This is a genomic window from Streptomyces sp. NPDC050617 (assembly GCF_040654795.1).
Taxonomy (GTDB): domain Bacteria; phylum Actinomycetota; class Actinomycetes; order Streptomycetales; family Streptomycetaceae; genus Streptomyces.
This window is the reverse complement of record NZ_JBFAIS010000022.1, coordinates 54,824-110,357: the sequence shown is the minus strand read 5'-3', so window position 1 is coordinate 110,357 and position 55,534 is coordinate 54,824. Positions and strand designations below refer to the sequence as shown.

51 protein-coding genes (1 of these 51 only partly in view) are annotated in these 55,534 nt (G+C 73.1%); 22 read left to right on the top strand and 29 right to left on the bottom strand.

The window, feature by feature from the left end:
- Positions 1 to 670: 670 nt before the first annotated feature.
- Entirely contained in the window at positions 671 to 1,903 is a 1,233-nt protein-coding gene (locus AB0I49_RS26675) for a glycosyltransferase (protein ID WP_363229623.1), read from the bottom strand.
- A 288-nt stretch (positions 1,904 to 2,191) separates the two neighbouring features.
- On the opposite strand from AB0I49_RS26675, the gene AB0I49_RS26670 reads away from it, so the two are divergent.
- From AB0I49_RS26670 to AB0I49_RS26655, 4 genes are all read left to right on the top strand, one after another.
- Entirely contained in the window at positions 2,192 to 2,983 is a 792-nt protein-coding gene (locus tag AB0I49_RS26670) for an HAD-IA family hydrolase (RefSeq protein WP_363229622.1), read from the top strand.
- Between the two features lie 167 nt (positions 2,984 to 3,150).
- A complete protein-coding gene (locus AB0I49_RS26665) occupies positions 3,151 to 3,402 on the top strand; it encodes a hypothetical protein (protein ID WP_363229621.1) in 252 nt (83 codons plus the stop codon).
- A 256-nt stretch (positions 3,403 to 3,658) separates the two neighbouring features.
- Positions 3,659 to 4,078: a thioredoxin gene (gene trxA / locus AB0I49_RS26660; protein ID WP_363229620.1), complete on the top strand. Its 420-nt coding sequence runs from the start codon at positions 3,659 to 3,661 to the stop codon at positions 4,076 to 4,078.
- Positions 4,071 to 4,697 carry a histidine phosphatase family protein gene (locus AB0I49_RS26655; RefSeq protein ID WP_363229619.1) on the top strand — a complete coding sequence of 209 codons (627 nt, stop codon included), beginning with the start codon at positions 4,071 to 4,073 and terminating at the stop codon, positions 4,695 to 4,697. Before trxA ends, AB0I49_RS26655 begins: the two co-directional genes overlap by 8 nt.
- Positions 4,698 to 4,833: 136 nt before the next feature.
- Here the strand turns inward: AB0I49_RS26655 and AB0I49_RS26650 are convergent, their stop codons facing one another.
- From AB0I49_RS26650 to AB0I49_RS26605, 10 genes are all read right to left on the bottom strand, one after another.
- Positions 4,834 to 5,466, bottom strand: a complete 633-nt coding sequence (locus AB0I49_RS26650) for a hypothetical protein (protein WP_363229618.1) — start codon at positions 5,464 to 5,466, stop codon at positions 4,834 to 4,836.
- Entirely contained in the window at positions 5,441 to 6,244 is an 804-nt protein-coding gene (locus tag AB0I49_RS26645; protein WP_363229617.1) for an FkbM family methyltransferase, read from the bottom strand. The genes AB0I49_RS26650 and AB0I49_RS26645 overlap by 26 nt, the downstream gene beginning before the upstream one ends.
- Positions 6,241 to 6,453 carry a Trm112 family protein gene (locus AB0I49_RS26640; protein WP_363229616.1) on the bottom strand — a complete coding sequence of 71 codons (213 nt, stop codon included), beginning with the start codon at positions 6,451 to 6,453 and terminating at the stop codon, positions 6,241 to 6,243. The genes AB0I49_RS26645 and AB0I49_RS26640 overlap by 4 nt, the downstream gene beginning before the upstream one ends.
- The gene (locus tag AB0I49_RS26635) at positions 6,443 to 7,345 is read right to left on the bottom strand and encodes a hypothetical protein (RefSeq protein WP_363229669.1); all 903 of its coding nucleotides are present in this window, start codon (positions 7,343 to 7,345) and stop codon (positions 6,443 to 6,445) included. The genes AB0I49_RS26640 and AB0I49_RS26635 overlap by 11 nt, the downstream gene beginning before the upstream one ends.
- 14 nt (positions 7,346 to 7,359) lie before the next feature.
- A complete protein-coding gene (locus AB0I49_RS26630) occupies positions 7,360 to 8,100 on the bottom strand; it encodes a class I SAM-dependent methyltransferase (RefSeq protein ID WP_363229615.1) in 741 nt (246 codons plus the stop codon).
- Between the two features lie 13 nt (positions 8,101 to 8,113).
- The gene (locus AB0I49_RS26625) at positions 8,114 to 9,535 is read right to left on the bottom strand and encodes a condensation protein (protein WP_363229614.1); all 1,422 of its coding nucleotides are present in this window, start codon (positions 9,533 to 9,535) and stop codon (positions 8,114 to 8,116) included.
- Positions 9,532 to 13,839, bottom strand: a complete 4,308-nt coding sequence (locus AB0I49_RS26620) for an alpha-(1->3)-arabinofuranosyltransferase family protein (RefSeq protein WP_363229668.1) — start codon at positions 13,837 to 13,839, stop codon at positions 9,532 to 9,534. Before AB0I49_RS26620 ends, AB0I49_RS26625 begins: the two co-directional genes overlap by 4 nt.
- A 107-nt stretch (positions 13,840 to 13,946) precedes the next feature.
- A complete protein-coding gene (locus AB0I49_RS26615) occupies positions 13,947 to 14,720 on the bottom strand; it encodes a class I SAM-dependent methyltransferase (RefSeq protein ID WP_363229667.1) in 774 nt (257 codons plus the stop codon).
- Between the two features lie 9 nt (positions 14,721 to 14,729).
- On the bottom strand, positions 14,730 to 15,917 hold the full coding sequence (locus AB0I49_RS26610) for a glycosyltransferase family 4 protein (RefSeq protein WP_363229613.1): 1,188 nt from the start codon (positions 15,915 to 15,917) through the stop codon (positions 14,730 to 14,732).
- A 193-nt stretch (positions 15,918 to 16,110) separates the two neighbouring features.
- A complete protein-coding gene (locus AB0I49_RS26605; protein WP_363229612.1) occupies positions 16,111 to 17,058 on the bottom strand; it encodes a DUF3068 domain-containing protein in 948 nt (315 codons plus the stop codon).
- 513 nt (positions 17,059 to 17,571) lie between these two features.
- Between AB0I49_RS26605 and AB0I49_RS26600 the strand changes: the two genes are divergently transcribed.
- The 3 genes from AB0I49_RS26600 (at position 17,572) to AB0I49_RS26590 (ending at position 21,295) form a co-directional block, all read left to right on the top strand.
- Positions 17,572 to 18,798, top strand: a complete 1,227-nt coding sequence (locus tag AB0I49_RS26600; RefSeq protein WP_363229611.1) for a helix-turn-helix domain-containing protein — start codon at positions 17,572 to 17,574, stop codon at positions 18,796 to 18,798.
- An 86-nt stretch (positions 18,799 to 18,884) separates the two neighbouring features.
- A complete protein-coding gene (locus AB0I49_RS26595; RefSeq protein ID WP_363229610.1) occupies positions 18,885 to 19,586 on the top strand; it encodes an ABC transporter ATP-binding protein in 702 nt (233 codons plus the stop codon).
- Positions 19,583 to 21,295, top strand: a complete 1,713-nt coding sequence (locus AB0I49_RS26590; protein WP_363229609.1) for a hypothetical protein — start codon at positions 19,583 to 19,585, stop codon at positions 21,293 to 21,295. The genes AB0I49_RS26595 and AB0I49_RS26590 overlap by 4 nt, the downstream gene beginning before the upstream one ends.
- Positions 21,296 to 21,308: 13 nt before the next feature.
- Here the strand turns inward: AB0I49_RS26590 and AB0I49_RS26585 are convergent, their stop codons facing one another.
- The 3 genes from AB0I49_RS26585 to AB0I49_RS26575 all read right to left on the bottom strand — a co-directional run bounded on the left by AB0I49_RS26585 (position 21,309) and on the right by AB0I49_RS26575 (position 23,666).
- The gene (locus AB0I49_RS26585) at positions 21,309 to 21,665 is read right to left on the bottom strand and encodes a GntR family transcriptional regulator (RefSeq protein ID WP_363229666.1); all 357 of its coding nucleotides are present in this window, start codon (positions 21,663 to 21,665) and stop codon (positions 21,309 to 21,311) included.
- A 106-nt stretch (positions 21,666 to 21,771) separates the two neighbouring features.
- The gene (locus AB0I49_RS26580; protein ID WP_363229608.1) at positions 21,772 to 22,761 is read right to left on the bottom strand and encodes an ABC transporter permease; all 990 of its coding nucleotides are present in this window, start codon (positions 22,759 to 22,761) and stop codon (positions 21,772 to 21,774) included.
- Entirely contained in the window at positions 22,758 to 23,666 is a 909-nt protein-coding gene (locus AB0I49_RS26575; protein WP_363229607.1) for an ABC transporter ATP-binding protein, read from the bottom strand. The genes AB0I49_RS26580 and AB0I49_RS26575 overlap by 4 nt, the downstream gene beginning before the upstream one ends.
- A 632-nt stretch (positions 23,667 to 24,298) precedes the next feature.
- Between AB0I49_RS26575 and AB0I49_RS26570 the strand changes: the two genes are divergently transcribed.
- Positions 24,299 to 25,423 carry a hypothetical protein gene (locus AB0I49_RS26570; RefSeq protein WP_363229606.1) on the top strand — a complete coding sequence of 375 codons (1,125 nt, stop codon included), beginning with the start codon at positions 24,299 to 24,301 and terminating at the stop codon, positions 25,421 to 25,423.
- A 127-nt stretch (positions 25,424 to 25,550) separates the two neighbouring features.
- Here the strand turns inward: AB0I49_RS26570 and AB0I49_RS26565 are convergent, their stop codons facing one another.
- Entirely contained in the window at positions 25,551 to 25,982 is a 432-nt protein-coding gene (locus tag AB0I49_RS26565) for a MarR family transcriptional regulator (RefSeq protein WP_363229605.1), read from the bottom strand.
- Positions 25,983 to 26,071: 89 nt separating this feature from the next.
- Here AB0I49_RS26565 and AB0I49_RS26560 point away from each other — a divergent pair, with 89 nt between their 5' ends.
- The 4 genes from AB0I49_RS26560 (at position 26,072) to AB0I49_RS26545 (ending at position 29,341) form a co-directional block, all read left to right on the top strand.
- On the top strand, positions 26,072 to 27,091 hold the full coding sequence (locus AB0I49_RS26560) for an NADP-dependent oxidoreductase (RefSeq protein ID WP_363229604.1): 1,020 nt from the start codon (positions 26,072 to 26,074) through the stop codon (positions 27,089 to 27,091).
- A 68-nt stretch (positions 27,092 to 27,159) separates the two neighbouring features.
- A complete protein-coding gene (locus tag AB0I49_RS26555; protein WP_363229603.1) occupies positions 27,160 to 27,588 on the top strand; it encodes an organic hydroperoxide resistance protein in 429 nt (142 codons plus the stop codon).
- Between the two features lie 100 nt (positions 27,589 to 27,688).
- Positions 27,689 to 28,525, top strand: a complete 837-nt coding sequence (locus AB0I49_RS26550; protein ID WP_363229602.1) for an EI24 domain-containing protein — start codon at positions 27,689 to 27,691, stop codon at positions 28,523 to 28,525.
- 57 nt (positions 28,526 to 28,582) lie between these two features.
- A complete protein-coding gene (locus AB0I49_RS26545) occupies positions 28,583 to 29,341 on the top strand; it encodes an MgtC/SapB family protein (RefSeq protein ID WP_363229601.1) in 759 nt (252 codons plus the stop codon).
- 85 nt (positions 29,342 to 29,426) lie between these two features.
- Here the strand turns inward: AB0I49_RS26545 and AB0I49_RS26540 are convergent, their stop codons facing one another.
- The gene (locus tag AB0I49_RS26540; protein WP_363229600.1) at positions 29,427 to 30,005 is read right to left on the bottom strand and encodes a TetR/AcrR family transcriptional regulator; all 579 of its coding nucleotides are present in this window, start codon (positions 30,003 to 30,005) and stop codon (positions 29,427 to 29,429) included.
- A gap of 157 nt (positions 30,006 to 30,162) precedes the next feature.
- Here AB0I49_RS26540 and AB0I49_RS26535 point away from each other — a divergent pair, with 157 nt between their 5' ends.
- Complete coding sequence (locus AB0I49_RS26535; protein ID WP_363229665.1) at positions 30,163 to 32,595, top strand: glycoside hydrolase family 3 C-terminal domain-containing protein; 2,433 nt, start codon at positions 30,163 to 30,165, stop codon at positions 32,593 to 32,595.
- A gap of 24 nt (positions 32,596 to 32,619) precedes the next feature.
- On the opposite strand, the gene AB0I49_RS26530 is transcribed toward AB0I49_RS26535, so the two are convergent.
- On the bottom strand, positions 32,620 to 33,501 hold the full coding sequence (locus AB0I49_RS26530; protein WP_363229599.1) for an SGNH/GDSL hydrolase family protein: 882 nt from the start codon (positions 33,499 to 33,501) through the stop codon (positions 32,620 to 32,622).
- Between the two features lie 324 nt (positions 33,502 to 33,825).
- On the opposite strand from AB0I49_RS26530, the gene AB0I49_RS26525 reads away from it, so the two are divergent.
- Positions 33,826 to 34,320: a DUF3145 domain-containing protein gene (locus AB0I49_RS26525; RefSeq protein ID WP_363229598.1), complete on the top strand. Its 495-nt coding sequence runs from the start codon at positions 33,826 to 33,828 to the stop codon at positions 34,318 to 34,320.
- Positions 34,321 to 34,404: 84 nt separating this feature from the next.
- Here the strand turns inward: AB0I49_RS26525 and AB0I49_RS26520 are convergent, their stop codons facing one another.
- The 5 genes from AB0I49_RS26520 to AB0I49_RS26500 form a co-directional block, all read right to left on the bottom strand.
- Positions 34,405 to 35,667 carry a beta-ketoacyl-[acyl-carrier-protein] synthase family protein gene (locus tag AB0I49_RS26520; protein ID WP_363229597.1) on the bottom strand — a complete coding sequence of 421 codons (1,263 nt, stop codon included), beginning with the start codon at positions 35,665 to 35,667 and terminating at the stop codon, positions 34,405 to 34,407.
- Positions 35,668 to 35,746: 79 nt separating this feature from the next.
- On the bottom strand, positions 35,747 to 35,995 hold the full coding sequence (locus tag AB0I49_RS26515; RefSeq protein ID WP_363229596.1) for an acyl carrier protein: 249 nt from the start codon (positions 35,993 to 35,995) through the stop codon (positions 35,747 to 35,749).
- An 89-nt stretch (positions 35,996 to 36,084) separates the two neighbouring features.
- A complete protein-coding gene (locus AB0I49_RS26510; RefSeq protein WP_363229595.1) occupies positions 36,085 to 37,098 on the bottom strand; it encodes a ketoacyl-ACP synthase III in 1,014 nt (337 codons plus the stop codon).
- A 14-nt stretch (positions 37,099 to 37,112) separates the two neighbouring features.
- On the bottom strand, positions 37,113 to 38,069 hold the full coding sequence (locus AB0I49_RS26505; RefSeq protein ID WP_363229594.1) for an ACP S-malonyltransferase: 957 nt from the start codon (positions 38,067 to 38,069) through the stop codon (positions 37,113 to 37,115).
- An 89-nt stretch (positions 38,070 to 38,158) separates the two neighbouring features.
- Positions 38,159 to 39,343, bottom strand: a complete 1,185-nt coding sequence (locus AB0I49_RS26500; protein WP_363229593.1) for a helix-turn-helix domain-containing protein — start codon at positions 39,341 to 39,343, stop codon at positions 38,159 to 38,161.
- Positions 39,344 to 39,399: 56 nt separating this feature from the next.
- On the opposite strand from AB0I49_RS26500, the gene AB0I49_RS26495 reads away from it, so the two are divergent.
- Positions 39,400 to 40,080 (top strand): pirin family protein, encoded by a 681-nt coding sequence (locus AB0I49_RS26495; protein WP_363229592.1) that lies wholly within the window; start codon positions 39,400 to 39,402, stop codon positions 40,078 to 40,080.
- A gap of 280 nt (positions 40,081 to 40,360) precedes the next feature.
- Here the strand turns inward: AB0I49_RS26495 and AB0I49_RS26490 are convergent, their stop codons facing one another.
- On the bottom strand, positions 40,361 to 41,188 hold the full coding sequence (locus tag AB0I49_RS26490; RefSeq protein WP_363229664.1) for a serine hydrolase domain-containing protein: 828 nt from the start codon (positions 41,186 to 41,188) through the stop codon (positions 40,361 to 40,363).
- A 116-nt stretch (positions 41,189 to 41,304) separates the two neighbouring features.
- Here AB0I49_RS26490 and AB0I49_RS26485 point away from each other — a divergent pair, with 116 nt between their 5' ends.
- The gene (locus tag AB0I49_RS26485; RefSeq protein ID WP_363229591.1) at positions 41,305 to 41,787 is read left to right on the top strand and encodes a MerR family transcriptional regulator; all 483 of its coding nucleotides are present in this window, start codon (positions 41,305 to 41,307) and stop codon (positions 41,785 to 41,787) included.
- A 7-nt stretch (positions 41,788 to 41,794) separates the two neighbouring features.
- The gene (locus AB0I49_RS26480) at positions 41,795 to 42,811 is read left to right on the top strand and encodes an aldo/keto reductase (protein ID WP_363229590.1); all 1,017 of its coding nucleotides are present in this window, start codon (positions 41,795 to 41,797) and stop codon (positions 42,809 to 42,811) included.
- A 40-nt stretch (positions 42,812 to 42,851) separates the two neighbouring features.
- Here the strand turns inward: AB0I49_RS26480 and AB0I49_RS26475 are convergent, their stop codons facing one another.
- From AB0I49_RS26475 to AB0I49_RS26455, 5 genes are all read right to left on the bottom strand, one after another.
- On the bottom strand, positions 42,852 to 43,538 hold the full coding sequence (locus AB0I49_RS26475) for a response regulator transcription factor (RefSeq protein WP_363229589.1): 687 nt from the start codon (positions 43,536 to 43,538) through the stop codon (positions 42,852 to 42,854).
- Complete coding sequence (locus tag AB0I49_RS26470; protein WP_363229588.1) at positions 43,535 to 44,842, bottom strand: sensor histidine kinase; 1,308 nt, start codon at positions 44,840 to 44,842, stop codon at positions 43,535 to 43,537. Before AB0I49_RS26470 ends, AB0I49_RS26475 begins: the two co-directional genes overlap by 4 nt.
- Before the next feature lie 62 nt (positions 44,843 to 44,904).
- Complete coding sequence (locus tag AB0I49_RS26465) at positions 44,905 to 45,768, bottom strand: DUF4429 domain-containing protein (protein ID WP_363229587.1); 864 nt, start codon at positions 45,766 to 45,768, stop codon at positions 44,905 to 44,907.
- 154 nt (positions 45,769 to 45,922) lie between these two features.
- Positions 45,923 to 47,146, bottom strand: coding sequence for an alpha/beta hydrolase (locus AB0I49_RS26460; protein ID WP_363229586.1), 1,224 nt, complete (start codon positions 47,144 to 47,146; stop codon positions 45,923 to 45,925).
- Positions 47,147 to 47,244: 98 nt separating this feature from the next.
- Positions 47,245 to 47,928, bottom strand: coding sequence for a TetR family transcriptional regulator (locus AB0I49_RS26455; RefSeq protein ID WP_363229585.1), 684 nt, complete (start codon positions 47,926 to 47,928; stop codon positions 47,245 to 47,247).
- A gap of 115 nt (positions 47,929 to 48,043) precedes the next feature.
- Here AB0I49_RS26455 and AB0I49_RS26450 point away from each other — a divergent pair, with 115 nt between their 5' ends.
- Together AB0I49_RS26450 and AB0I49_RS26445 are read left to right on the top strand one after the other, a co-directional pair.
- Positions 48,044 to 49,648 (top strand): MFS transporter, encoded by a 1,605-nt coding sequence (locus AB0I49_RS26450; protein ID WP_363229584.1) that lies wholly within the window; start codon positions 48,044 to 48,046, stop codon positions 49,646 to 49,648.
- Between the two features lie 199 nt (positions 49,649 to 49,847).
- The gene (locus tag AB0I49_RS26445; protein WP_363229583.1) at positions 49,848 to 50,225 is read left to right on the top strand and encodes a peptidase inhibitor family I36 protein; all 378 of its coding nucleotides are present in this window, start codon (positions 49,848 to 49,850) and stop codon (positions 50,223 to 50,225) included.
- 425 nt (positions 50,226 to 50,650) lie between these two features.
- On the opposite strand, the gene aceE is transcribed toward AB0I49_RS26445, so the two are convergent.
- Positions 50,651 to 53,398: a pyruvate dehydrogenase (acetyl-transferring), homodimeric type gene (gene aceE, locus AB0I49_RS26440; RefSeq protein WP_363229582.1), complete on the bottom strand. Its 2,748-nt coding sequence runs from the start codon at positions 53,396 to 53,398 to the stop codon at positions 50,651 to 50,653.
- Positions 53,399 to 53,876: 478 nt separating this feature from the next.
- Between aceE and AB0I49_RS26435 the strand changes: the two genes are divergently transcribed.
- The 3 genes from AB0I49_RS26435 to AB0I49_RS26425 form a co-directional block, all read left to right on the top strand.
- Positions 53,877 to 54,317, top strand: coding sequence for a DUF3052 domain-containing protein (locus tag AB0I49_RS26435; RefSeq protein ID WP_363229581.1), 441 nt, complete (start codon positions 53,877 to 53,879; stop codon positions 54,315 to 54,317).
- A 259-nt stretch (positions 54,318 to 54,576) separates the two neighbouring features.
- Complete coding sequence (locus AB0I49_RS26430; protein ID WP_363229580.1) at positions 54,577 to 55,035, top strand: peroxiredoxin; 459 nt, start codon at positions 54,577 to 54,579, stop codon at positions 55,033 to 55,035.
- 140 nt (positions 55,036 to 55,175) lie between these two features.
- A protein-coding gene (locus AB0I49_RS26425) for a TerD family protein (protein WP_363229579.1) crosses the window boundary here: on the top strand, positions 55,176 to 55,534 show its 5' portion. 217 nt of this gene lie beyond the right edge of the window; only the first 359 of its 576 coding nucleotides appear in the window; it begins with the start codon at positions 55,176 to 55,178; the stop codon falls past the right edge of the window.

Genomic DNA, 55,534 nt, shown 5'->3' with positions numbered 1-55,534 from the left:
CCTATGATCCACGGCGATCGGCAGCGGGCGCGACGCGCTGTACTGCGCCGAGGGGGCGTTGCGTGTCCGGGGTGCGTTTCCGCCTCTGGGTCGAGGGTCTGAGGGTGGGGCAGTTCCCCTTCGGGGGTCCGCTGGCCCGTTATGCCCCATACGCCAAGTTGATTGGGCAACAGGGTGCGCGTACCGCCCAGTTCCCTGTCGGGTATGGCGCTTTTGTCGGGCGGCAACCTAACCCTACTTGCGAGTAACGACCGTGCCGACCCCCCGCCCCGCCGCCCTTGAATCCTTGGGCCGCAACCACACAACCACCCGCACTCGAAGTCCCCATCACGACCACTTCGCGGCAGCGGCCAGCGGCAAAGCGCAGCGAGCCCTCTCTCACCCCAGCCACACCCCACGCCGCAGACAACAAACCAACCCCGGCCCGCCCCCCTCCCTGCCGCTGCCGGCGTCCTGGACCCGCAGGGTCCGAGACGAAACCCGCACCCACCCACGCCGAATGCCGCCCCACGCGGCAGCGGCCCGTGACCCGCACCAGCCCACCCCCCCAATACCGCCCCACCCGGCAGCGGCCCGTGACCCGCACCAGCCCACCCCCCCAATACCGCCCCACCCGGCAGCAACCGCCACGGACCGCCCCCGCACCCACCCCCCCCACACACACCGCCCCCTACGCCCTCAACCCCACCCCCACCCCCACCCCCTCAAGCAGCATCCTTGCCGCTGTTGTCGCGCCGTTCGTCTGGATGGTGCCCGCCGTCGACTTCGCTCGTGCGCGCGTCTCGGGGGACAGGGCCGTGGTGAGTGCGGCCGACAGGGAGGCGGAGGTCGGGGTCGGGTCGGGGTGGGAGGCGCCGATGCCGAGTTCGGCTACTCGGGCGGCCCAGTGTGGTTGGTCCGCGATGCGGGGGAGCACTACCTGGGGTGTGCCCGCTCGGGCCGCCGCCGTGGTGGTGCCCGCGCCGCCGTGGTGGAGGGCGGCGGCTACGCGCGGGAACAGCGCCTGCTGGTTGACCTCGCCCACCGCGAGGCAGTCGGCGGCGGCGTCGACCGGGGCCAGGTCCGCCCAGCCGCTGGCCAGGAGTACGCGGTGGCCGTGGGCGCGGATCGCCTCGGTGGCCGTTCGGGCGATGTCCTTCGGGGCGTGTGCCGCCATGCTGCCGAAGCCCACGTAGACCGGGGGTTCGCCCCTGTCCAGGAACCTCTCCAGTTCCGCCGGCAGCGGGCGCGGGTCCCGTAGCGTCCAGGGGCCCGTCCGTACGAGGTCCAGGTCCGTCAGGTCCCGCGACGGGCACAGCGTCTCGTCCGCCGCCAGCCACGGGCGGTCGGTGAAGGCGTGGTCGCGGACGTTGTCCACCGGCGGCAGGCCGATCGCCGCCCGGTGGGTGTTGAGCGCCTCGCCGTACAGCGCGTTCACCCGCTGGGCGTCCTGCTCCCACAGCTTGCGGTGGTCGGTCTCGTCCTCCGGGGACGCCGTGCCCGGCCGCGCGCCGGGGCGGAGGTGGCGGGACGGCAGTCCGTAGGTGTGGAAGCACGCGTAGACGTACGGGATACCCAGCCTCTCGGCGACGTCCCGCGCGCCGGCCGGCATCAGGCCCGTCGCCAGCAGGACGTCGCAGTCCCCGGCCGCCGCCGTGAGCGTGGCGAACCGCGCTGCCACCAGTTCCGGGGCGAGCCGGAACGCGTCCTGCGCCGTCGGCGGCTTCGGGTTGGCGACCACCGAGCGCACCGACGGGCCGAGCGGCACCAGCGGTACGTCCGCCCGTGCCAGCAGCGTCGTGAACTCCTCGTCCGGCGGTGCGCACACCCGCGCCTCCGCGCCGAGTTCGCGCAGCGCCACCGCCAGCCCCACCAGCGGTTCGACATCCCCGCGCGATCCCCATGCCGTCAGCAAAGCTCGCATTTCGCGGCCCCCCAGTTCTGCGTGTTCGGGCTATCGGCCGCTGATTGTGCGGCACCTATGGGGCCTTGTCGCAAGCCCCCCAGTGCGCTATAGCTTGGTAGTGGCGAGGAGAGGAAAGTTCTCCTCGCTTTTGTTTTGTTCATCTGCTTCTTCGCCTTGTCCATCCCCGCCGTCCGGTCGTGTGGGAAATCAGCGGAAACCGCTGTCTGGGGCGGGCCCGGCCACTACCGTGATTGCTTTCCGTAGTGGTGCGAACACGCACGCCCCGGCCATCCCGAGGAGCCGCATATGTCCGATTCCCTGGAATCCCCGACATCCCTGGAACTGGAACCCCGTGGCCTGATTCTCGACTTCGGCGGCGTGCTCACCGCCTCCGTCGCCGAGTGTGCCCGCGCCTTCTGCCTGCGCGAAGGGCTGGCCCCGGACGCCTTTACGCGCGTGATCTCGGTGGACCCGGTGGGCCGGGCGCTCTTCGAGGACCTGGAGTGCGGCGCGATCGAACAGGCCGAGTGGAACGAGTGCACCGGGCCCCTGCTGGGCGTCGACGGGACCGGGCTCCTCGGCCGGGTCCTCGCCGACCTGCGCCCCGAACCCCTCGTCGTCGACGCCGCGCGGGCCGCCCGGCGTGCGGGCGTGCGCGTGGGCGTGCTCTCCAACAGCCTCGGCCGGACGCCGTACGACCCCTACGCCGGGTACGGCCTCGACACGGAGTACGACGCGGTGGTGCTCTCCGGCGACTACCGGCTCCGCAAGCCCGACCCGGAGCTGTACCCGATCGTGCTGGGGCTGCTCGGGCTCCCGGCCGGAGCGTGCGTGTTCGTGGACGACTCCGCCCGCAACCTGCTGCCCGCCCAGGACCTCGGCATGGCCGTCGTCCTCGACACCGAGCCGGCCGACACCGTCGCCGAGATCAGCAGGCTGCTGGGCAGCGTGGCCGTCGATGCCGTCGATGCCGTCGATGCCGTCGAGGCCGGAACGTCGGATCGGGAGGCGGGCAGGGGTGCGGAGGGGCGAGCGGGAGTGCGTGGGGGAGAGGTGCGTAGGGGGGAGTCGGGGGTAACCGGGGCTGGACGGGCCTGAGTTGACGCTTGGGGTTGTCCCTCCGTCAATCGCGGCGAAGGGCGCGTTAGCCGTTCAGGTGGCATTCGGCGCGGCGCCCGCGTCGCCGCGCCGCCGTCGCTTTCCGCGCGCCAAAGTGATCACCTCCGGGGCACGCGCCGCGAGCCCCACAAGTGGAAGGTGATCGCATGCGAGCGTTCACGCGCGCCGTCGTGGTGGCGGTCTGTGCGGCCGGTGCCGCCCTGTCCGTCGTCCCGGTGGCGCAGGCCGCCCCCGACGCTGCCGGCTGCCGCTACTACTACACGAGCGGGGGGCGCGGCCCGAACGGCGAGACCACCGGTTCGGGCGAGTACACCGAAGGGGCCCGGGACCCCGAGGGCCGCGTGTGCCAGAACGGCTGGTGGATCGACCAGAACCCGCAGGACGGGTACCGCTGGTAGGAGTAGCGGCCGGCGACGGCCTTCGAGCGGTGTTCGGGTGACATTCCGGGTGTGGCGAATCTTCGTCCCGCACCCGGAATGTCTGCTTCGAGGGGGCGGTTCCCCGCCCCCGAGGGGCGCGCGGGAGGTACGTGTGCGAGGGCACCGTACCTGGTCGGCTGCGGTGGACGAGGCCCCGGGGCTTCGGAATACGGTGGGGCAACAGCTGGTTTCCCGGCTGGGGATCCGGACCGCATCCGCGAGCTGAGAGGCAAGCATGAGCACGGTTGAGCTCACCAAGGACAACTTCGACGAGATCGTCTCCGGGAACGGTTTCGTACTGATCGACTTCTGGGCCGAGTGGTGCGGCCCCTGCAAGCAGTTCGCCCCGGTGTACGAGAGCGCCGCCGAGCGCCACGACGACCTGGTCTTCGCCAAGGTCGACACCGAGGCGCAGCCCGAGCTGGCCGCGGCCTTCGAGATCCAGTCGATCCCCACGCTGATGATCGTGCGCGACAACATCGCGGTCTTCGCGCAGCCGGGCGCGCTCCCCGAGTCCGCCCTCGAGGACGTCATCGGCCAGGCCCGCGGGCTGGACATGGACGAGGTGCGCGCCTCCGTCGCCGAGCAGCAGGCCAAGGCCCAGCAGGAAGGCGGTCAGCAGGAGGGCGGACAGGAGCAGGGCGACCGTGGCTGACCTGCTGCTGATCCGGCACGGCGAGACCGAGTGGAGCCGGTCGGGTCAGCACACCAGCTGGACGGACCTGCCGCTGACCGGCCGCGGCGAGGAGCAGGCGACCGCCCTGCGGCCGCTGCTCGCCGGGCTGACGGTGGTACGGGCGCTGGTGAGCCCGCTGGCGCGGGCGCGGCGGACCGCCGAGCTCGCCGGGCTCGGCGACGTCGAGATCGAACCCGAGCTGCACGAGTGGGACTACGGCGCGTACGAGGGCGTCTCCACCGCCGAGATCCACCGCACCCGGCCCGACTGGGACCTGTGGCACGACGGCGTCGCGCCCGGCCCCGCCGAGCATCCGGGCGAGACGCCCGAGCAGGTGGGGGCGCGCGCGGACCGCGTGCTGGCGGGCATCGAGCCCCTGCTGAAGGCCGGCGGGGACGGTGCGGACGGCAAGGGCGACGTGGTGCTCGTCGCGCACTCGCACTTCCTGCGGGTGCTGACCGCGCGGCGGCTCGGCCTGCCGGCCGCCGACGGCGCGCTGTTCCGGCTCGACACCGGCACGATCAGCCGCATCGGCACCGAGCACGACCGCCCGGCGATCACCGCCTGGAACGTCTCCTCGGAGCTGCTCCCCGGGTAGACCGCGCGCGTCGCGGAGGCGAGGCGGGCGGGACGGGGCGGGGTGCGCGGCTCTTACGGGCCGGGCCCCGCCCCGCCTCGCCCCGCCTCGTTACGGACCGGGCCCCGCCCCGTCTCGTCGTGCACCGGTCTCCCGCTCAGGCGGGGAAGGGCCCCGGCGCGTCCTCCGTCCCCACCGCCACCCGTTGCAGCAGCCCCCACGTGAACTCCGCGATGCACCTCCGCCGCGCCCCCGCCGCGTCCGGCGCCGTGAACGCCAGCCGCCAGCGGGTCGGGGCCGTGCCCTCCAGGGGGCGGGCCGGGGCGAAGGCCCGCGCCGCCTCGTCGACCGTGCACGTCCACGGGCGCAGGTCCTCGGCCGTGCGGAGGGCGGGGCCCGCGGCGTCCGGGGCGCGGACCAGCCACTCGTTCCACACGCCGCCGCCCGGCGCGGTCAGCACCTCGAACCGCAGGTCCGGCCAGAGCGGCACCGGCCAGGTCAGCGCCTCGCAGGTCAGGTCGCCGACGCGGCGTTCGGCCACGGCCCCGGGCGGGCCCAGCACCGAGCGGTAGCGGGACACCGCGCCGCGCCGCCGCGAGGAGTGCAGCATGGCCTGCCAGCGGCGGTTCGCCTCGCGCATCTCCGGGCGCTCCACGCCCAGTTCGCGCAGGGCGTCCTCGACCAGGCCCGGCTGGTGGTCGGCCATCCGGCGCAACAGGACGAGCTGGAACTGGAGCGGGCCGAACGGCGGCGGGGCGGCGGCGTCACGCGTGGAGCTCATGCGCCCCATCGTCGCGCACACACGCCTCGCCGGGCCGCTCGGCGCCGGGGAGGAACAGCACCGAGTTCACGTAACGGGGCCGGCGGGGTGCCAGTGAGCGGCGCACCAGCCCGTGGTCGGCGACGTGGGCCGTACGGGCCTGGTGGGCGGCCAGGTCGAACTCCGCGAGCGGCACCCACTCGCCGCCGGGCAGCACCCACCCCCGGTAGCCGTACGCCGCCAGCAGCGCCAGCACCGGGCCGGGCGGCTGGATGCGGCACTCCAGCTCGACGAAGAGCGCGGGGCGCTCGCGGCGCAGCAGCCGCCGCGCGCCGCGCAGCACGGCCGCCTCGCCGCCGTCCACGTCCACCTTGAGCAGGGTCACGCCGGTGAGCGCCAGGTCGTCGAGGGCCAGGCACGGCACGGCGAGCGCCGCGCCGTGCACGGGGCGGCGTACGAGCGAGGAGACGCCGCGGTCGCCGCGTCCGCCCGGCGGCAGCCAGAGCGTGGCCACGCCGGACCGGTCGGCCGCCGCGGCCTGCACCACCTCGACGTTGCGGGGCGCGGTGGCGGCCAGCGCGCGGGCCAGGTGCGGCACCGGCTCCACCGCGACGACCCGGTCGGCGCGCCGGGCCAGGGTCCGCGCCCACGGCCCGTACCAGCCGCCGACGTCGACGGCGGTGCCGCCGCGCGGGCAGAAGTCCGGCAGCCGGCGCAGCTCCGGTTCGAAGCGCGGGTAGAGCCGGGCGGCGGCCGCGGCGACCAGGCGGGGCGGCAGCCGCCGGGCGCAGCGGGCGGCGAGGGTCACGAGGCGCCGATCCGCTTCAGCAGCCGCTCGTGCTCGTCCTCGGAGACCGGTTCGCCGCTGGAGGGGAGGAGCTGCGGGATGCCGTCGACGATGGGGTAGCGGCGGCGCAGCCGCGGGTTGTAGAGGAGGTTCTCCGTCTCGACGAGGGAGAGCGGCCCCTTGTCGAGCGGGCAGGCGAGGATTCTCAGCAGGGGGTCGTCAGCTCTCATGGCTCAAGTCCTTTACCGGGGAGGGTTGTTGTGTGCGCGTGTCGTCGCGCGGCAGGGTCAGGAGTACGGCCACGGCCAGCGCGGTCCCGCCCAGGCGCAGCGCCAGGCGCACCGGGTCGGCGGGCAGCGGCTCGCCGAACGCGAACGAGCCGCAGGCGACGGTGAAGACGGAGGTGACCGTCGTGCACACGGGCACGATCAGGGAGGCGCGGCAGCGCTGAAGGGCCGTCTGCGACAGCACCAGCCCGGTGGCCCCGGTGAACAGCAGCAGATACGGATAGGGCGAGGCCAGCAGGTCGAGGGCCGCGCCGCCGACGCCGTGCGTGGTCAGCAGGCCCGACACGCCCTTGATGGCCAGCGAGCTCACCCCGTACAGCAGGCCGACCGCCGTCCCGTACTCCACGCCCGTGGGCCGCCGCCCGCGCCCGGCGCGCCGCTCGGCGGCCCCGTACAGCAGCAGCCCCGCCGCCAGCGAGGGCAGGCAGACGGCGAGCAGCGTGTCCGTCGGCGCGGAGCGGCTGACGGGGTCGGCCGCGCCCTGGAGCGAGGCGACGACCATGAGGAGCGCGCAGAGGATTCCGGCGATGGACCGCCGCTCGCGGGTGCTCGTACGCTCCCCCAGGACGGCGGAGGACAGCAGGAGCAGCAGCACCATCCCGGAGACGAACAGGCCCTGCGCGGCGGCGATGGGCAGCGTGCGGTAGACCGCCAGCTGGGCGGCGAAGCCCAGCGCGAGCGCGCACGAGCCGCCGATCCACAGCGGGCTGCCGAGCAGCAGCCGCACGACCCGCAGCGGCCGGCCCGAGCTGAGCGCCGGAAGCCCGGTCAGGGCGCGTTTCTCCAGGACGAAGCCCGTGCTGTACGCGACGTTGGCCAGCAGCGCCGCCAGCACACCCCACAGCACGGCTACGCCTTCCGCGCGTGCGCCAGCAGGATCGAGGCGAGCGAGGGCGCCCGGCAGGCCGCGCGGTCCAGCGGGCGCAGCGGCCGGGGCACGTCGTGGTACGGGGCCCCCGCCAGCTCCACGGGCACGAAGCCGGACGCGGTGAGCAGCCCGCGCAGCGCCCGCGCCGTGAACAGCCGCAGATGCCCTACGACTTGGGTGCCCGGTCGGCCGTGGACCTGACGCAGGCTCACTTCGGAGAAGACGGGCTGCACCCCGGCCAGCAGCAGCGCGCGGTTGTACCAGGCGGCCAGATTGGGCGTGGACAGCAGCAGATGGCCGCCGGGGCGCAGCACGCGGCGGATCTCCGCCAGGGCCCCGTCCGGGTCCACCAGATGCTCGATGACCTCGCTGAACAGCACGGCGTCGGCGACACCGGACGCGAACGGCAGCCCGTCGCCGGTCACCTCGCCCCGCACCGCGTACGGCACGCCCGCCGCCGCCCGCCGCAGCGCGCCCTGCGACCAGTCGACGCCGACGAACCGGTGGCCGGGCAGCGCGGCGGACACGATGGCCGCCGCCGTGCCGTCGCCGCAGCCGACGTCGAGGACGGTGGCCGGTTCGGACGCCCGTACCGGCCCCAGCGCGCGGGCGAGCATTCGGGCCTGGCGGCGACTGCGGTCCGCGCCCGAGGCGACGGGCACGGCGGGGTCCTCGTAGAAGTCCCGCAGCCGGTGCGCGGTGGCGGTGGTGCTGCTGCTCATGTGCCCTCCCTCATCACCGTTCCGCGGCGTGCGAGGCCGCCGCGGACGTCGCGTCGAGCGCGCGTGTGAAGATCTCCGCGAGCTCCGCGCCCGCCGCGTCGTCCAGCAGCGCGCGGGACCAGCGCAGCGCCGCGTGGAGCCGGCCGCCGGTGCTCGCCGTGGTGACGGTCAGGCCGCGCGGCATACGGGCCGGGGCCGACAGCCACACTGCGCCCGCCCGCCCCGCGTCGCCGAAGTCCAGCGGGTAGGGGATGCGGCCGATGTTGCTCAGCAGTGTCGTGGAGGTCCAGGGCGCGGCGGCCCGGCGCAGCCCGCGGGTCACGGCGGCCCGCACTCCGACCGGCAGTACGGGCATGGTCAACAGCGTTCCGGCCAGGCCGAGTTGGGGGCCCGAAGTCGACTTGAGCATACGGGTCCGCGCGGCCGTGCGGCGCAGCAGGCGGGCGACGGCGGCCGGGTCGGGCCGCCCGGCGGTCAGCGCCTCCTCGTCGAGCCGCTCGTCCGCCCCGAAGCCGACGTCCACGAGCCGGGTGCCGTTGCCGATGGGCATGTCGTCGCCGAGCGGGCGGTCGTCCATCGGCATGGTGATCCGCACCGGCCGGGTGGGGCCGCCGCGCAGCAGGTTCCAGCGGGCGACCATCAGGCGGGTGGCGACGAGGAGCTGGTCGTTGACCGTGTACGGGGCCGTGCCCGTGGCATCGCGGTGCGGGCGCGCCGGTACGGGCAGATCGGCGAGCAGCACTCCGTTGCCGCGTGCCGGGGCCGCGGTCGAGGCGGCTACGCGTACGGGGCGGCCCCCGCCGCGCTTGCCGGGGGCGGGGGCGGGCTCCGCGCGCCGGTGCGGGGTCGGCTCCGCCCGTGCGGGGGAGTTGTCCCGTCCGCCGTACAGCTCGGCGGCGGTCGCCAGCACCCGCAGGCAGGACGGGCCGTCGAGCGCGGTGTGGTTGATGGCGATCAGCAGGACGCAGCCGCCGCCCGGCCCGTCCGTCCAGTCCGTCCCACCCCGCCCCTCCGCGCCGGTCACGACGGACAGCCGGACGGGCGGCGACACCTCCAGCGGCGGGCAGTCGGCGAGCGCCCGCTCCCGGGCCCGTGCGAGCGCGTCCGGGCCCGGCGGCGGGAAGTCCACCGGCTCGGTGTCCGGCTCGTCGGTCAGCTCCCACTCGTACCGCCTGCGCCACCAGGCCGACGGGGCCTGTCGCACGAGGGCGCGGGGATGGCGCAGCAGCGCCTGGCGGAAGGCGGCCCGCAGCCGGGCGGGGTCGGGGCGGCCGGGGAGGCGCACCTCGATGTGGACGGTCTCGGGCTCCTCCTCGTGGAAGCAGTGCCGGGAGACCTCGTCGACGGTGGGGAAGGGAACGCGCCCCGGCGCGTCCGGCCTCTTCCCCGTACCCCCGCCCGGATGCGTGGCGGATTCTCGGTCCACGGCCGTCATGCTCCCTCCGCCGGCGGGCTGGGGGGCGGCGAGGGCTCGGCCCCGGGATCGGACGCGGGCTTGGACATGGGTTTGGGCGGCGGCGCCGGGGGCGGCTCGGCGTCCGGCGCGGACTCAGGCGGCCCAGGCTCGTGCGCGGTGTCAGGTGGCCCGGGCTCGTACGACGGCCCCGGCGACGGCTCGTGCAACTGGCCGGGCGGCGGCTCGTACGCGGGGCTCGGGCCGGGCGGGAGCGGCTCGTACGGAGAGTCGGGGGGCGGCTCGTACGCCCGGCCCGCCACCGGCTGCCGCGAGGCGCGCGGCACCGTCACGACCGCCGCCGCCAGCGCGATGACGGCGAGCACCTGCGCCGCGCCGCCGAACGCGCCCTCGCTCATCGCGAACGGCTCCCCGGCCCCCGTCGTCGCCGCGATCATCGCGCCGACCATGGCCAGCAGCGCCGTCGGCACCAGCAGCCAGGGCCGGACCCGGGCGAGAAGGGCCAGTACGGGCACGGCCGCCGCCAGCGGGCCCGCGACCACCACGAGGACGGCGGTCAGGGCCACGGCCCCCAGGATCCAGCCCGGAGCGGGCGGCGGCGGGGGCGGCTCGGCGGCCGGGCGGCGGCGGACGAAGGCGAGGAGGGCGAGCAGCGCGATGCCCGCCGCGCCGCCGATCAGCGCCGCGTCGTACGTCGTCGACGGCGTGTAGGAGAGCTTGACCGTGCCGCCCTGCCCCGCCGGCACCAGGAACGCCTGCTGCCAGCCGTCGACGCGCAACGGCGTCAGCCGCTTGCCGTTCAGGGTCGCGTGCCAGCCCGAGTTGGCGTTCTCGTACGTCTGGAGGTACGCGGCCGAACCCGCGCCGACGTGCACGGAGCGCCGGTCGCCCGCCCAGTCGAGGGCCTTCGTCGCGCGCGCCGCCGCCGGAGCCGCGGCCTTGCCGCGCGTCAGGCTGACGTCGGTCAGGGCCAGCGGCCCCTGGTCCCCGGCCTCGACCGTATGCGTGCCGGGCGTGAGCGGCAGCGCGCCGCCGCGCGCCTCGCCGCCGCACAACTCGACCTCGATGGGGCGGCGTTCGGTCAGGTCGCGGACGCGGCCCGACGCCTTGGTCGCGTGCAGGGCGCCGTCCACGGCGAGCGCCGGGCCCCGGCCGCAGGGCAGCGAGAAGCGGGCGGAGGGGGCGGGCGCGGGCGCGCGCAGGTCGTCGAGGGCGGGCACGTACACCTCGCTGAGCCCGACGGGGAGCTGCAACTGCCGGTCGGCGACGGGGTTGTGGACGGTGAGCGGCGCGACCTTGCTGATGGTGATGTCGAGCTGGTCGGTGACGATGGGCTCGAAGCGGGCCTGGCCGTTCTCGTCGACGCCCGCGGTGGCCGCGCCGTACGGGGAGTTGACGAGGATCTGCTCGGGCCGGGTGGAGAGGCCGCCCGCGGCGGCGAGGACGATGTTGTCGATGCTCCGCCGACCGGGCCAGCGCAGGTGGATGACGGGCCGGTCCCCGGCGATCCAGGCGGTGGTGAGGTCGCCGTCGACCAGGTTGCGGGCGCTCAGCGCGTTCCCGGTGCGGGCGGTGGAGTCGGCGGTCGCGGTGAGGCGCCGCCGGCTGCCCGGCGCGACGAGGTCGAGGAGCCGGTCGAGCTCGTCGCCGGGCACGGGGAGTGCGGAGGCGGTGACGGAGTAGTCCTGGGAGGAGGCCGTGGTGGTGGTGAACCGGCGGTGCAGGCCGGTCTCGGCGGAGGCCGGCGAGAGCCCGCCCGGATCGCTGCCGCGGTGCAGCGCGTACGTTTCGCTCGCCGCGTCCGTGCCCTGCGCGTCCGGCGGCAGCTTGAGGAGCCGGGTCACCTGCACGCCCGGAATGGCGACCTCGGAGAAGCCCGCGCCGGACAGCCCCGGCTTGGGGTCCTGCGAGTCCAGAATGGTGATCTTCAGCCACTTCGCCTGTCCCGCGGGCGCTTTGACGGGCTGCGGGAGGCCGTTCGGCTGGAGCGGGCTGTCGGCCGCGCCCCGGTCGGTCTGTACGCGTACGAGCGTGGGCGCGGCCCGCGTGCCGTCGCCCGGCAGCGGCGTCAGCTGGATCGAGGCGGGGATCGCGGTGGGCGTGTCGAAGCCGACGCGCAGCCACTGGCCGACCGGGTGGCCGGGCGTGCCCTCGGCCCACGCGGTGTCCGGGTTGCCGTCGAAGGCGTTCACCGGGTCGTACTGCGGGAGCTGGAAGAGCCAGTTGCCGCTGCTGGAGGCGGTGACCGAGGCCGCGCCGCGCAGCACGGCCGTCGTCTGGTGCCGCACGCCCTCGACCGGCAGGATCTGCTTGGGCGGGCGGCCCGCGTCCTGGAGACTGCCGGACGGATTCCGCTCCTCGGGCCCGTACGTGTACGAGGTGTTGGTGTTGACGAGCCCGAAGCGGGTGTCGGCGCGGCGCAGCCCGTCGCCGACGGCCTGGAGCGGCGGCGTGCCGATCCCCGGATGGTTGTCGCCGGTCAGCACGGCGGGCCGGCCGCGCATCGACGGGTCGGCGGAGAGCGGGAGCAGCGACTCCGGGCCGCCGCTGACGACAGCCGTGCCCGAGACCGGTTTCGCGGTGACCGGGCCCGGCCGGGGCGTGTTGACAGGTTCGTAGATCTCGACGGCCTGCTGGCGCGGGTAGAGGCCCTGGATCTGTACGGGCGTCTCGGCGGGGATGCGGCCGCCGGTCAGCAGGGGGCCGAAGGCGGCGACCCGGCGGTAGCCGGAGGCTTCCAGGGTGCGCTTCACGGTCTGCGGCGGGACGTAGCCGATCTGGTCCGGGTCGAGGTCGTTGCGTACGACCACGTCGTACAGTCCGGCGCGCCCCAAGTAGTCCCGCAGGCCCGGCACTTCGGTGCCCGACATCAGCGCCTGCTCCACGGCGTCCATCGCGCGCCGCGAGCCGGGGGCGCCGAACGGCACGTAGTCGCGCTGCGCCCAGCGGGATTCGGCGAGGACGTCGAGGGGCTGGTCGATGGGGGAGCCCCAGGTGTAGATGCCGTGCGCGGTGGCGGGGACGACGAGGGCGCGGCTGTCGGGGGAATTCTTCTTCAGCCAGTCGGCCGCCCGCGACCAGTGCGCGGGCAGCTTGGTGAAGGAGCCCGGCTGGAGCACGGTGCCGTTCAGATACGGCCAGGCGAGCCCCGGCAGGATCAGCAGCGCGGCCAGCGCGGGGGCGAGGCGGCGGCCGGGCACGGGGCGGGCGCCGCGCCGTTCGGCGGCGACGGCCGTCAGATGCGCGAGGCCGAGGGCCAGCGCGAGGGCCAGGCCCGGCTGGAACTTGTAGATGTTCCGGAACGGCCGCAGCCAGCCGTCCAGCCACCCCTGAACGGCGGCGTGGAAGGGCGCGCCGTACGCGCCCCCGTACCCGGCCAGCGCGATGAGCACCACGCTCAGCACGGTCAGCAGCAGCCAGCGCCGCTCGGGCAGATCGCGCCGGGCCAGCCCCGCGAGGCCGAGGGCCGCGGCGAGCCCGGAGCCGATGATCGCGACGAGGGCGGTGGCGGCGGCCCAGCCGCCGGGCAGCCAGGGTTCGCCGAAGTTGAGGTAGGCCACCCAGTTCCCGGCGCCGCGCAGCAGCTCGGTCGCGGACATCGTGGCGGTGGTGGTGTCCGCCTGCTCGATGTACGGCATGAAGTTTTCGCCGTAGTGCCCGAGCAGCAGCAGCGGCACGCTCCACCAGGCGGTGGCGAGGACCACGCCGGGGATCCACCACGCGAGCAGCGCGCGCTGCCGGGGGCCGCGCGGCCGCGAGAGCAGATACAGCGCCACGGGCAGCAGCGAGGCGAGCGTCGAGGCCGCGTTGACGCCGCCCATGAACGGGATCAGCAGCGCCGACCGGGCGGCGGCCACCCGCGCACTCGCCGTCTTCGAGGCCAGCGGCAGCAGCACCCACGGCAGCAGCGCGCCCGGCAGCGCCGCGGCGGCGGTGGACCCGACGACGATGGTGAACGTCGGCCACAGCGCGTACCCGACGGCGCCGAGCAGCCGGGTCGCGGGCGAGCCGACGCGCAGCCGCTCTGCGAGGCGCAGCGCGCCCCAGAACGCGGCGGCGACGACGACCGACATCCACAGCCGCTCGGCCAGCCAGACCGGCAGCCGCACGAGGTGGGCGAGCGCGTAGTACGGCAGGGTCGGGAACGCGTAGCCGATGTACTGGTCCGCGATGCCGCCGAAGCCGGCCCGGTCCTGCCACAGCGTCCCCAGATCGTGCAGGAACCCGAAGGGGTCGGCGGCCACGCCCAGCTTCGTCTCGAAGGTCATCCGCCCCGGCGCCCGCACCAGGAACGCGACGAGCGCGAGGGCCCAGAACCCCAGCAGCCACCGGCGGCCCCGCGGCGGCTCCGGCCCGTCGCCCGCGCGCCGGGCGGTGCGGTCCGGGCCCGGACCGGCGGGGGAGGGGACGAGCGTCGCCTCAGCCACGTCCCTCACCCCGCCGCGGCGTGGGGCGCAGGGGCAGCAGACCGCGAACCGTCATAGGGGGACCGCCTCAGTATCAGCAGCAGATTCCAGGTGGCGACCTCCCGCAGCCCCGGCACGCGGGTGACCGCCCGCGCGAGGAACGGCGCGTAGCGGGAGCGGGCCGTGACCACGGTGACGCCGGGGAGGGCGCGCACATGGCGGAGGGTGGGGCCGATATGGATGGGGAAGAGGTTCTCGCCCACGGTGTGCTTGGCGGGGCGGCCGGTGCGCCGCCGGTAGCGGGCGCGGGCGCGCTCCGCGCCGAGGTAGTGCCAGGGGCTCGTCTCGTGACCGCCCCAGGGGGAGAGCCAGTTGGTGAACGCGACATAGACCAGGCCGCCGGGCCGGGTCACGCGGATCATCTCGCTGAGGAAGGTGCGCGGGTCCGCGACGTGCTCCAGCACGTTGGAGGAGAAGCAGACGTCGGCCGTGCCGTCGGCGAGCGGCAGCAGATAGCCGTCGGCGAGCACCGCGCCGGCGGGCGGCGGGCCGTGCGCCGTCAGCTCCCGTACGTCCGGTTCGAAGAGGTAGCCGCGGGCGCCCCGGCGACGGAACTCGGCGGTGAAGTGCCCGCTGCCGCCGCCCACGTCCACCACCAGCCGGTCGCGCAGCGGCTCGTACCGCTCGATCTGCCGGGCGGCGTCGCGCGCGAGGAGCGCGTAGCACCGCTCCGGGTCGGACTGCTCGCGCCGGAAGGCACGGAAGAGGGCGACGGACCGGGCGATCGAGGGGTCCCGCACCACCGCGGCTCACCGCCCGTCGGGGGTCGGCGCGGCCGCCCGGCACGCCTCCGCCGCGACGGCCCCGAAGCCGTGGACCGTGCTGCTCCAGTGGAGGCGTTCGGCGCGCAGCCGCGCGGCGCGGCCCAGCGCGGCGCGCCGCTCCCGGCCGAGGGCGAGCGCGCACCAGGCGGCGGCGAAGGCGGAGTCGCCGGCCGCGAGGACGCCCGTACGGCCGTGGTCGACGGAGTCGCACAGGCCGGGGACGTCGAAGCCGACCGTGGGCGTGCCGCGCACGGCGGCCTCGGTGACGACCAGGCCCCAGCCCTCGACGAGCGAGGGGTGCAGCAGCAGCCAGGCGGCGCACAGCAGCCGGTGCTTCGCGGCCTCGTCGATCCGTCCGGCGAAGGTCACGCCGGGGCCCGCGAGCGCCTGGAGCCGGGCGCGTTCGGGGCCGTCGCCGACGATGACGAGCCGCCCGCCGGTGACGGGCCGCACCCGCTCCCACAGCCTGAGGAGGAGATCGACGCGCTTGTACTCGACCAGCCGGCCCATGGCGACGAAGAGCGGTTCGGGGGATTCGGGGAGCAGCGCCGGCGGCCGCTCGACGCCGTTGTGCACGACGCGGATACGGTCCTCGGCCACGCCCAGGCGCAGCAGCGCGGCGGCGGTGGAGCCGGACACGGCGACGACGAGGTTGCGGCGGTGGGCGGCGGTGAGCGCCCAGCGTTCGAGGCGGGCGCCGAGCCGCGCGGCGGGGGCCGGGAAGCGCAGCGGCCACAGGTCGGTGTGGACGTGGTTGACCAGGCACAGGGTGGGGCCGGGGTGCCACAGGGGCGCGAGGTAGGGCATGCCGTTGCAGACCTCGACGAGGAGGTCGCAGGGGCCGATCCGGCTGCGGGCGCGCAGGAAGTGGGCGGCGTCGCCGCCGGCGGAGACGACGCGGTAGCCGCGGGGGGCGGCGGGGCCGCCGCAGACGAGGGTGACCTGGTGGCCCTGGGCGGTCAGGCCCTCGGCGAGGCGGTCGACGAGGATCTCGGAGCCGCCGGCGGCGGGGTTGCCGAGGTCGCGGCGGGCGAGGAAGACGATCCGGCGGGGCGTGGGGGGCGTGGGGGAGGGGCCCGCGTCCGGCGGCGGGGTCGGTCTCGGCGTCGGTGCGCGGAGCGCGGCAGGGGGCGCCGCGGTGGGGTACGGGGACGGCCGTACGTGCTGGGGCATCGCCGCTCCAACTCGTCTTGGGGTGCCTCGTCTTGGGTGCGGAGCCTCGGGGTGCGGAGCCTTGTGGGGGAACGGTGCCGGGCGGTGCGCGGGGTGAGGTCGTCAGTGTTCGCCGCCGCGTACGGCGCGGCTACTCACGGAGGTGACAATTTCCGCCCTTCCTGGAGCTGACGATTCGTCACTTCATGCATCCTCAGTCGTCACGAGTGCCACCGCGCACCAGCAGCAGCACGCCTCCCGCCGTCGTGAACGCCCCGACGATCGCCGCTGTCAGCGGCGCCGTCTCGCCGATCAGCCGCAGCTTGCGGTTGTCGCGCTCGGCGATGTCGACCTGTTCGCGCTGGGTACGCGGGGTGAACGCGACGTCCTCGCCCTCCAGCAGCGTCACCGCGTCCCGCCGGCCGCCGGGCGCGCGCAGCGTCACGTGCGGCGACAGCGAGGCGTTCAGCACCCGGCCCGTACGGCGGTCGACGACCAGGTCGATCCGGTCGTTCGCGTACCACTCCTCGGCCTGGATCTGACTGCTCCGGGGCCGTCCCACGACCGCGCCGGGCACCTGCCTGCTGCCGGTCCGGGTCGGCTTCACGCTCCCCGTGAAGCGGTACCCCTGATAGCCCCGCACCCGCTCCACCCCCGCGAAGCGGAGCGGCACGGTCGCGCCTAGCGTGTTGTCCCACCAGCGGTAACCCCGCTTCTGCACATCGAAGGGGAACTTCAGGTAGGCGTCCCCCTCGAAGGGGCCGGGGGACTCGCCGCAGCAGTGCACGGGCGCGTTGGTCCGGCGGTCGGTGACCCAGCGCTCCGTGGACCACTGGAACGACCTGCGCGGGTCCTTGAATTCGAGCGTCCGCGGAGTGTCGATCGTCGTGGACACGTCCCACACCGCCCGGCCGCTGCGGTCGGACGCCGCCACGTCGCCGAGCACCCGCCGGGTGATGGTGATCTTCTGGTCGTCCTTGACGGCGGTCGCCTCGGCGTCGAAATAGCGGCCTTTGCCGGTGAAGACCGTCGTGGCGTTCACATCGATGGTCGTGCGTTTCGCGCGGGGCTCCACGTACCAGGTGAGCATCGGCGCGAGCACCAGCAGGAAGACGCCGGCGCCGAGCAGGATCAGCGGGACCGGCGGGGTCGAGCGACGCATAGGGGCACTCCTCGGGGGAGGGCGGGGCGATCCGGGCGCGCACAACTCGTACGGGCCGGGAACCGTAGGCGGCCCTTGACGGAGTGTCAATGCTCCAACGATCCTTCACACGTTCGCAGTTACCGGGGCCGGGCCGGGGCGCAGCCATCGGAAAGGGGCTCGACGCGCCATGTCCAGACCGCTCGCCGCCACCGTGACCGCCGCCTGTGCCGCCGCCCTCGCCGTCGGCGCGGCGTTCGGCATCGTCGCGCTGCTCGGCATCACCCCGGACCAGCCGAATGACCCGCTCGTGACGTTTCCGGGGGTGACCGCTGAGGGGACGGTGTCGCCGTCGGCGCCTTCGAGACCGTCACAGTCGCCGTCCTCCGGCGCGCGACCCCCGTCGAGCGCGTCACCGTCATCGAGACCGTCGGGCCCGCCGCCGTCCTCCGGCGCGTCACCGTCGCGGACCGATCTGCCGTTACTGGCCTACTCGGGCCCGCCGCCGTCTCCCAGCGCCGCACCGGAGGGCCGGTGACCGTGTCCGTGCCGCACTCCGCCTGGCAGGACGTGCCTCCCTCACAGGTCCGGCGGTTCTCCGCACTCGCCCTCGCCGAAGTGCCCGAACTCGCCGCCGGCATCCTCCGCCAGATCCGCCGCGAATTCCCCAACCTCGCCCTCGTGCCCGACGACTCCGGCGAACCCATGGCGCTCGTCGGCATCCGCCGCGCCCTCGAACACTTCGTCCGGCAGCTGACGGCCGGGCCGGAGCGGGCGCCCGCGCACCCGCCCGTCTTCCAGGAGTTCGGCCGCGGCCAGATGCTGCACGGCCGCAGCCTCGACTCCCTCCAGGCCATCTACCGGCTCGGCGTGAAACTCGCCTGGCGCCGCCTCGCCGAGATCGGCGGCCAGACCGGCATCCCCGCCCCCGCCATGTACGAACTCGCCGAATCCGGCTTCGACTACCTCGACGGCCTCGTCGCCGAGACCATGCGCGGCTACGCCGAGGCCGTCGCCCGGCAGACCGGTGAGCGGCTGCGCCTCCAGCGCCGCCTGCTGGACCTGCTGCTCACCGAGCACCACCGCAAGGACCGGGCCGACGCGCTCGCGGAGCACGCCGCCCGGCTCGGCTGGCCGCTGCCGTCGCACGTCGCCGTGGGCGTACTGCTGCGGCCGGCCCGCGAGGCCGTCGCCCCCGCCGTCGGCCACGGTGTCCTGCTCGACATGGAGTGCGAGCAGCCCCGCATGATCGTCCCCGACCCGGACGCCGCCGGCCGCCCCGAGCTGCTGCGCCGGGCCACCGCAGGCTGGTCCGGCGCGATGGGCCCGCCCGTACCGTTGGCCGAGGCCGCGAAGTCGCTGCGCTGGGCGGGCGCGGCCGTACGCCTGATGGAGCTGGGCCAGCTGCCGTCCGGAGCGGTGCTGCACTGCACCGAGCACACCGAGGCGCTGGTCCTCCTGCCGCCCGCCGAACTGATCGAGGACCTCGCCCGCCGCCGCCTCGCCCCCCTGCTGCACTGCGGCCCCACCCAGGGCCGCCGCCTCGCCGAGACGCTGCTCGCCTGGCTGGAGACGCGCGGCGGCGCCCCCGAGGTGGCGGCCCGGCTCGGCGTCCACCCGCAGACCGTCCGCTACCGGCTGCGCCAGATCCGGGAGTTATGGGGCGACGAGGTCGACGACCCCGACCGCCGCTTCGAACTGGAACTGGTGCTGAGGGCCAGGCGGCTGCGCGGCGAACTCCCGGCCGCCCCCGGACGTTGAGCCGCCCGCTGCCGAGCCCGCCTCCAGTGGCGCACCGGCCCATCACTTAGGGTCTGGTGAGAATTCCCCGCGCTTACGGAGGGCCGATGGCCGCGAAGACCGACCCGGCGCTGCTGCAGTTGCGCAAGGTCAGCCGGTCGTACGGCGACCGGAAGGCGCTGCACCCGATCGACCTCAGCCTGGCCGCCGGCACCTGCACGGCCCTGTTCGGGCACAACGGCTCCGGCAAGTCCACGCTGCTGCGGATCGCCAGCGGCCGGGACACGCCGACGAGCGGCAGCGCGCTGTTCGCGGGCCGTACGGTCTCCGAGGACGACCCCGCGGTGCGGGCCAGGGTCGCGGTGGTCGGCGACTCCGTCGCCTGCTACCCGGACCTCACCGTCCGCGAGCACCTGGAACTGGTCACCGTCGCGCACGCCGTCGAGGACGCCGACGGCTGGATCGACGAGGTGCTCGCCGACCGCCGGCTCGCCGACCACGCCAAGGCGCTGCCCGGCTCGCTCTCCTCCGGTCAGATGCAGTCGCTGCTGCTGGCCGCGGCCCTGGTGCGCCCCCGTGACCTGCTCGTGCTGGACGAGCCGGAGCAGCGGCTCGACCCGGACGCCCGGCAGCGCCTCGCCGAGCTGCTGATCGGCGAGAAGGAGGACGGCGTGGCCGTGCTCCTCGCCACCCACCAGGCGGACCTGGCCGAGGCGGTCGCGGACCGCATGATCGCGCTGGAGGACGGCGCGGTCATCGCCAAGGGCACCCCGGCCGCGGTCCTGAAGAAGCTCGGTGTGCGGTCATGAGCGTGCGCGAGGGGGACCGGGGGGCGGCTGACGCCGGACCCGTCCAGGAGCACGAGGACGAGGACGACGTCTGGAGCGAGGAGCACGACGACCGCACCGAGGAGACGCTCCGCTGGCTGCGGGACAAGCGCCGCGCGCACCAGCGCCAGCGCCGCCGCGACACGGCCGTCCTCATCTACTGCGTGATCCTCGCCGTCCTCGGCTACGGCAGCGGCTACGTCATCCGCTTCCTCCGCGAACTCCAGGTCAGCGCCGACTACAGCGGCGTCGGCGACGACGTGCGGCACACCCTGCCCGCCGTGTTCGTCGGCGTCACCGTGGGCCTCGCCCTGTTCGCGGCCCGCGACGCGCTGTGGCGCGGGCCCGTCGTCGTGCCCGGCCCGAACGTCGGCTGGGTGCTGGCCCACCCGGTGCGCCGCGCCGCCGTACTGAAGCCGAAATTCCGGTTCTCCGCCGCGCTCGCCCTGCTCCCCGGCGTCCTCGCGGCCGTCGCGGCGGCCGTCGTGCTGCGCGTCATCGACTTGGCGTCGTTCGGCGGCGCTCTGCTCGCCGCCCTCCCGGCGGCGCTCTGCCTGCCGCTGCTCGCCGTCACCCTCGGCATGGTCGTCGAGGGCAGGCCCCGGCTCGCCCGCCGGGTGCGCCGGCTGACGGCCCCCGCGGTGCTCCTGCTCGCGCTCCTGGCCGTACAGATCGGGCTCGCGAGCGGCGGGCACCGGCTCGCCGCCCTGGAGCAGATCGAGCTGTGGTCCGGCCCCTGGGGCTGGGCCGCGCAGCCGCTGGTCGCCGCCACCGGCGGCTCCGCGCCGGGCTGGCCCGCGGCCGTCGTGCTGCTCGTGGCCGCCGCCGCGGTCGCCCTGCGTTACGGGCACCAGCAGGCCGAGCGCGTACCCACCGCCCAGCTGCGCAGCCGCGCGGCCACCTCCTCCGCCGTCTCCGCCGGGATGTGGTCCCTGGAGCTGCGCGCCGCCAAGCTGGCCGTACTGGAGTCGGGCGGCGGCGAACCCACCTGGCGCGTCAGCGTACGGGCGCCCCGCAACAAGTACCTGGTCGTCCTGTGGCGGGACCTGCTGGCGCTGCTGCGCACCCCCGGCCGGCTGGGCCGCGCCCTGACCTGGACGGGGTGCGCCGCCCTGACGTCGGGCCTCGGCGTGGAGCTCGGCGGCGAGAAGCAGGTGATCGGGCTCGTCCTGGGCCTGCTCTTCGGCTACTTCGCGGTCGGCGCGCTCGCCGAGACCGCGCGGCTGGAGACGGACGACGTACGGCGCGCGGCCTGGTCCCCGTTCCGCTTCCGCACGCTGATGCTCCAGCACGCGATCGTGCCCGCCGTCCTCGGCGCCCTGCTGGGGCTGCTCGCGGCCGTGCCGTACGCGGTGGCGGGCGTGCGCTGGCCGCTGCTGCTGATGCCGATGTGCGCGCTGCCGTTCGCGGCCGCCGCCGTCTTCGCGGCCTGCCGCGGCCCGGCCCGTACGGACCTGATGTTCGTCGGCGGCGGCCTGCCCACCGGCGGCGCCGGGCCCTTCCTGTTCATGGCCTGGTACGCGGCCGGGCCCCTGGTGTCGATCGGCGGGCTGACGTTCGTACTGGACGCCGCGCTCTCCCGCGGCGTGGACGGGCGGGGCGTGCTCGACGCGGCCTTGATGGCGGCGGCGCTGACCGCCGGCCTCCTGATCTTCGCGGCGCGCTCGGCGAACAAGCTGATCCGCCGTTAGGACCCGGCCCGGATCAGGGGTAGTGCTCCGCGCGCGCCGCCGTGATCAGGGCGGAGACGTCGCCCCACTCCAGCCCCGCCACCCGCGCCCGGCGCATCCAGTCGCTGAGCTCGCCGCGCAGCGGCGACTCGGCGAGCGGCTTCGCCTTCGCCTGCTGCGCCGCCGCCCGGCTCACGAACGTGCCGACACCGGGCCGGGGCTCCACCAGTCCCTGGTGCTCCAGCTCCCGGTACGCCTTCAGCGTGGTGTTGGGGTTCAGCTTGGTGTCGCGGGCGACCCTGGCCGCGGTGGGCAGTTGGTCGCCCTCCAGCAGGATGCCCAGGCGCAGCGCCTCCTGGACCTGCTGGACGATCTGGAGGTAGGCGGCCATGCCGCTGTGCCGGTCGATACGGAACTCGACCACTAGCGCCCCCTCTCCGTCTCTTCCCGTGCGCCTGATGCGCCGGCCACGTGCCCTGCCGTACGTCTCGGGGTACTCACATCGGCCTGCGTCGGACCCACCACAGGACGAAGACGCTGACGGCCGCCGCCAGGGCCAGCAGGATTCCGGCGCCCAGCCACTGCATGCCGCGCATCTGGTCGTAGCCGAAGTATTCTACGTAGTTGTTCACGATGCCGAGCTTGGCCCGGCAGGCGTCCGGGTGCGCGTCGTTGACACAGGTGCCGTAGCCGTAGAGCTTGCCGCCGGCGGTGGAGATCCAGTTGTCGAACTGCACCGCGCCCTCGGGCAGCTGGTTGATGCCGTTGTCGTCGCCGAGCGGGTAGGTGAGCACGCGGCGGCTCGCGAGCAGCGGCCGTACGTAGTCCCAGGCGAGCTGTATCGCGAAGCCGGCGACGAAGGTCAGCGCCATGGCGGAGACCGCCCGTCGCATGAGCATGCCGATCGCGACGCCCGTGACGAGCATGAGCAGCGAGAAGGCCACGGGCATCGGTCCCGTGGTGTCGAAGATGTCGGCGCCCAGCCAGTCGCCGCTGTAGACCAGCAGGTGCGCGGGCTCCCACAGCCAGGTGAAGGCCGCGGCGAGCGCCGCGGTGCCCACCAGCGTGAGCGCCACCGCCATGCCGAGCTTGGTCGCGATCCAGCGGTCGCGGCCGGTCGCCTGGGTGGTCACCAGCCGCGCGGTGCCGTGCTCCCGGTCGGACGCGATCAGCGGGGCGCCGAGGAAGACGCCGATCAGGATGGGCAGGGACTGCAGGGACTCGGACGTGTCCTGGAAGAACGATTCGTAGCGGAGCCGGAACCCCTCGCCGACGTCCTTCTTCGTGTGCGCGGCGTCGTGCAGGAAGTCGACCAGCCCGGCGCGCTGATAGATCATCACCGCCGAGCCGACGACGGCCAGGGCGATGCCGATCCAGAAGGCGATCCGGTGCTGGCGCCAGACCAGCCAGACCAGCCCGTGCAGGAGACCGGGCCCCTTCTTGCCGGGCGCGGCCTCGTCGAGAGGAGCCTGTGCCGTCGCGCTCATGCCGTCACCCCCCGCTCCTCGACGCGGGCGCTGGGGGTGAGCAGCGGCGGGGCGTCAGGGGCCCGCAAGTATCCCAACAGGACTTCCTCCAGGGTGGGTGTGCTGATGCGCCAGTCGTCGCCGACCTTGCCCGCCGGGCGGATCAGGGCCGTGAACTGGCGGCCGACGGTGTGGGATTCGATGACGGTGTGCAGGTCGAGCCGCGGCGGCAGGCCGTCGTCGGTCTGCGCGCCGCTCACCAGGGCGTGCGCGGGCAGCAGCGCGTCGACCTCGCCGGCCAGCCGGACCCGGCCCTCCGCGACGACCACCAGGTAGTCGCACATGGTCTCCAGCTCGGAGAGCATGTGGGAGGACATCACCACGGTCGTGCCCTGCTCCGCGGCCTCGGCCATCAGCAGGCCCGCCATCTCATGGCGGGCGAGCGGGTCCAGGTCGGACATCGGCTCGTCCAGGAGCAGCAGTTCGGGACGCTTGCCGAAGGCCAGCGCGAACGCCACGCGGGTGCGCTGGCCGCCGGAGAGCGTGCCGACGCGCGCGTCGGGGGAGAGGTTCCCCGCCCGTACGATCCGCTCCGCGAGCGCCTGGTCCCAGGTCGGATTCAGCTCCCGCCCCATGCGCAGGGTCTCCGCCACGGTGAACCGTGTGAACAGCGGCTTGTCCTGGGCCAGGAACGAGCTCTTGGCGAGTACGGCCGTCTCGGTCACCGGCACGCCGAACAGGTGCAGTGTCCCCTCCGTGGGCTGGACGAGCCGGGTGGCCATGCCCAGCAGCGTGCTCTTGCCCGCGCCGTTGGGACCCACGAGCCCGCAGATCCGGCCGGCCGGCAGCCGGAACGAGCAGTCCTGTACGGCCCACTTGCGGCCGTACCGCTTGCCCAGCCCGCGCGCCTCGATCGCGTCAGTCACGCACTCTCCCTACCTTGCTAATTAGCTAGTCAGCTAGTGGAATGAATAGTGGAGGCCGGGCGGGCGCGGTGTCAACCGGGGGGCGCGGTGCCGAACGGGGGCGCGGTGCCGAACGGGGCGGCGGCGACGCGGAGTGAGGTGTGGCCGACGTCACGTGACCGGCGTCGCCCGGGAGTGCGCGCGTTCCGCGTCGGAAAGGGCGCGACATGACTCCGGGGTGAACTGGGTGAACAAAGGTCGGCCTCGTCCTTTATTCGACCGGAATTGCGCCGCCCAGTGCGAGCGGAATGGAATAGTCCGCAGCGGCCGTCCGGATTCCGCTTATCGATATCCCGGCGGCCCGCGCGGGGCGGAATGGAATAGTCCGCAGAAGATCCCCCAAGTGCCGGGATCATGAAGTGATATGTTCCCACCAGTTCTCGGACTCGGCTTTGCGCGGCCGCCGTCGGCGACGCCGCGCGACCAACGGGGGGAAAGCTGTGATGAGGTTCGGTCCCGGGCATGGATTCTCCGAAAACCCGGTCGCGGCCCCGGTCCTCCCGGTGCGGTCAATCCGCCGACGCCGCGCGGGCGCACATGAATTCACGCACGGCGTGGATCCGGAGTGCTGTACGGACGACAACGGAGGACACATGATCAAGGGAACTACCCGTGGCCGGCGCGCCGCCTCGGCGCTGCTGATCGCGGCCGTCGCGGGCGTGGCCCTCGCCGCCGCGCCCGCGAACGCGGCTGCGCCGCCCGCCTGGGAGACGCTGCCCCAGCCCGTCAAGAACGCGGCCTCGGCCATCCTCCCCTTCGACGGCGGCAATTCCGTCGTCACCACCAGGCAGGGGGAATGCGGCGACTGCGACCTCGACCAGCGGCTGTGGCAGCGGAACGGGGACGCCTGGAAGGAGCTGAAGCTGCCCGCCGACGGCGTGGCCGACACGGTGACCGGCACCTCCCCCGAGGACCTGTGGGCCATCGGCCGCAAGGACGGCGGCGACGGCACCTGGCGGGTCCACCACTACGACGGCGCCACGTGGTCGGCCAACCTCAGCCCCGACACGAAGCACGTGGAGATCCTCGACGCCGAGGCCGTCAGCCGTACGAGCCTGTGGGGCGTCGGCAACACGCGGGCCGAGACCGGATTCGTGCCGACGGTGACCCACTGGAACGGCAAGACGTGGGACACCACCAAGTTCGACGGCGTCGAGGGCAATCTGAGCACCCTTCAGGTGAAGTCGGAGAACGACATCTGGGCCGTCGGCAACACCGATGCCGGCGGTGTCGCCGACGACCGTAACCAGGCGCTCGCTCTGCACTACGATGGCGCCAAGTGGACGCGAATTCCGGTGCCTTCGATACCGAAGGCGAGCGTATTCCTCACCGCCGTCATCAGTAATGGGCCGAACGACGTATGGGCGTCCGGCGCCGTCCGGGGCGAGCACGGCCAGGCGGCGGGCAACGGCGCGTATGTCATTCACTGGGACGGCAAGAGCTGGACCCACCGGGATGTTCCGGGCAAGGAAGCGGTCACGGCCGAATCCTTCGCCAATTACGGCGGAAAGCTCTATGCCGGGCTCTCCGGCAACCAGCGGCTGGTCCGCTGGACCGGTTCCGCCTGGGAGCAGGTCGACGGTCTGGAGCCGCTGATGTTCGGCGTCCATGACCTGACCACCGCCAAGGACGGCTCGCTGTACGTCACCGGCGCCAGGGGGACGTTCTTCGGCTCCCTCTACTACCAGCAGCGGCTCGCACCGCCCGCCGCGCGCTGAACGGACTCCTGACGCACCGCACGTCACCGAGCGGCGGGCGGTGCGACAGGCAGGGCAGGGGCCCCGGACGGATCTCCGTCCGGGGCTCCGTCGCGCGCGTAGCGCCTCCGAAGCTCCGCCGGTCGGGTCAGGTCGGGTCGATGCCCAGCACGCGCTGGAGCAGTCCGCGCAGGAGCGTGCGCTCCGCGACCGACAGCCCGGCCAGCGGCTCGCGGGCGAAGTGGAGCGCGCCCCTCAGCTGATCGGCCGTGTGCTTGCCCTCCTCCGTCGCCGCCGCCAGCTTCACGCGGCGGTCGTCCGGGTCCGGCCGCCGCTCGACGAGGCCGCGGCCCTCCAGGCGGTCCACGATCCCGGTGACGTTCGACGGCTCGCACTTGAGCTTCACGGCGATCCGCCGCATGGGCAGCGGCTCGCGGGCGAGCAGCGCCAGCAGGCGCGCCTGTACGCCGGTGAGGGAGTGCTTGGCGGCCGCTTCCTCGTACTCCTCGTGGTAGCGGACCACGACGGTGGCGATGAGGTCGACGACCTCGAGGGTCAGTGCGTCTGTACGAGTGGCCATGGACATCAGGATAGCGTTTTGCTTGACAGCATGAAATATCCAGGTGCATGGTTCTTTCAGCTGCTGAAACATTTAGGAGGCTCCGCTTCATGACCGCACTCCCCGAGACCAGCCGCGAATGGCACCTGACCGCCCGCCCCCAGGGCTGGCCGAAGCCGGAGGACTTCGCGCTGCGCGAGAGCGCGGTGGCCGAGCCGGGCGACGGACAGATCCTGGTCCGCAATCTGCATATGTCGGTGGACCCGTACATGCGGGGCCGTATGAACGACGTGAAGTCGTACGTGGCGCCGTTCCAGCTCGACGAGCCGATGGACGGCGGCGCGGTCGGCGAGGTCATCGCCTCCCAGGCGGACGGGTTCGCCGTCGGCGACCACGTCCTGCACGGGCTGGGCTGGCGCGAGTACGCCCTGCTCGACGCCGCGAACGCCGCCAAGGTGGACCCCGAGGCCGCCCCGCTCACCGCCTACCTCGGCGTGCTCGGCATGACGGGCCTGACCGCCTACGCGGGGCTGCTGGAGGTCGCCTCCTTCAAGGAGGGCGACGCCGTGTTCGTCTCCGGCGCGGCGGGCGCGGTCGGCAGCGAGGTCGGCCAGATCGCCAGGCTCAAGGGCGCCTCCCGCGTCATCGGCAGCGCGGGCACGGACGACAAGGTCAGGCTCCTCACCGAGGAGTACGGCTTCGACGCCGCCTTCAACTACAAGAACGGCCCCGTGGCCAAGCAGCTCAAGGAGGCCGCCCCCGACGGCATCGACGTCTACTTCGACAACGTCGGCGGCGAGCACCTGGAAGCCGCGATCAGCTCGCTCAACGTGCACGGCCGCGCCACCATCTGCGGCATGATCGCGCAGTACAACACGACCGAGCCGACCCCCGCCCCGCGCAACCTCGCCCTCGTCATCGGCAAGCGGCTGCGCCTGCAGGGCATGCTCGTCCGCGACCACACGGCGCTCCGGCCGCGGTTCGTGGAGGAGGTCTCCGCCTGGGTGCGCTCCGGCGAGCTCAAGTACCGCGAGACCGTGGTGACCGGCATCGACAACGCGGTGGACGCGTTCCTCGGCATGCTGCGCGGCGAGAACACCGGAAAGATGATCGTCAGTCTGAGCGACTAGGCTCACTCTTATCGACGCCGTGGCCGTGCAAGCGGGCGGGCGCGGCGAACCAGCAGGAGGGTCCCAGCATGAGCATTCAGTCCGTGGACGTTGTCTACACCGCCGTCGCGACCGCCGAGAACGGCCGTGACGGCCGCGTGGCCAGTGACGACGGCCAGCTCGACGTCGTCGTCAACCCGCCCAAGGAGATGGGCGGCAGCGGCGCCGGCACCAACCCCGAGCAGCTCTTCGCCGCCGGTTACAGCGCCTGCTTCCAGGGCGCGCTGGGCGTCGTGGCCCGCAAGGAGAAGGCCGACATCTCCGGCTCGACCGTCACCGCCAAGGTCGGCATCGGCAAGACCCCCGAGGGCGGCTTCGGCCTCAAGGTCGAGCTGTCGGCCTCCATCCCGAACGTGGACGCGGCCACCGCCAAGGACCTTCTGGAGAAGGCCCACCAGGTCTGCCCGTACTCCAACGCCACCCGCGGCAACATCGAGGTCACGCTGAGCGTCGCCTGACCCCGCGCCGCCAGGAGGCCGCACCCCGCGCCGGGGTGCGGCCTCCCGCGTACGCGCGCACGTACGGAGCCGTCCCGGCCGGCGGCTACGCTTGCCCGCCATGCGAGATCTTGTGGCGGGGGCGGGCTATCTCATCAAGGGGCAGCGGTGGATGGCGGGGCACCGGCGGCTCTGGGCGCTCGGGATGCTGCCCGCGCTGATCACCCTCGTCGGGTACGCGGCCGCCGTCGTCGCGCTCGGCTTCTGGGCCGGCGACGTCATCGGCTGGGCGACCCCGTTCGCCGACGGCTGGCCCTCGCCCTGGCTCGGCCTCTTCCGCGCCCTGCTCGCCGCGCTCTTCTTCGGCGGCGGCCTGCTCCTCGCCCTCCTCTCCTTCACCGCCGTCGCGCTCCTGGTCGGCGAGCCGTTCTACGAGGCGATCTCCGAGAAGGTGGACCTCGCCGAGGGCGGCACGGCGCACGAGTCGGGGCTGCCGCTCTGGCGCGAGCTGTGGATCGGCACCGTGGAGTGCGTCCGCGTGCTGACCCGCGCCGCCTGCTGGGGCGTACTGCTCTTCGCGCTCGGTTTCCTGCCGGTCGTCGGCCAGACCCTGATCCCCGCCATCGGCTTCTGCGTCTCGGGCTTCTTCCTCACCGAGGAGCTGACGGCCGTCGCGCTCCAGCGGCGCGGCGTGGCGCTGCCGGACCGCCTGCGGCTGCTGCGCGGCCGCAAACTGCTCGCCTGGGGCTTCGGCGTGCCGCTGACCCTCCTCTTCCTCATCCCGGTGGTCGCCGTCTTCGTGATGCCGGGCGCCGTCGCGGGCGCGACCATGCTCGTACGGGACCTCACGGGCGAGGCGGCGGCGGACGACGACGGCACGGACGACAGCAGCAACGCGGACGACGGCAGCGCGGGCGACGACAGTGCCGACGACGCCGCTCCCCGTCCCGTGAGTTGACGCCGCGTCCGGAGTGTGGCGTTCCGGGCTGGTTTCGCGCGGGGCGACAATAGGGGGATGTCCTTCGCCCAGCTGACCACCGACCCGTACACCTTCGCAGCCCCCCTCTTCGCGAGCACGGGACAAGGCGCCCGGCAGTTCGCGGAGCTGGGGATCGCGCTCCTGCTCTCCTCCCTGATCGGGCTGGAGCGGGAGGTACGGCAGAAGAGCGCGGGGCTGCGCACCCACACCCTCGTGGGGGTGGGCAGCGCCCTCTTCATGGAGGTGTCGATACACGGCTTCGGGGCGGTGGCGGGGCTCGACGGCTTCGAGCTGGACCCCTCGCGAGTGGCCGCGCAGGTCGTCTCCGGCATCGGCTTCATCGGCGGCGGCCTGATCTTCGTGCGGCGCGACGCCGTGCGCGGCCTGACGACGGCCGCGACCATCTGGCTGACCTGTGCCGTGGGCATGGCGTGCGGCGGCGGGCTGCCGCTGCTCGGGCTCGCCGCGACGCTGGTGCACTTCATCGTGGTGCGCGGCTTCCCGATGATGACGCGGCGGCTGGCGTCGATGCCGTCCATGGAACAGGTCGAGCTGCGGCTCTCCTACCGGACGCGCAGCGGGCTGCTGGGGCGGGTGCTGGAGCTGTGCACGAGCCGGGGGTTCCTGGTGACGGACGTCCAGGTGGACTCCGCCGAGGGGGAGGCCGGCGGGCAGGCGGCCGTGGTGCTGCGGCTCGAAGGGAAGGCGTCGGCGCATCCGCTGGTGGAGGAGCTGACGGACTGGGACGGGGTCTTCGAGGTCGGACTGCGCTCCCGCCGCGAGAGCACGGAGTAGCCGCGGCGGACGGAGACGGGGCGGATGGAGACGCGGCGGACGGAGACAGGGGAGACGGGGAGGAGCAAGCGCGGTCGTACGGCCTTCAGTTCGGCGGCTCGCCCAGCAGCGCCACGAAGGCGCGGAACGCCGCCGGCATGTCCACGGCCTCCGGATCCAGCAGCCACTGGTACTGCAACCCGTCCATCACCGCCACCAGCAGCGGGGCCACCGCCTCCGCGGCCATTCCGTTGGGCAGCCGCTCGCCGTACTCCGCGCGGAGCGACGCCGCCATGTCCGCGCGCACCCGCTCGTAGCGCCGGGTGAAGTGCTCGCGCGCCGGGTGCTCCTCGGTCACGCTCTCGCCGAGCAGCGCGGAGAAGGTCCGCACGACGCCGGGGCGCATCGCGTTGTATTCGACGAGCGCGACGAGCAGGCCCAGCGGCCAGCCGCCCGCGCCGCCGCTCGGCCCGGAGCCGGTGTCCCACCGGTCGCGGTCCTCCAGCACGGCGCGCAGCAGCGCCTCCTTGGTGGGGAAGTGGTGCAGCAGCCCCTGCTGGGTGAGGCCGACGCGCTCCGCGACGGCGCCGAGCGTCGCGCCCCGGTAGCCGCGCTCGGCGATCACTTCGAGGGTGGCGCGGAGGATCTCCGCGCGCCGCTCCCCGCCGCGGGCCCTGGCTGCCATGGGCCGCTCCTTCGAACTGTATTGCTATCTGGTAACGACACCTACCGTGCTACAGGCAGGGCCTGGGGTCATAGTGTCATTATTCGCGTAATCGGTCTTTTGGTGTCGATGAGGAGGTACGGCCGTGGCGGACGCGAACCGGGACACGACAGACGCCATGAAGGCCGTGGACGACGCGCTCGCCCGCCTCGACCTCGACACCAAGGCCCGGCTGCTCGCCGGCCAGGACATGTGGTCGCTGCCCGCGGTCCCCGCCGTCGGCCTCGCCTCCCTGGTGATGTCCGACGGCCCGATCGGCGTCCGCGGCGTCCGCTGGAGCGCCGACGACCCCTCCATCGCGCTGCCCAGCCCCACGGCGCTCGCCGCGACCTGGGACCCCGCCCTCGCCCGCACGGCCGGCCGGCTGCTCGCGCAGGAGGCCCGCCGCAAGGGCGTGCACGTCCTGCTCGCGCCGACCGTGAACCTGCACCGCTCGCCGCTGGGCGGCCGCCACTTCGAGGCGTACAGCGAGGATCCGTATCTGACGGGCGAGATCGGCGCCGGCTACGTGGCCGGGGTGCAGGACGGCGGCGTCGCCACCACCGTCAAGCACTTCGTGGCCAACGACGCCGAGACCGAGCGCTTCACCGTCGACAACAAGGTCACCGCCCGCGCGCTGCGCGAGCTCTACCTCGCCCCCTTCGAGGCCATCGTCGCGGGGGCCCGCCCCTGGGGCGTCATGTCCGCCTACAACAGCGTCAACGGCTCCACCATGACCGAGCACCGCGCCCTCCAGCAGGGCGTGCTGCGCGGCGAGTGGGGGTTCGACGGCTTCCTCGTCTCCGACTGGCTGGCCGCCCGGAACACCGTACGGGCCCTCGCCGGCGGCCTCGACGTAGCGATGCCCGGCCCGCGCACCGTCTACGGGCCCGCGCTCGCCGCGGCCGTACGGGCGGGGGAGGCCGCCGAGTCCGACGTGGACGACGCCGTGCGCCGGGTGCTGCTGCTCGCCGCCCGCGTCGGAGCGCTGGAGGGCGCGCCGCCCGCCGTCGCCCCGGCCGACCTGCCCGCCCCGATCGACGGCGTGGCGCTGGCCCGCGACATCGCCCGCCGGTCCTTCGTGCTCGTGCGCAACCGCGTGCGCGACGGGGTCGCGGCCCTGCCGCTGGACCCGGCCGGGGTGCGCCGCGTCGCGCTCGTCGGGGCCGCCGCGCGCGACGCCCGCGTCCTCGGCGGCGGCTCGGCGCAGGTCTTCCCCGACCATGTCGTGTCGCCCCTCGACGGGCTGCGCGCCGCCCTGCCCGAGGGGGTGCTCGGCTACGCCGTCGGCGCGGAGCCCGACGACGAGATCACCATCGCCGACCAGGGGTTCGCGCTGCGCGCCGTCTGCCGCGACGCGGACGGGCGCGTGCTGGGGGAGCGGAGACTGCCGACCGGCCAGGTCCAGTGGATGGGCGACCTGCCCGACGGCGTCGCCTTCGACGCGCTGCACACCGTCGAGGTCACGGGAGCTTTCACACCCCGTGAGAGCGGGCCGCACGCCTTCGGCACGAAGGGGGTGGGCCGCTTCGCGCTGCGCGTGAACGGCGAAACGGTCTTCGACGGCGACCAGGGCGTGGCGAACGGCGACCTCTTCGACGCGGTCCTCGGCTCGCCCGTGGAGCGCGGAGAGGTCGAGCTGACGGCGGGCGAGCCGGTCGACGTCAGCCTCGTCTACACCGTGCCGAAGTCCCCGGACGCGCCGATCGCCGCCGTCGCCTGCTGCCTGATGCACCGCGAACCGCGCCGCGATCCGGATGAGTTGATCGAGGAGGCCGTGGCCGAGGCCGCCACCGCGCAGGCCGCGATCGTCGTGGTCGGCACCACCGAGCGGGTCGAGAGCGAGGGCTTCGACCGCGACAGCCTGGCCCTGCCCGGCCGCCAGGACGAGCTGGTCGCGCGCGTCGCCGCCGTCAATCCGCGCACCATCGTGGTCGTCAACTCCGGCTCCCCGGTGGAGATGCCGTGGCGCGAGGACGTCGCGGCGGTGCTGCTCGGCTGGTTCCCCGGCCAGGAGGCGGGGGCCGCGCTCGCGGACGTACTCCTCGGGACGGCGGAGCCCGGCGGGCGGCTGCCCACCACCTGGCCGGCCCGGCTCGCGGACGCGCCGGTCGTGCGCGTCACCCCGACGGGTGGCGAACTTCCGTACGATGAGGGCGTGTTCATCGGCTACCGGGCCTGGGAGCGGTCCGGCGCGCACCCCGCGTACCCCTTCGGGCACGGGCTCGGCTACACCGACTGGTCGTACGACGCCATCGAGGTGACCGGCGACACCGTCACCGTCCGCGTCCGCAACACCGGTGCGCGGCCCGGCCGCGAGGTCGTGCAGATCTATCTGGCGGTCCCCGACGGCGATGCCGTCGAGCGCCCCGCGCGCGTCCTGGCGGGCTTCGCCGCCGTCGAGGCGGAACCGGGCGACGGCGTCGAGGCGAGCGTCCAACTGCCGCGCCGGGCCGCCGAGATCTGGGACGAGAGGGCGGGCGGCTGGCGGCTCGTCCCCGGCACGTACCGCGCGGAGGCGGGCCGCAGCATCGCGGACCGCCGCCTGAGTGCGCCGGTGACGATCGCGTGAAACCGGCCCACGGCGGCGCGCCGCCTATGGCTTCGTGACCTTGCGGTACGCCATCGACGCCAGCTCCCGCTGGCCCTCCTTGCTGGGGTGGAACCAGTCCCACTGGCTCAACTCGGCCTCGGTGAAGCGGAAGTCGTTGACCGCGCCGTCGTAGCGGCAGAGCCGGTCCTTGGCGCAGACGTCCTTCAGCACCGCGTTGTACGCGGCCACCCGCTGCTCGACCTGCCCGCGCCGCGCCTCGGAGGCCGTGTCCACGGCGTCCGACTCCTTCAGCATCGAGGGGCAGATCCGGGCCAGTTTCCAGACCTGCTTGCCGAGCGGGTCCGCGCGCCCCTCGGCCCAGAGCCTCTTCAGGTCCGGCACGCTCGCCACGTACACCTGCGTCTTGGGCAGCGAGCGCCGCAGCTCCTTCATCGCCACCTCGAAGTCCGCCCGGTACTGCGCCGGCGACGTCATGTCGGCGACGTCCGCGCGGCACGCGTCATTGGCCCCCATCAGCACCGTCACCAGCTCCGGCCGGTGCGGGAGGGCCTTGCTGAGCTGGCCGGGCAGGTCGGCCATCCGGGCGCCGGTCTTCGCGTAGTTCCAGCTGTGCGCCGCCGGGGACGGCAGCAGCCGCCCCGCCAGGCTGTCGACCTTCGTGCCGGTGGCCCAGGACGCCTCGGGGCAGTCGGACAGCGGTGAACAGGCGTTGAAGCCACGGGTGATGGAGTCGCCGAGGGAGGCGATGGAGGCGGGGCGGGTGTTCCACGCGGGGGTGGGCGTGGGCTCGGGTTTGGAGCCGCCCGCGCCGGTGGAGCCCTTCTCGTCGCACCCGGCGGTCCCGGCGACGACGAGGGCCGCCGTCAGGGTGGCGACGGCGGCCCGTGCGATACCGCGGCGACTTCGTGCGGTGCTGCCCCGCATCCCTGTTCCCCCTCCGGCCGATGGGTGATATCTGTTCTTGACCGACGGTACGTCACCCGTGCAGTGTCACCGCACGATAGTTTTTCCCGTGGCAGCTGGGCTCCGCCCCGTTCGGGCGCGTACTCCGGTACTGTTCGGATCACAGCACGTCACATCCTGTCCCTTTTCGGGATAATTGCTCCCAATAGTGTTTACTGTTGGTAACCTCGTTGGCTGGTGCGGGAGTGATCATTGGGGCAGAATGGCCGATGCTGCCCCAGGCGGGACCGGCACAGGCGCGAGGCCGCTGGGGAAGGCGTACCTCGAACCGCACTGGAGGTCCCGGTGACGACACGTGGAGTTCTGTACGTGCACTCCGCGCCACGCGCGCTGTGCCCGCACGTCGAATGGGCCGTCGCGGGCGTACTCGGCGTACGCGTCACGCTCGACTGGATCAGACAGCCGGCCTCGCCGGGCACCTGGCGGGCCGAATTCTCCTGGCAGGGCGAGGCGGGCACCGCCTCCAAGCTCGCCTCCGCGCTCCGCGGCTGGCACCTGCTGCGCTTCGAGGTGACCGCCGAACCCTGCCCCACCGCCGAGGGCGAGCGCTACAGCTCCACCCCCGACCTCGGGATCTTCCACGCCGTCACCGGCATCCACGGCGACATCCTCATCCCCGAGGACCGGTTGCGCGCCGCCCTCGCCCGGTCCGCCCGCGGCGAGACCGACCTCCAGGCCGAGGTCGCCAAGCTGCTCGGCAAGCCGTGGGACGACGAGCTGGAGCCCTTCCGGTACGCGGGCGAGGGCGCCCCGGTGCGCTGGCTGCACCAGGTGGTCTGACGCCGGGAAACGTGAGCAGCACGCGCGAGGGCCCGCCCGGTCCAGGAGACCGGGCGGGCCCTCGTACGTACGGCTGCCGCGGGATCAGACGGTGCGGAAGGCGAGCACCACGTTGTGGCCGCCGAACCCGAACGAATTGTTCAGCGCGGTGATCGGCCCCTCGGGCAGCTTCCGGGCCTCGTCGCGCACGACGTCGGCGTCGGCCTCGGGGTCGAGGTTGGCGATGTTGATCGTCGGCGGAGCGACGCGGTTCTTCAGCGCCAGCACCGAGGCCACGGTCTCGACGCCGCCCGCGCCGCCCAGCAGATGACCCGTCATCGACTTGGTGGCCGAGAGCGCCATGTGGTCCACGTCGTCGCCGAAGACCTTGCGCAGCGCCTTGATCTCCGCCACGTCGCCCAGCGGGGTCGAGGTCGCGTGCGCGTTGATGTGCGCGATCTCGGCGGGCTTGATGTCGGAGGAGTCCATCAGGTTCTGCAACGCGTGCGCGATGCCGCTGCCGGAGGGCTCGGGCTGGGTGATGTGGTGGCTGTCGGCCGAGATGCCCTGGCCGATCGCCTCGCAGTAGACCGTCGCGCCGCGCCGCGCGGCGTGCTCCGCGGACTCCAGCACGACGACGCCCGCGCCCTCGCCCAGCACGAAGCCGTTGCGGTCGACGTCGTACGGGCGCGAGGCGCCCTGCGGGTCGTCGTTGCTCTTCGACATCGCCATCATGTTGCCGAACGCGGCGATGGGCAGCGGGTGGATCGCCGCCTCCGTGCCGCCCGCGACGACCACGTCGGCGCGGCCGGTACGGATCATCTCGATGGCGTAGCCGATGGCCTCCGCGCCCGAGGCACAGGCGCTGACCGGGGTGTGCACGCCCGCACGGGCGCCGACCTCCAGGCCGACGTTGGCCGCCGGGCCGTTCGGCATCAGCATCGGCACCGTGTGCGGGGAGACCTTGCGGACGCCCTTCTCCTTCAGCACGTCGTACTGGTCGAGAAGGGTGATCACGCCGCCGATGCCGGAGGCGATGACCGTGCCCAGCCGGTGCGGATCGACGGCCGCGTCCTCGCCGGCCTTGGCGGTGAACCCCGCGTCGGCCCACGCCTCGCGGGCCGCGATCAGCGCGAACTGCGCCGACCGGTCCAGCTTGCGGGCCTGCGGCCGGGGGATGCTCTCACCGGGCTCGACCGCGCAGCCGGCGGCGATCCGGACAGGCAGGTCGGCCCACCGCTCGCCCTCCAGGGCCTGCACGCCGGACCGGCCGGCGAGCATCCCGTCCCAGGTCGATGCGGCGTCGCCACCCAGTGGTGTGGTTGCGCCGATACCGGTGACGACCACGGTGCGATTGGTCGCATTCACAGGAATTCTTTCTCCACGTGTAGAGGGGACTGAATCAACGGCGCCACCGCCGGGTGGCGACAAACGCGTCGGCTGTGGATCAGTTCTGGTGCTTGAGGATGTACGAGACGGCGTCGCCCACCGTCTTGAGGTTCTTGACGTCGTCGTCGGGGATCTTGACGTCGAAGCGCTCTTCGGCGGCGACGACGACCTCGACCATGGACAGCGAGTCGACGTCGAGGTCGTCGGTGAACGACTTCTCCGACTTGACGTCCTCGGTGGGGATACCGGCGATCTCGTTGACGATCTCCGCGAGACCTTCGGTGATCTCTGCCTCAGTGGCGGCCATTGCGGCGCTCCTTCGATTTTCTACGGTGTGACTGGTCAGTGATGAAGCCCTGTGCAGCGTCCGGTGGCTCCGGGCTGCGCAGATCCTGCCTAGGGGAGGGTAACGACAGTGGCGGCGTAGGCGAGACCCGCCCCGAAGCCGATGACGAGCGCCGTGTCCCCGCTCTTGGCCTGCCCCGTCGCCAGCAGCCGCTCCATGGCGAGCGGAATGGAGGCGGCGGAGGTGTTGCCGGTGGTCTCGACATCGCGGGCCACCGTGACGTTCTCCGGCAGCTTGAGAGTCTTGACCATCGAATCGATGATCCGCATGTTGGCCTGGTGCGGAATGAACACGTCGAGGTCCTCGGCGCGCACCCCGGCCCTGTCCAGCGCCTCCTGCGCGACCTTCGCCATCTCGAACACGGCCCAGCGGAAGACGGCCTGGCCCTCCTGGGTGATCGCCGGGTAGCGGATGTCGCTCACATCCGTGCGGCCCCGGTACACCTCCCAGGACTCGGTCTGCTTGATGGTCTCGGACTTGTCGCCCTCCGAGCCCCAGACGGTCGGGCCGATCGACGGCTCCTTCGCCGGGCCCACGACCACGGCGCCCGCGCCGTCGCCGAACAGGAAGGCCGTCGCGCGGTCCTCCAGATCCGTCAGGTCCGAGAGCCGCTCCACGCCGATGACCAGCACGTACTCCGCGCTGCCCTCGGCGACCAGGCCCTTGGCGAGGGTCAGCCCGTAGCCGAAGCCCGCGCAGCCCGCCGAGATGTCGAACGCGGCCGGCCGGCCCGCGCCGACCCGGTCGGCGATCTCCGTGGCGATGGCCGGGGTCTGCTTGAAGTGCGAGACCGTCGAGACGATCACGGCGCCGATCTGGGACGGGTCGATGCCGGCGTCGGCGATGGCCTTGCCGGACGCCTCCACCGACATCATGGCCACCGTCTCGTCCGGGCCCGCCCAGTGCCGGGTGGCGATGCCCGACCGCGAACGGATCCATTCGTCGGACGAGTCGATGTGCTTGAGGATCTCGTCGTTTCCCACCACCCGCGTCGGGCGGTAGCCGCCGACGCCGAGAATGCGCGCGTACGGGGAACCCTGGCTGGGCTTGATCTTCGCAGTCATGCTCTTGGGGCTCCTTATTCGGCCGGGGGCTGCGCGGAGTCGGCCGCGTGCTCGGCGATCAGCTCACGGGCGGCTTCGAGGTTGTCCGGGGTCTTGAGCGCGAGCGTCTTGACGCCGGGCAGGGCGCGCTTGGCGAGGCCCACCAGCGTGCCCGCCGGGCACAGCTCGACGATCGCGGTGACGCCCAGTTCCTTGAAGGTCTCCATGCACAGGTCCCAACGGACCGGATTCGAGACCTGGTTGACGAGCCGCTGGAGGATCTCCGCGCCGGTGGCGACGGACCGGCCGTCCTTGTTGGAGACGTAGCGGGTGCCCGGGTCGCTCGCGTCCAGCGTGGGGACGAGCGCCTCCAGCGTCGCGACCGCCGGGGCCATGTGGTGCGTGTGGAACGCCCCGGCCACCTTCAGCGGCACGACCTTGCGGGTGCCCTCCGGCTTGTCCTCGGCCAGCGCCGCCAGCTGCTCGGCGGTGCCCGCGGCCACGATCTGGCCCGCGCCGTTCACATTGGCCGGGGTCAGCCCGAGCTTCTCCAGGTGCGGCAGGACGGCGTCCGGCTCGCCGCCGAGGAGCGCGGCCATGCCGGTCTCGGCGACCGCCGCGGCCTCCGCCATCGCCAGCCCCCGCTTGCGGACCAGCGCCATCGCGGACTGCTCGGACAGCACGCCCGCGGCGGCCGCGGCGGTGATCTCGCCGACGCTGTGACCGGCCACCGCGCCGGCCCGGCGGACCAGGTCGGCGGGGGAGTCGAAGAGCTGCCGCGCGGTGAGCAGGCCGGCGGCCACCAGCAGCGGCTGGGCCACCGCGGTGTCACGGATCTCCTCCGCGTCGGCCTTGGTGCCGTAGTGGACGAGGTCCAGGTCGACGACGGCCGACCACTCCGCGAGGCGTTCGGTGACGCCGGGAAGGTCGAGCCAGGGGGTCAGGAAGCCGGGCGACTGAGCGCCCTGGCCGGGAGCGACGAGTACGAGCACCCTCACACTCTCTCTTGCGGACGGCCTCGCCCACCCGTGGGGACAGGGACGAAGAACCGTCGGGCTAATTGTGGGTTTCCGATAAAAGCCTACGACCGCGTTCCCGCGTCGGCCAGGCGCCCCAGGATGAGGGCGATACGCAGCGTGAACGCGGACCGCACATCGGACGGTGACCATCCCGTGACGTCCGTCACACGTCGGAGGCGGTATCGCACGGTGTTGGGGTGCACGAAAAGCATCCGCGCCGCCCCCTCCAGACTGCTTGCCTGCTCCAGATAGACGCTCAGCGTCTCCAGCAGAGCCGACCCCGCCTCCTCCAGCGGTCTGTAGATCTCCTCCACCAGCTGCTCACGCGCCGCCACGTCTCCGGCCATCGCGCGCTCCGGCAGGACATCGTCCGCCAGCACCGGACGCGGCGCGTCCGGCCACGCGGCGCACGCCTTCAGACCGGCCGCGGCCGCCGCCGCGGACCGGTTCGCGGCCAGCAGGTCCGCGACCACCGGACCGGCCACCACCGGGCCCGCCGCGAACGGCCCGATCAGCGACTTCGCCGTCTGGAGCGGATTGTCGGAACCGCCCGCGATCACCACCAGCCGGCTGCCCAGCACCCCGGTCAGCACCTGGAGCTTCGCGTGCCGGGCCGCGCGCCGGATCGCCTCCACGGTCAGCTCGCTGTCCCCGTCCGGGGCCGTCCCGAGGACCACCGCCACATGCTCCGGCGACGACCAGCCCAGCGCGGCGGCGCGCGACAGCGCCCCCTCGTCGGCCTCCCCGGAGAGCACCGCGTTGACCACCAGCGACTCCAGCCGCGCGTCCCACGCGCCGCGCGCCTCCGCGGCCTGCGCGTAGACCTGCGCGGTCGCGAAGGCGATCTCACGGGCGTAGACCAGCAGCGCCTCCCGGAGCACCGACTCGTCGCCGGGGGCCGCCACCTCCTCGATGGCCGACTCCATGACCTCGATGGTCGTACGGACCATCTCCACGGTCTGGCGCAGCGTGATCGCGCGGGTCAGCTCGCGGGGCGCGGTCCCGAAGACGTCCGTACTGATCGCCTGCGGGGTCTCCGGGTGCCGGAACCACTCGGTGAAGGCCGCGATGCCGGCCTGGGCGACCAGCCCGATCCAGGAGCGGTTCTCCGGGGGCATCGCCCGGTACCACGGCAGCTGCTCGTCCATCCGGGCGATGGCGTTGGCGGCCAGTTTCCCGGAGGACTTCTCCAGCCGGCGGAGGGTGGCACTGTGCGGATGCGGGGTGTTAGCGGCGGGTTCAGGCACGGGACAAGCCTGCCCTATTCGCGCGCCGTACGGAGCGGCCGGGCTACCGTAGCCGGATGACGCGGGTGCAGCGGGGCGACGAGCGGTACCGGGGCGGTGACCCGGCGGCCGGAATCGAGACACGGCACGCCTTCTCCTTCTCCGGCTTCTACGACCCGGACAACGTGCGCTTCGGGCTGCTCGAAGCCTGCAACGAGGAGCGGCTGGCGGGCGGCGCGGGATTCGCCGAACACCCGCACCGCGACGTGGAGATCGTCACCTGGGTCGTCGAGGGCGAGCTGACCCACGAGGACTCCGCCGGGCACGTCTCGGTCGTGCGCCCCGGCGACGTCCAGCGGCTCAGCGCGGGCGCCGGCGTGCGGCACACGGAACGCAACGCCGGGAGCGTCCCGCTGCGGTTCGTGCAGATGTGGCTGACCCCGACGGAGTTCGGCGGCGACCCCGCCTACGAGGTCGTACGCGGCATCGCCGACGGCACCCCGTACGCCCTGCGCCGCGCGGAAGCGGTCCTCCACGTCCGCCGCCTCGCCTCCGGCGAACGCACGGCCATGCCGGCGGCGCCGTGGACGTACGCGCATGTCGTGCACGGCGCGGTGCGCCTCGGCGGCGACATCCTCCACGAGGGCGACGCGGCCCGCCTGGAGAACACCGCCCCGGACGACCCGGCCGAGGCCCAGTCCATCGGCCGCTCCGAACTGCTCCTGTGGGAGATGCACAGGGAACCGTCGTTCGGATAAATCGACGAGCCGAGGCACATCCAGCCCGTCCGGCGTTTGAGGACACCCGCCCGTAGGGCAAGCCGAGGCACATCCAACCTGTCCGGCGTTTGCGGACACCCGCCCGTAGGCCAAGCCGGGGCACATCCAGCCCGTCCGGCGCTTGAGGTCACCCGCCCGTAGGGCAAGCCGGGGCACATCCAGCCTGTCCGGCGTTGAGGACACCCGCCCGTAGGGCAAGCCCAGGCGAATCCAGCCCGTCCGGCGATTGAGGACCGGGGTCCGGGGCGGAGCCCCGAAATCAGTGACCCTGGCCGAGCTCCGCGAGAACGGCATCCGTCAGCGGAGGCCAAGCCTCCACCGCCCACGGCCCGAACGCCCGATCCGTCAACACCGCGCAAGCGGCACCGGCCTCGGGGTCCACCCACAGAAACGTTCCGGCCTGCCCGAAGTGCCCGAACGTACGCGACGACGAGGACGCCCCCGTCCAGTGCGGAGCCTTCCCGTCGCGGATCTCGAACCCCAGCCCCCAGTCGTTCGGCCGCTGATGCCCGTAACCCGGCAGCACCCCGCTCACCCCGGGGAAGACCACCGACGTCGCCTCGGTCAGCGTCTCCCGCGCCAGCAGCCTCGGGGCCTGGAGCTCCGCCGCGAAGCGCGCGATGTCGTCGGCGGTCGAGACGCCGTCCTTGGCGGGCGACCCGGCCCCGGCCAGCGTCGTGGCCGTCATGCCCAGCGGCTCCAGCACCGCCTGCCGCAGGTACTCCGGGAAGTCGATGTCCGTCGCCTTGGCGATGTGGTCGCCGAGCGCCTCGAACCCGGCGTTGGAGTAGAGCCGCCGCGTGCCCGGCTCGGACATGGTGCGGTGCTCGTCGAAGGCGAGCCCGGAGGTGTGCGCGAGCAGGTGGCGGACGGTGGAGCCGGGCGGCCCGGCGGGCTCGTCGAGCTCGATGGCGCCCTCCTCCACGGCGAGCAGCGCGGCGTACGCGGCGAGCGGTTTGGTCACGGAGGCCAGCGGGAAGCCGCGCCCGGTGGGTCCGTACGAACCGGCGCGCGTGCCGTCGGCCCGTACGACCACGGCGGCGGCGTTCTCGACCGGCCAGTTCTCGATCTTGTTCAGGCTCGCCATGCTCTCCATGGCGACGAGCCTAACCCGCTCAAAATTCGGTCAAGGATCCGCTTGCTTGGAGTGCGCTCCAAGTCTCTAGCGTTGAAGAGCCGCAGCAGGGGCGAAGGGGGAGTGGCATGACAGTGACCGAGACAGAGACCGGGACCGGAGCGGCCAGGACCGCGCGGCCGGGCTGGTGCCTCGCGGTGGAGGAGCGCCCGCGGCCCGCCGGACGGGGCGAGTACACGATCAGCGAGGCGGCCGCGTACACCGGGCTGTCGGCGCACACCCTGCGCTGGTACGAGCGGATCGGGCTGATGCCGCACGTCGACCGCTCCCACACCGGCCAGCGCCGCTACGACGACCGCGACCTGGACTGGCTGGACCTGGTGGGCAAGCTGCGGCTGACCGGCATGCCGGTCGCCGACATGGTCCGCTACGCGGAGCTCGTGCGGGCGGGCGAGGAGACGTTCGCGGAGCGCGAGCGGCTGCTGACCGCCCACCGGGAGGACGTACGCAAGCGGATCGCGGAGCTCCAGAGCACCCTCGCTGTCCTCGACTACAAGATCGACGTCTATGCCGACGCCCGCCGGGTGTCCGAGGCGTCCGAAAGGGCCTGATGCCTGTATGAGCACGGAGAAGATCGCACACGTCGCCCTCGGGACCGACGGCCCCCGCGTCGGGGTCCAGGGGCTCGGCTGCATGGGGATGAGCCACGCGTACGGCCCGGCCGACGCGGACGAGTCGCGGGCCGCCCTGGAACGCGCCCTCGAACTGGGCGTCACCCTCTACGACACCGCCGACCTGTACGGCGCCGGGGAGAACGAGAAGTTCATCTCGCCGTTCATCCGGGCGCACCGCGACGAGGTCGTCCTCGCCACGAAGTTCGCGCTCTCCGCCGACCCGGCCGATCCGGACAAGCGGATCATCGACAACTCGCCCGGGTACATCCGCGGGGCCATCGACGCGAGCCTGCGACGGCTCGGCGTCGAGCAGATCGACCTCTACTACATGCACCGCCGCGACGTGAACGTCCCGATCGAGGAGACGGTCGGCGTGATGGCGGAGCTGGTCGAGGAGGGCAAGGTCAAGCACCTCGGGCTGAGCGAGGTGACCGGCGCCGAGCTGCGCGCCGCGCACGCCGTGCACCCCATCGCGGCGGTCCAGTCGGAGTGGTCGCTCTTCAGCCGCGACGTGGAGCGCAGCGCGGTGCCCGCCGCCCAGGAGCTGGGCGTCGGCTTCGTCCCTTACTCGCCGCTCGGCCGCGGCTTCCTGACCGGCTCCTTCGCCAACGCCGACCAGGACCTGCCCGAGGGCGACTGGCGCCGCACGCAGCCCCGCTTCACCGGCGACAACGCGGCGGTCAACGCCGCGCTGCTGGAGCCCGTACGGGCCATCGCCCGCGACCACGGGGCGACGCCCGGCCAGATCGCGCTGGCCTGGGTGCAGCAGCAGGCGCGGGTGCGCGGGCTCACCGTCGTGCCGATCCCCGGCACGACCAAGCGGCGGCGCGTGGACGAGAACACGGCCGCGACGCGGATCGTGCTCGGCGACGACGAACTGGCCCGGCTGGAGCCGATCGCCGGCAAGGTCGCGGGCGGGCGCTACGCGGACCTCTCGTTCTCGTCGGCGGGCCGGGAGTAGTTCTCTCCCCGGCGGGGGCGCGGCTGCCCGCCGCCCCTCGCTACCGCTCGCCCGGAGCCACCAGCCCCGACTCGTACGCGAAGATCACGGCCTGCGCCCGGTCGCGGAGCTGGAGCTTGGCGAGGACGCGGCCGATGTGCGTCTTGACCGTCTGTTCGGCGAGGAACAGGGTCCCGGCGATCTCCTGGTTGGAGAGGCCGCGCGCGATCAGCTCCAGCACCTCCGTCTCGCGCGGGGTCAGTTCCCGCGGACGCGGTACGGGCGTACGGCGCGGGTCCGGGCGTTGCCGGGCGAACTCCTCGATCAGCCGGCGGGTGACGGACGGGGCGAGCAGCGCGTCGCCGCCCGCCACGACCCGTACGGCGGCGATCAGGTCGGCCGGCGGCGCGTCCTTCAGCAGAAAGCCGCTGGCCCCGACGCGCAGCGCCTCGTAGACGTAGTCGTCGACGTCGAAGGTGGTGAGCATCAGCACCTTCGGGCGGTGGTCCGCGTCCTGATCGTCCTCATCGGTGGTGAGGATCTGCTGGGCCGCCTCCAGGCCGTCCGTCTCGGGCATCCGCACGTCCATGAGGACCACGTCGGGGCGGACGCGGCGGCTCAGTTCGACGCCCTGCCGGCCGTCCGCCGCGTCGCCGACGACGTCGATGTCGGGCTGCGCGTCGAGCAGCGCGGCGAACCCCGCCCGCACCATGGCCTGGTCGTCGACGATGATCACCCTGATGGTCATGGGGCGGGGGATTCCTCTGCGGTGTCGTGGGCCGTATCGAGTTCTGCGGGGTCTGCGGGGTCTGCGGGGTCTGTGGGGTCTGCGGGTGCTGTGGGGCTTGCGGTGAGCGGGAAGCGCGCCGCCACGCGGAAGCCGCCGTCCGGCAGCGGGCCCGCCTCCAGCGTGCCGCCGAGCAGCCGGACGCGTTCGCGCATCCCGACCAGGCCGTGGCCCGTACCGCCGCTCTCCAGCGGCGCGCCGGGCGCGGGGGCCGGGGCGTTGACGATCACGACGCGCACACCCGTACGGTCCGAGGCGACCGACACACGGGCGGCCGCGCCCGGCGCGTGCCGCACCACATTCGCCAGGGCCTCCTGCACGACGCGGTACGCGGACAGGTCCACGGCCCCCGGCACGGCGACCGGGTCCGGGCCCGCCTCGACGGACAGGTCCACGGGCACCCCGGCCCGTACCGTCGACTCCGCCAGCCGGTCCAGCTCCGCCAGACCGGGCTGCGGCGCGCGCTCGCCGCCGCCCGCGCCCGTACCGTCCGTGCCGCGCAGCGCGCCCAGCAGCCGCCGCATCTCGGTGAGCGACTCGCGGGCGGTCGCGGCGATGGCGGCGAACTCCTCGCCCGTCTCGGGCGGCACGCCGCCGAGCCGGTAGGGGGCGCTGTCCGCCTGCACCGTGATCACGGACATGTGGTGCGCGACGACGTCGTGCATCTCCCGCGCGATGCGGGCGCGTTCTTCGAGGAGGGTGCGCCGGGCCCGCTCCGCCTCGCTGACCTCGCGCTGCGCGGCCAGCGCCCGGCGCGCCTCGCCGCGCTCGCGCACCGCGCCGGTCAGCAGCAGCACGGCGCCGGTGAGAAGGAAGAGCAGCAGCTGGGTGGCGTTCTCCTGGCGGGTCGGGAACAGCGCGGGGAGTACGGCCGTGGCGCCGGTCGCCGCCCCTACGGCGAGGAGCCGGCGGCGGCCCTCGCGGAGCCCCACGGCGGCGGTCACCAGGAGATAGCCGATCATCGCGGGCGGCGTCCACGGCCAGGCCCGGCCGTCCACGCCGTCGGCCGACAGCAGGACGAAGCCGCCCACGAGGTCGGCGGCGAACACGACGGCCCAGGCGGGCAGCGGGCGACGCAGCGCGAGGGGCAGCGGCACGGTCTGCGCGGCGGCGAGCGCCAGGGCGGCGGCGACGCCCAGCCGGTAGTCGTTCGCCAGCACGTTGAACGTGGACTGGAGCAGCCCGGCCGCCACCGCGCACGCGGCCACAGCGGGCAGCCACCGGGCCGCGCCGCGCCCGACGGGAGAGCGAGGGGAAGTGGACATGACCAGGTCAGCCTATGTGCTGCCGCCGAAGTCCGGCCCTGCCGCGCACCCCTGGGGCCCGGCTACAGCTCCGCGAGCAGTTCGGTCTTCTTGTGGCTGAACTCGTCGTCCGTGAGCAGCCCGGCCTCGCGCAGGGCGCCGAGGTGGCGGATGCGGTCGGCGATGTCGGCCGGGTCCGGGCGGGCCGCGGGGGAGCGCTCCGGGACGAGCGCCGGGGTCGCGGCCTGTACGGCCTCCAGGACCGCGGCGGCGAACGGCAGCGACTCGTGGGCGAGTCCGTAGCCCATGCCGAAGACGACGGCCGCCGGGTCCTGGTCGGCGGCGCCCGGCCGGTCCTCGGCGGTCGTACCGCGCGGCAGGAGCCGCAGATGGCCGTTGAATATCTCGGGGGAGCGCCACTCGACGCCGGACAGCCCCGCCACCTCGAAACGCTGGTCGCCGGCCTTCCACTTGGCGGTGGACGCGCCCGTCCAGAACCAGCGGAAGGACACGGTCTCGCCGTCGAAGAACGCCTTGGCGTCGTACGCCTTGAAGGACGGCGGCGGCGGGGGCGCGGCCACCAGATACCGCTCGGCCGCCGTGTCCGCCTCGGGGCCGAGCCGGGAGCGCAGCTCGTCGGCGTAGTACTCGGCGAGGGTCTCGCGCTCGGCGGGCAGCACCAGCCGGTAGGGGTCGCTGCCCTCCTTGAGCTGCCCGTCGGCGGCGTCGGCCAGCGGGTCGGCGCCGGGCCTCGGCGTCGCGCGCAGCACGACCGTGCCGCGCTTGCCCTCGGTCAGCTCGACGGACGCGAGCGCCTCATAGGGCACGCGGCGCTCACCGAGCGCCTGGAGCAGTTTCGGCGTGCGCAGCCCCCGTTCGAATCGGATGAGCACGGAGTCGGTGTCGAACTCCCAGACGGCGTGGAAACCGGCCAGCACATCACCCATGTGGTTCATCGTAGGCGGCGGTCGCCCGCCTGTCCCCCCTCCGGCGCTACGCGCGTAAAACCTCGTGACACGTACGTCCGCACACCCGGTGGCGTGTCCTGAAACATGCGTACGGGCGCGGGCGGCGCACCCGTCGGCCGGGTAGGCGCGCGCACTAGCTCAGGTCCGCGGCGCAGCTTCCGTCGTCCGCCGCGCACTGTACGGACGCGGCGGCGCCGACGCCGATCTTCGCGAAGTTCTCCAGGCTGACGGTGCCCGGCCGGAAGTAGCCGGGGTGGCCGACGGCTCCGTCGGCGGACAGCACGCGGGCGCCGAAGCCGGCGGAGACGGGGTCCGCGCCGTGGCCGAGGCCGCCCCACTCCATGTGCGGGATGTCCCGGATCCAGTCGTCGCGGTCGCGCATCGCCCAGATCCGGGCGCCGGTCCGCAGGTCGGACGCCCGGTCGGCGCGCATGCCGGGGCTGCCGGCGACCGCGATGTCGGAGACCTTGGCGGACAGGTCGCGGGCGGCGACGCCGCACACCACGGAGCCGTAGCTATGGCAGAACAGCGCGACGCGCGAGTCGTTCGGCAGGCCCCGGACCAGGGCGCGCAGCCGCAGCGCGCCCTCGGCGGCGAGCTTGCCGGTGGCCGCGTCCATGCCGAGCCCTGAGGGCGAGGTGTAGTCGGCCCAGGCGATGACGGCGGTGCTGACGGCGGGCCGGGCCCGGCGCTCGGCGTCGTGGAGCGCGGTGGCCATGCCGGCCGTGGCGGTGTACGGACGGGCCGTCTTCTCGTAGGTCAGCGCGGAGGTGTCGACGCCGGGCACCACGACGGAGACCCGGTCGGCGTGCGGGAGGTCGCCGAACACCTCGGCGACCCGCCCGGCTCCGCCGGGGTTGAACGCGAGGATCTGCCGGCCGTCGCGCATCAGCGAGGTGAAGCGGTGCATGCGGCGGTTGGCCTCGCCGCGGCCGAGCGGGGTGAGCCGCTGGTCGTGCGCGCGCTTCTCCTCGACCGCGCGGGCCCGGTCGAGCGCGACGCGGTTGGCGCGGTAGCGCAGCGGCACGGGCGCGCCGTTGAGGTTGCCGACGACCAGCGGGTAGCGGTTGACGAGATAGCTCAGCTGGCCGCCGGCGAGGCCGGCGAAGAACCGCGCCAGGGTGCTCGGCGGGCCGTTCGGGTCGGGCAGCCGGTGTCCGGCGAGCGAGCCGTGCAGCCAGGCGTTGAGCGAGGCGGCTCTCGCGTCGGGTTCCCCTCTGTGGCTCCGGATGGCGGTCCATCCGGTCGTGGCGAGCATGACGAAGACCACGGCCAGGGCGAGCAGCGCGCGCCAGACCGTGGCCGAGTTCGTCCAGGGCAGGGGGGAGGGAGCACCGAGCTCCGGGAAGGAAGTCACCGCGGGCCACCCTAGGAGAAACCCGGCGGCAGCCGCCAAGCGCGTGAGTCATCTCACGTTTGATAGCGGACAATTGTGCACAGGAGTGCGAGTCGGGGTCAGGTTCGGGGCGAGGTCCGCCAGTTCTTGGACAGGGCGGGTTCCAGGACGGCGAGATACCTCTCGGTGAGGTCCCGCATCGCGTTCGCGGTCCAGTCGTCGCCCTCGCCCCAGATCTTCCCCGCCACGCGCATCGCCCCGGCGAACGCCGCCACCAGGACGCGCGGCCGCGGGTCGGCGTCGATGTCCAGGCCCTCCCGGCGGGCGATCTCCTGCGCGATCCGCTCCTCCGTGTCGTACTGGCGGCGCAGATGGGTCGCGAGCAGCGCGGGCGTCGACTCGATCACCTGGTACATGCGCATGTGCAGCTGGGGCGGCGCGACCGCCTTCATCTCCTCGTCGATGGTGGCCCAGCCGTTCGAGACGGCGTTGCGCAGCGCGGTCATCGGCGGCTCGTGGGCGGGGCGGGCGCAGATCTCCGCGAAGAAGCGCGTCTCGATCAGGCCCTGGAGGGCGAAGGCGACGTCCTCCTTGCTGGAGAAGTAGCGGAAGAACGTGCGCTGGGAGACGTCGACGGCGTCGGCGATCTCGTCGACGGTCGTCTGCTCGTACCCCTTCGCCAGGAACAGCTCCAGGGCGGCCCGGATCAGCGCGTCGCGGGTCCGCCGCTTCTTGCGTTCGCGCAGCCCGCAGGGGCCGGCCGGCTGTCCGGCCGACAGTTCGGTCTCCTGTTCGGTCTTCACCGCTCGGCCCTCTCCTAGGCGGGTTTCCGCTGCTCACGATATCTGTGAGCGACATGACAGTTACCGACTCATGGGCGGGTTTGTCAATTGTCAGCCACTGCCATAATCTCGCGGTATGACGTCTCAGACCACCGTCGCCGACGCGGCGCCGGAACATCCCGTACCGGGGCCCCGGAAGGGGCTGCGGGGCCATCCATGGCTGACCCTCATCTCCGTCGCGATCGGCGTGATGATGGTCGCGCTCGACGGCACGATCGTCGCCATAGCCAACCCCGCCATTCAGAAGGACCTCGGCGCCTCGCTCGCCGACGTCCAGTGGATAACCAACGGCTATCTGCTCGCCCTCGCGGTCGCGCTGATCACCGCCGGCAAGCTCGGCGACCGCTTCGGCCACCGCCAGACCTTCCTCATCGGCATAGCCGGGTTCGCGCTCGCCTCCGGCGCGATCGGCATCTCCAGCAGCGTCGCGCTGGTCATCGTCTTCCGCGTGCTCCAGGGCCTCTTCGGCGCGCTGCTCATGCCGGCCGCGCTCGGCCTGCTGCGCGCCACCTTCCCGGCCGAGAAGCTCAACATGGCCATCGGCATCTGGGGCATGGTCATCGGCGCCTCCACCGCCGCCGGCCCGATCGTCGGCGGGCTGCTGGTCGAGCACGTCAACTGGCAGTCGGTCTTCTTCATCAACGTCCCGGTCGGCGCCATCGCGCTCGTACTGGGCCTGGTGATCCTCAAGGATCACCGCGCCAAGAACGCCGCCAAGTCCTTCGACTTCCTCGGCATCCTGCTGCTCTCCGGGGCCATGTTCTGCCTGATCTGGGCGCTCATCAAGGAGAACCAGTGGGGCGGCTGGGGCGAGCCCAAGACGCTTCTCTTCCTCGGCCTCGCGATCGTCGCCTTCGTGCTCTTCGCCCTCTGGGAGACCAGGGTCAAGGAGCCGCTGATCCCGCTGAGCATGTTCCGCTCCGTGCCGCTGTCGGCGGGCACGATCCTGATGGTGCTGATGGCGTTCGCCTTCATGGGCGGCCTGTTCTTCGTCACCTTCTACCTGCAGAACGTGCACGGCATGAGCCCCGTCGACAGCGGGCTCCATCTGCTGCCGCTCACCGCGATGATGATCGTCGCCTCGCCGATCGCGGGCGCCCTCATCACCAAGCTCGGCCCGCGCGTCCCGCTCGTCGGCGGCATGGTCCTGACCGCCGTCGCCTGCTTCGGGATGTCCAGCCTGTCCTCGGACTCCGGGAACCTGGGCATGTCCGTCTGGTTCGCGCTGCTCGGCCTCGGCCTCGCCCCGGTCATGGTCGGCGCCACCGAGGTCATCGTCGGCAACGCCCCGCTGGAGCACTCCGGCGTCGCGGGCGGCCTCCAGCAGGCCGCCATGCAGGTCGGCGGCTCGCTCGGCACGGCCGTGCTCGGCGCGGTGATGGCCTCCCGCGTCAGCAGCGACCTGCCCGACAAGTGGGCCGGGGCCGGGCTGCCCAAGCTCACGCCCGAGCAGATGTCCCAGGCGTCCGACGCGGTCGCCGTCGGCGTCGGCCCGGTGCCGCCGAAGACGCCGCCGCAGATCGCCGAGAAGATCACGGGCGTCGCGCATGACACGTTCGTGTCGGGCATGGGCTTCGCCTTCACCGTCGCCGGCATCGTGGCGGTCGTCGCCGCCGTGGTCGCGCTGTTCACCAAGCGCGGCGAGAACGCCGAGGCGGGAGCGGGCGCGGCGCACATCTGAGCCGTCCCCTGCCAGGGCCGAACCGGTTGCGGAACCGGTTCGGCCCTTTTGCCGTTCCGGCGCCGGCGAACGCCCGCGGGCGCGGCGCCCCCTATCCAGGTGAACCGCTCGGCGCCCTCTTGGCGGGCGCCGGGGCGCCCCGAGAGGCTCTGAGCCGCACACGCGCCGCCGGGGCGCGCCACACGGGGGAGCAACCCGCATGAACAAGACCGCAGTCGTCGCGACGCTGGCCGCCGCCGCGGCCGTACTCCTGCCGCCGACGGCCGCCGCCGTCCCCACGTCCGCCCCCGCCCCCAGGCTCGGCGCCTGCGCCGCCGGCCAGGTCTGCCTGTGGCCAAAGAGCGGCTTCCACGGCGCCCGCCAGACGCACGACCTGACCGACACGGACATCGACAGCTGCGAGCCCCTGCCCGCCGGCGCCTCGGCCGCCTCCCTCGCCAACCGCACCAGCCACCCCGTCACCGCCTACCAGAGCGCCGAATGCGCGGAAACCGGAGAATTCTCCACCTACCCGCCCGGCGCCTACACCCCCGAATCCCCGTACCGGGTCCGCGCCTTCAAGATCTGGGAACGCTGAGCCCCCGCCCCGCAGGCGACAGACCGCGTGAGCACCGGGCTCCGACGGCGCGAGCCCGGCCGCGGTGATGAGCGCCCCGTAAGGGGCGCGGGGAACTGCGCGATCAGCCACGCACGGCCCGCAGGCGGCGGACCGCGTGAGCACCGGGTTCCGACGGCGCGAGCTCGGCCGTGGTGATGAGCGCCCCGTAAGGGGCGCGGGGAACTGCGCGACCAGCCGCCCACGCCCCGCAGGCGGCGGACCGCGTGAGCGCCGGGTTCCGACGGCGCGAGCCCGGCCGCGGTGATGAGCGCCCCGTAAGGGGCGCGGGGAACTGCGCGATCAGCCACGTGCGGCCCGCAGACAAGCGCAGACGTAGAAACACCGGGCCCCGGCCGACGCGAAGTCGGCCGGGGCCCGGTGGGGTACGTACGGGCCGTATGGCCTTACGCGTCGCCGCCCGCGGCGCCCGGATCGGCCGCCGTGGCGTCGAGGAGCTGGTACCGGTCGATGGCCTGCTTCAGAGCCGACCGGTCGACCTTGCCGTCCTTCGCGAGCTCGGTGAGCACGCCCAGCACGATCGACTGCGCGTCGATGTGGAAGAAGCGGCGCGCAGCGCCCCTGGTGTCGGCGAAGCCGAAGCCGTCCGCGCCCAGCGACTGGTACGTGCCCGGCACCCAGCGCGCGATCTGGTCCGGGACGGCGCGCATCCAGTCGGACACGGCCACCTTCGGGCCCTCGGCGCCCTGGAGCTTCGTCGTCACGTACGGGACGCGCTGCTCCTCCTCCGGGTGGAGCAGGTTGTGCTCCTCGACCTCCACCGCGTCGCGGCGCAGCTCGTTCCAGGAGGTCGCCGACCAGACGTCGGCCTTGACGTTCCACTCCTCGGCGAGGATGCGCTGGGCCTCGACGGCCCACGGCACCGCCACGCCGGAGGCGAGGATCTGCGCGGGGATCGTGCCCTGCTCGCCCGCCTTGAAGCGGTAGAGGCCCTTGAGGATGCCCTCGCGGTCCACGTCGGCCGGCTCGGCCGGGTGCTGGATCGGCTCGTTGTAGACGGTGAGGTAGTAGAAGACGTCCTCGCCGGCCTTGCCGTCCGGGGTCTCGCCGTACATCCGGCGCAGGCCGTCCTGCATGATGTGCGCGATCTCGTAGCCGAACGCCGGGTCGTACGCGACGACGGCCGGGTTGGTCGAGGCGAGCAGCTGCGAGTGGCCGTCGGCGTGCTGGAGGCCCTCACCGGTCAGGGTCGTACGGCCGGCGGTCGCGCCCAGGACGAAACCGCGCGAGAGCTGGTCGGCCATCTGCCAGAACTGGTCGCCGGTCCGCTGGAAACCGAACATCGAGTAGAAGACGTAGACCGGGATCAGCGGCTCGCCGTGCGTGGCGTAGGCCGAGCCCGCCGCGATCAGGGAGGCCGTGCAGCCCGCCTCGGAGATGCCGTCGTGCAGCATCTGGCCGGACGGCGACTCCTTGTAGGCGAGCAGCAGCTCGCGGTCGACGGATTCGTACTGCTGGCCCATCGGGTTGTAGATCTTCGCCGTCGGGAAGAACGCGTCCATGCCGAAGGTGCGGTACTCGTCCGGGGCGATCAGCACGAACCGCTTGCCGATCTCCTTGTCCCGCATCAGGTCCTTGAGCACCCGGACGAACGCCATGGTCGTGGCGATCGTCTGGTGGCCGGAGCCCTTCTTCGCGGCCGCGTACGCCTTGTCGTCCGGCAGGTTCAGCGGCTTGGCCCGTACGACACGGGTCGGGACGTAACCGCCGCAGGACTTGCGGCGATCGTGCATGTACTGGATCTCTTCGGAGTCGCGGCCCGGGTGGTAGTACGGCGGGTTGCCGTCCTCCAGCTCCTTGTCGGCGATCGGCAGGTGCAGCCGGTCGCGGAACCGCTTGAGGTCCTCGGCCGTGAGCTTCTTCATCTGGTGGGTCGCGTTGCGGCCCTCGAAGTTCGGACCCAGGGTCCAGCCCTTGACGGTCTGCGCGAGGATCACGGTCGGCTGGCCCTTGTGCGCCTTGGCCGCCGCGTACGCCGCGTAGATCTTCTTGTGGTCGTGACCGCCGCGGCCCAGGTGCAGGATCTGGTCGTCGGTCATGTTCTCGACCATCGCGCGCAGCCGCTGGTCGTCGCCGAAGAAGTGCTCGCGGATGTACGCGCCGGTCTCGGTCGCGTACGTCTGGAACTGGCCGTCCGGCGTGCTGTTGAGCTTGTTGACCAGGATGCCGTCGCGGTCCTGGGCCAGCAGCGGGTCCCAGGAGCGGTCCCACACCAGCTTGATCACGTTCCAGCCGGCGCCGCGGAACTGCGACTCCAGCTCCTGCATGATCTTGCCGTTGCCGCGCACCGGGCCGTCGAGCCGCTGCAGGTTGCAGTTGACGACGAAGGTCAGGTTGTCCAGGCCCTCACGGGCGGCGATCGACAGCTGGCCGAGCGACTCCGGCTCGTCCATCTCGCCGTCGCCCAGGTACGCCCAGACATGCGAGTCGGAGGTGTCGGCGATGCCGCGCGCCTCCATGTAGCGGTTCATCCGCGCCTGGTAGATCGCGCCGAGCGGGCCGAGGCCCATCGAGACGGTCGGGAACTCCCAGAAGTCCGGCATCAGCCGCGGGTGCGGGTAGCTGGACAGGCCGTACGGGGCCTTCGACTTCTCCTGCCGGAACGCGTCGAGCTGCTGCTCGGAGAGCCGGTCGAGGAGGAACGCGCGGGCGTAGATGCCGGGGGAGGCGTGGCCCTGGAAGAAGATCTGGTCGCCCCCCTTGCCGTCGTCCTTGCCGCGGAAGAAGTGGTTGAAGCCCACGTCGTACAGCGAGGCCGAGGAGGCGAAGGTGGCGATGTGGCCGCCGACCCCGATACCGGGGCGCTGGGCGCGCGAGACCATGACGGCCGCGTTCCACCGGGTCGCGTTCAGGACCTTGCGCTCGATCTCCTCGTTGCCGGGGAAGAACGGCTCGTCCTTGGTCGCGATGGTGTTGACGTAGTCCGTGCTGCGCATCTCGGGCACGGCGACGCGCTTCTCGCGGGCGCGTTCGATCAGGCGAAGCATGAGGTAGCGGGCACGTTCCCGGCCTCGCTCATCGACGGCTGCGTCGAGCGAGTCGAGCCATTCCTGGGTCTCTTCGGGATCGAAGTCCGGGACCTGGCTGGGAAGGCCGCCAATGATGATCGGGTTGCGATCGGATCCGGAAGCCACGCTGTTCCTTCGCTGTTCGGGTCGTACGTGCTCTGCACGCGGTGATGCTGCGCACGCGATTGAATACTGTCCCTGCTGGCCGCGCCGCCTTCCATCGTGGACCGCGGCGGCGCAATCGTCACCTCTACCGAGTGGTAACCACCACTTCGCGAGGGTGCGGCCCGAGGCCGCCCGGCCGCGGACGGCCAAATCGCAACCATACGCCCCCTATGGAGGTCACCTGCGTACGGCCGTTCGGTCCTAGCTGTCACAATGGAGGGGTACAACTTCACAAACCGGGCAGATCGCTGTGGCGTGTGTCACTTGGCCCCGTTCCGTCATGGTTCGAGATGCGGCGAGACGGCCCCAAAGGTCACCGTTTCGGCGGTCTCCGAGGCCGGGTACTTGCGCGATCCGCCCGGCACGTGTGGACTACGCCCAATGCTTCGCGTACACGCGAGGTTCCAACGACTTATCGAAAGATGACAGGAGGCAATCCGTGAGCGCGACCGCGGACCACGCGGAGGAGCGGATCAACCCTGCCGCCAGGCTGGGTTTCGAGCCCGGACAGGTGGTCCAGGAGATCGGCTACGACGATGATGTCGAGCAGGAGCTCCGCGAGGGGATCGAGGCCGTCACGGGCCAGGAGCTCGTCGACGAGGACTACGACGACGTCGCCGACGTCGTCGTGCTGTGGTTCCGAGACGACGACGGCGACCTGACGGACGCGCTGGTCGATGCCATCGGGCTGGTCGACGAAGGCGGCCCCGTGTGGCTGATGACGCCCAAGACCGGCCGCGAAGGCTACGTCGAGGCCAGCGACATCAACGAGGCGTCGACGACCGCGGGTCTGTCCCAGACCAAGAGCATCAACGCGGGCAAGGACTGGAGCGGCAGCCGCCTGGTGACCCCGAAGTCCGCTCGTTCGAGCAAGCGGTAGCACCTCGGTCCCCGAGGCAATCGCCCCACTTCGCCGATCCGGTGCGCCCCGGCAGCCCAGCAGCTGCCGGGGCGCACCGGTGTGTACGGGCCCTGCGGGGGCGGGCCCGGCCCGTGCCCGAGGCCGTTCCGGGCCGGGGCGGCGGCAGTGACAGACTGGGCCGTGCATGCGCCGGCGCCGGACGGCGGCGACCGTCCGGAGCCGGTTCTTGTCGATACCGCAGACACTGTCGAAACTGTCGAGAGAGAGATGGCCACCCATGGCGATTGAGGTCGGTACCAAGGCTCCGGAGTTCGAGCTGAAGGACCAGCACGGGCAGAGCGTGAAGCTCTCCGACTTCCGCGGCGAGAAGAACGTCGTCCTGCTCTTCTACCCCTTCGCCTTCACCGGCGTCTGCACGGGCGAGCTGTGCGCACTCCGCGACGAACTGCCGACGTTCGTCAACGACGATGTGCAGCTGCTCGCCGTCTCCAACGACTCGCCCTTCTCGCTGCGGGTCTTCGCCGAGCAGGAGGGGCTGGAGTACCCCCTGCTGTCGGATTTCTGGCCGCACGGCGAGGCGAGCCGCGCGTACGGGGTATTCGACGAGGACAAGGGCTGCGCGGTGCGCGGCACCTTCATCATCGACAAGGAGGGCGTCGTGCGCTGGACGATCGTCAACGGCCTCCCGGACGCGCGCGACCTCAACGAGTACGCCAAGGCGCTCGAAGCCCTCTGACGCGCGAGCTGCACCGCGGGCGCCGACGCAAGAGCCTGCAATCGGTGGGAACCGGTCACTAGGATCAAAACGTTGATCGGATGCCATCGCACAACGGGGGCGCGGATCTCGCCGTCCCCTTCGAAACCTCTGGAGGACTCGTGGGAGTCAGTCTCAGCAAGGGCGGCAACGTCTCGCTGACCAAGGCAGCCCCCAACCTGACCGCGGTCATCGTCGGTCTGGGCTGGGACGCGCGCACCACCACTGGCAACGACTTCGACCTGGACGCCAGCGCCCTGCTGACGAACGACCAGGGCAAGGTCGCCAACGACCAGAACTTCGTCTTCTTCAACAACCTCAAGAGCCCCGACGGCTCCGTGGAGCACACCGGTGACAACCTCACCGGTGAGGGCGAGGGCGACGACGAGGTCATCAACGTGAACCTGGCGGGCGTCCCGGCGGACGTCGCCAAGATCGTGTTCCCGGTCTCCATCTACGAGGCCGAGTCGCGCCAGCAGTC

What these genes read in the sequence shown, in the direction of transcription:
- AB0I49_RS26590 (WP_363229609.1), top strand. Translation starts at nt 19,583, where the DNA reads ATGAGCGTGCGCGAGGGGGACCGGGGGGCGGCTGACGCCGGACCCGTC.
- AB0I49_RS26545 (WP_363229601.1), top strand. Translation starts at nt 28,583, where the DNA reads ATGTCCTTCGCCCAGCTGACCACCGACCCGTACACCTTCGCAGCCCCC.
- AB0I49_RS26560 (WP_363229604.1), top strand. Translation starts at nt 26,072, where the DNA reads ATGACCGCACTCCCCGAGACCAGCCGCGAATGGCACCTGACCGCCCGC.
- AB0I49_RS26625 (WP_363229614.1), bottom strand. Translation starts at nt 9,535, where the DNA reads ATGACGGCCGTGGACCGAGAATCCGCCACGCATCCGGGCGGGGGTACG.
- AB0I49_RS26605 (WP_363229612.1), bottom strand. Translation starts at nt 17,058, where the DNA reads ATGCGTCGCTCGACCCCGCCGGTCCCGCTGATCCTGCTCGGCGCCGGC.
- AB0I49_RS26675 (WP_363229623.1), bottom strand. Translation starts at nt 1,903, where the DNA reads ATGCGAGCTTTGCTGACGGCATGGGGATCGCGCGGGGATGTCGAACCG.
- AB0I49_RS26565 (WP_363229605.1), bottom strand. Translation starts at nt 25,982, where the DNA reads ATGGCCACTCGTACAGACGCACTGACCCTCGAGGTCGTCGACCTCATC.
- AB0I49_RS26540 (WP_363229600.1), bottom strand. Translation starts at nt 30,005, where the DNA reads ATGGCAGCCAGGGCCCGCGGCGGGGAGCGGCGCGCGGAGATCCTCCGC.
- AB0I49_RS26580 (WP_363229608.1), bottom strand. Translation starts at nt 22,761, where the DNA reads ATGAGCGCGACGGCACAGGCTCCTCTCGACGAGGCCGCGCCCGGCAAG.
- AB0I49_RS26485 (WP_363229591.1), top strand. Translation starts at nt 41,305, where the DNA reads ATGACAGTGACCGAGACAGAGACCGGGACCGGAGCGGCCAGGACCGCG.
- AB0I49_RS26585 (WP_363229666.1), bottom strand. Translation starts at nt 21,665, where the DNA reads ATGGCCGCCTACCTCCAGATCGTCCAGCAGGTCCAGGAGGCGCTGCGC.
- AB0I49_RS26510 (WP_363229595.1), bottom strand. Translation starts at nt 37,098, where the DNA reads ATGACTGCGAAGATCAAGCCCAGCCAGGGTTCCCCGTACGCGCGCATT.
- AB0I49_RS26515 (WP_363229596.1), bottom strand. Translation starts at nt 35,995, where the DNA reads ATGGCCGCCACTGAGGCAGAGATCACCGAAGGTCTCGCGGAGATCGTC.
- AB0I49_RS26650 (WP_363229618.1), bottom strand. Translation starts at nt 5,466, where the DNA reads ATGGGGCGCATGAGCTCCACGCGTGACGCCGCCGCCCCGCCGCCGTTC.
- AB0I49_RS26535 (WP_363229665.1), top strand. Translation starts at nt 30,163, where the DNA reads ATGAAGGCCGTGGACGACGCGCTCGCCCGCCTCGACCTCGACACCAAG.
- AB0I49_RS26495 (WP_363229592.1), top strand. Translation starts at nt 39,400, where the DNA reads ATGACGCGGGTGCAGCGGGGCGACGAGCGGTACCGGGGCGGTGACCCG.
- AB0I49_RS26470 (WP_363229588.1), bottom strand. Translation starts at nt 44,842, where the DNA reads ATGTCCACTTCCCCTCGCTCTCCCGTCGGGCGCGGCGCGGCCCGGTGG.
- AB0I49_RS26630 (WP_363229615.1), bottom strand. Translation starts at nt 8,100, where the DNA reads ATGAGCAGCAGCACCACCGCCACCGCGCACCGGCTGCGGGACTTCTAC.
- AB0I49_RS26490 (WP_363229664.1), bottom strand. Translation starts at nt 41,188, where the DNA reads ATGGCGAGCCTGAACAAGATCGAGAACTGGCCGGTCGAGAACGCCGCC.
- AB0I49_RS26670 (WP_363229622.1), top strand. Translation starts at nt 2,192, where the DNA reads ATGTCCGATTCCCTGGAATCCCCGACATCCCTGGAACTGGAACCCCGT.
- AB0I49_RS26450 (WP_363229584.1), top strand. Translation starts at nt 48,044, where the DNA reads ATGACGTCTCAGACCACCGTCGCCGACGCGGCGCCGGAACATCCCGTA.
- AB0I49_RS26475 (WP_363229589.1), bottom strand. Translation starts at nt 43,538, where the DNA reads ATGACCATCAGGGTGATCATCGTCGACGACCAGGCCATGGTGCGGGCG.
- AB0I49_RS26595 (WP_363229610.1), top strand. Translation starts at nt 18,885, where the DNA reads ATGGCCGCGAAGACCGACCCGGCGCTGCTGCAGTTGCGCAAGGTCAGC.
- AB0I49_RS26555 (WP_363229603.1), top strand. Translation starts at nt 27,160, where the DNA reads ATGAGCATTCAGTCCGTGGACGTTGTCTACACCGCCGTCGCGACCGCC.
- AB0I49_RS26465 (WP_363229587.1), bottom strand. Translation starts at nt 45,768, where the DNA reads ATGGGTGATGTGCTGGCCGGTTTCCACGCCGTCTGGGAGTTCGACACC.
- AB0I49_RS26610 (WP_363229613.1), bottom strand. Translation starts at nt 15,917, where the DNA reads ATGCCCCAGCACGTACGGCCGTCCCCGTACCCCACCGCGGCGCCCCCT.
- AB0I49_RS26550 (WP_363229602.1), top strand. Translation starts at nt 27,689, where the DNA reads ATGCGAGATCTTGTGGCGGGGGCGGGCTATCTCATCAAGGGGCAGCGG.
- AB0I49_RS26430 (WP_363229580.1), top strand. Translation starts at nt 54,577, where the DNA reads ATGGCGATTGAGGTCGGTACCAAGGCTCCGGAGTTCGAGCTGAAGGAC.
- AB0I49_RS26640 (WP_363229616.1), bottom strand. Translation starts at nt 6,453, where the DNA reads ATGAGAGCTGACGACCCCCTGCTGAGAATCCTCGCCTGCCCGCTCGAC.
- trxA (WP_363229620.1), top strand. Translation starts at nt 3,659, where the DNA reads ATGAGCACGGTTGAGCTCACCAAGGACAACTTCGACGAGATCGTCTCC.
- AB0I49_RS26480 (WP_363229590.1), top strand. Translation starts at nt 41,795, where the DNA reads ATGAGCACGGAGAAGATCGCACACGTCGCCCTCGGGACCGACGGCCCC.
- AB0I49_RS26665 (WP_363229621.1), top strand. Translation starts at nt 3,151, where the DNA reads ATGCGAGCGTTCACGCGCGCCGTCGTGGTGGCGGTCTGTGCGGCCGGT.
- AB0I49_RS26530 (WP_363229599.1), bottom strand. Translation starts at nt 33,501, where the DNA reads ATGCGGGGCAGCACCGCACGAAGTCGCCGCGGTATCGCACGGGCCGCC.
- AB0I49_RS26570 (WP_363229606.1), top strand. Translation starts at nt 24,299, where the DNA reads ATGATCAAGGGAACTACCCGTGGCCGGCGCGCCGCCTCGGCGCTGCTG.
- AB0I49_RS26445 (WP_363229583.1), top strand. Translation starts at nt 49,848, where the DNA reads ATGAACAAGACCGCAGTCGTCGCGACGCTGGCCGCCGCCGCGGCCGTA.